Annotated in this window: 49 protein-coding genes, 2 tRNA genes and 2 pseudogenes (1 of these 53 running past the window's edge); 19 read left to right on the top strand and 34 right to left on the bottom strand. The window is 73.5% G+C overall.

Annotated elements, in window-relative coordinates:
* The 3 genes in view from purL to purS are tightly spaced (each overlapping or abutting the next) and all read right to left on the bottom strand, a layout consistent with a single transcriptional unit that may run on beyond the window.
* Window positions 1–1,984: the 5' portion of a phosphoribosylformylglycinamidine synthase subunit PurL gene (gene purL / locus ACFWXO_RS13300; protein WP_380523815.1), read on the bottom strand. 272 nt of this gene lie to the left of the window's left edge; only the first 1,984 of its 2,256 coding nucleotides appear in the window; its start codon is at window positions 1,982–1,984; its stop codon lies beyond the left edge, outside the window.
* Entirely contained in the window at window positions 1,984–2,661 is a 678-nt protein-coding gene (purQ, locus tag ACFWXO_RS13295) for a phosphoribosylformylglycinamidine synthase subunit PurQ (RefSeq protein WP_375882778.1), read from the bottom strand. Before purQ ends, purL begins: the two co-directional genes overlap by 1 nt.
* Window positions 2,658–2,912, bottom strand: a complete 255-nt coding sequence (purS, locus tag ACFWXO_RS13290; protein ID WP_030278336.1) for a phosphoribosylformylglycinamidine synthase subunit PurS — start codon at window positions 2,910–2,912, stop codon at window positions 2,658–2,660. Before purS ends, purQ begins: the two co-directional genes overlap by 4 nt.
* A gap of 468 nt (window positions 2,913–3,380) precedes the next feature.
* On the opposite strand from purS, the gene ACFWXO_RS13285 reads away from it, so the two are divergent.
* The 7 genes from ACFWXO_RS13285 (at window position 3,381) to ACFWXO_RS13255 (ending at window position 8,111) form a co-directional block, all read left to right on the top strand.
* Entirely contained in the window at window positions 3,381–3,698 is a 318-nt protein-coding gene (locus ACFWXO_RS13285) for an Lsr2 family protein (protein WP_030056585.1), read from the top strand.
* Window positions 3,699–3,838: 140 nt separating this feature from the next.
* Window positions 3,839–3,911: transfer RNA gene (locus ACFWXO_RS13280), tRNA-Gly, on the top strand.
* Window positions 3,912–3,951: 40 nt separating this feature from the next.
* Window positions 3,952–4,027 (top strand) — tRNA-Gly (locus ACFWXO_RS13275).
* Between the two features lie 172 nt (window positions 4,028–4,199).
* On the top strand, window positions 4,200–5,240 hold the full coding sequence (locus ACFWXO_RS13270; RefSeq protein WP_380523812.1) for an ABC transporter ATP-binding protein: 1,041 nt from the start codon (window positions 4,200–4,202) through the stop codon (window positions 5,238–5,240).
* The gene (locus ACFWXO_RS13265; protein ID WP_380523810.1) at window positions 5,237–6,064 is read left to right on the top strand and encodes an ABC transporter permease; all 828 of its coding nucleotides are present in this window, start codon (window positions 5,237–5,239) and stop codon (window positions 6,062–6,064) included. Before ACFWXO_RS13270 ends, ACFWXO_RS13265 begins: the two co-directional genes overlap by 4 nt.
* A gap of 105 nt (window positions 6,065–6,169) precedes the next feature.
* Entirely contained in the window at window positions 6,170–7,396 is a 1,227-nt protein-coding gene (locus ACFWXO_RS13260; RefSeq protein WP_380523808.1) for a sensor histidine kinase, read from the top strand.
* A 94-nt stretch (window positions 7,397–7,490) separates the two neighbouring features.
* The gene (locus ACFWXO_RS13255) at window positions 7,491–8,111 is read left to right on the top strand and encodes a response regulator (RefSeq protein WP_375882790.1); all 621 of its coding nucleotides are present in this window, start codon (window positions 7,491–7,493) and stop codon (window positions 8,109–8,111) included.
* Between the two features lie 31 nt (window positions 8,112–8,142).
* Here the strand turns inward: ACFWXO_RS13255 and ACFWXO_RS13250 are convergent, their stop codons facing one another.
* From ACFWXO_RS13250 to purD, 4 genes are all read right to left on the bottom strand, one after another.
* Window positions 8,143–9,042: a phosphoribosylaminoimidazolesuccinocarboxamide synthase gene (locus ACFWXO_RS13250; RefSeq protein ID WP_375882793.1), complete on the bottom strand. Its 900-nt coding sequence runs from the start codon at window positions 9,040–9,042 to the stop codon at window positions 8,143–8,145.
* A 133-nt stretch (window positions 9,043–9,175) separates the two neighbouring features.
* Window positions 9,176–10,714, bottom strand: coding sequence for a N,N-dimethylformamidase beta subunit family domain-containing protein (locus ACFWXO_RS13245; RefSeq protein ID WP_380523806.1), 1,539 nt, complete (start codon window positions 10,712–10,714; stop codon window positions 9,176–9,178).
* A gap of 357 nt (window positions 10,715–11,071) precedes the next feature.
* Window positions 11,072–12,652, bottom strand: coding sequence for a hypothetical protein (locus ACFWXO_RS13240; protein ID WP_380523803.1), 1,581 nt, complete (start codon window positions 12,650–12,652; stop codon window positions 11,072–11,074).
* A 621-nt stretch (window positions 12,653–13,273) separates the two neighbouring features.
* A complete protein-coding gene (gene purD / locus ACFWXO_RS13235; protein WP_375882802.1) occupies window positions 13,274–14,521 on the bottom strand; it encodes a phosphoribosylamine--glycine ligase in 1,248 nt (415 codons plus the stop codon).
* A 366-nt stretch (window positions 14,522–14,887) separates the two neighbouring features.
* On the opposite strand from purD, the gene ACFWXO_RS13230 reads away from it, so the two are divergent.
* On the top strand, window positions 14,888–15,673 hold the full coding sequence (locus tag ACFWXO_RS13230) for an SLATT domain-containing protein (protein ID WP_375882804.1): 786 nt from the start codon (window positions 14,888–14,890) through the stop codon (window positions 15,671–15,673).
* Between the two features lie 77 nt (window positions 15,674–15,750).
* Here the strand turns inward: ACFWXO_RS13230 and ACFWXO_RS13225 are convergent, their stop codons facing one another.
* The 3 genes from ACFWXO_RS13225 to ACFWXO_RS13215 form a co-directional block, all read right to left on the bottom strand.
* Entirely contained in the window at window positions 15,751–16,398 is a 648-nt protein-coding gene (locus tag ACFWXO_RS13225) for a hypothetical protein (RefSeq protein WP_375882807.1), read from the bottom strand.
* 113 nt (window positions 16,399–16,511) lie between these two features.
* Window positions 16,512–17,573, bottom strand: a complete 1,062-nt coding sequence (locus tag ACFWXO_RS13220; RefSeq protein WP_375882809.1) for a GntR family transcriptional regulator — start codon at window positions 17,571–17,573, stop codon at window positions 16,512–16,514.
* Window positions 17,574–17,720: 147 nt separating this feature from the next.
* Window positions 17,721–18,518, bottom strand: coding sequence for a carbon-nitrogen family hydrolase (locus ACFWXO_RS13215; protein ID WP_375882812.1), 798 nt, complete (start codon window positions 18,516–18,518; stop codon window positions 17,721–17,723).
* Between the two features lie 173 nt (window positions 18,519–18,691).
* Between ACFWXO_RS13215 and ACFWXO_RS13210 the strand changes: the two genes are divergently transcribed.
* Window positions 18,692–19,513 carry a maleylpyruvate isomerase family mycothiol-dependent enzyme gene (locus tag ACFWXO_RS13210; RefSeq protein ID WP_375882815.1) on the top strand — a complete coding sequence of 274 codons (822 nt, stop codon included), beginning with the start codon at window positions 18,692–18,694 and terminating at the stop codon, window positions 19,511–19,513.
* A 168-nt stretch (window positions 19,514–19,681) separates the two neighbouring features.
* Window positions 19,682–20,509 (top strand): Bro-N domain-containing protein, encoded by an 828-nt coding sequence (locus ACFWXO_RS13205; RefSeq protein WP_380523801.1) that lies wholly within the window; start codon window positions 19,682–19,684, stop codon window positions 20,507–20,509.
* 74 nt (window positions 20,510–20,583) lie between these two features.
* Here ACFWXO_RS13205 and ACFWXO_RS13200 read toward each other — a convergent pair whose 3' ends face one another.
* The 6 genes from ACFWXO_RS13200 to pdhA all read right to left on the bottom strand — a co-directional run bounded on the left by ACFWXO_RS13200 (window position 20,584) and on the right by pdhA (window position 28,637).
* The gene (locus ACFWXO_RS13200) at window positions 20,584–21,945 is read right to left on the bottom strand and encodes a nitrate/nitrite transporter (RefSeq protein ID WP_380523798.1); all 1,362 of its coding nucleotides are present in this window, start codon (window positions 21,943–21,945) and stop codon (window positions 20,584–20,586) included.
* Between the two features lie 90 nt (window positions 21,946–22,035).
* On the bottom strand, window positions 22,036–23,268 hold the full coding sequence (locus ACFWXO_RS13195; RefSeq protein WP_380396373.1) for a M64 family metallopeptidase: 1,233 nt from the start codon (window positions 23,266–23,268) through the stop codon (window positions 22,036–22,038).
* A gap of 192 nt (window positions 23,269–23,460) precedes the next feature.
* Window positions 23,461–24,690 carry a benzoate/H(+) symporter BenE family transporter gene (locus ACFWXO_RS13190; RefSeq protein WP_380523796.1) on the bottom strand — a complete coding sequence of 410 codons (1,230 nt, stop codon included), beginning with the start codon at window positions 24,688–24,690 and terminating at the stop codon, window positions 23,461–23,463.
* Between the two features lie 363 nt (window positions 24,691–25,053).
* Complete coding sequence (locus ACFWXO_RS13185) at window positions 25,054–26,496, bottom strand: dihydrolipoamide acetyltransferase family protein (protein WP_380523793.1); 1,443 nt, start codon at window positions 26,494–26,496, stop codon at window positions 25,054–25,056.
* 15 nt (window positions 26,497–26,511) lie between these two features.
* Entirely contained in the window at window positions 26,512–27,483 is a 972-nt protein-coding gene (locus ACFWXO_RS13180) for an alpha-ketoacid dehydrogenase subunit beta (RefSeq protein WP_375882831.1), read from the bottom strand.
* Window positions 27,483–28,637 carry a pyruvate dehydrogenase (acetyl-transferring) E1 component subunit alpha gene (gene pdhA, locus ACFWXO_RS13175; protein ID WP_375882834.1) on the bottom strand — a complete coding sequence of 385 codons (1,155 nt, stop codon included), beginning with the start codon at window positions 28,635–28,637 and terminating at the stop codon, window positions 27,483–27,485. The genes ACFWXO_RS13180 and pdhA overlap by 1 nt, the downstream gene beginning before the upstream one ends.
* Window positions 28,638–29,063: 426 nt before the next feature.
* Between pdhA and ACFWXO_RS13170 the strand changes: the two genes are divergently transcribed.
* Both ACFWXO_RS13170 and ACFWXO_RS13165 read left to right on the top strand, forming a co-directional pair.
* Window positions 29,064–29,723, top strand: a complete 660-nt coding sequence (locus tag ACFWXO_RS13170; protein ID WP_350506572.1) for a response regulator transcription factor — start codon at window positions 29,064–29,066, stop codon at window positions 29,721–29,723.
* Between the two features lie 64 nt (window positions 29,724–29,787).
* Window positions 29,788–30,891, top strand: a complete 1,104-nt coding sequence (locus ACFWXO_RS13165; protein ID WP_380523791.1) for a phosphotransferase enzyme family protein — start codon at window positions 29,788–29,790, stop codon at window positions 30,889–30,891.
* A 4-nt stretch (window positions 30,892–30,895) separates the two neighbouring features.
* Here the strand turns inward: ACFWXO_RS13165 and ACFWXO_RS13160 are convergent, their stop codons facing one another.
* The 11 genes and pseudogenes from ACFWXO_RS13160 to ACFWXO_RS13110 form a co-directional block, all read right to left on the bottom strand.
* A complete protein-coding gene (locus ACFWXO_RS13160) occupies window positions 30,896–32,455 on the bottom strand; it encodes a protein kinase (RefSeq protein ID WP_375882930.1) in 1,560 nt (519 codons plus the stop codon).
* A gap of 266 nt (window positions 32,456–32,721) precedes the next feature.
* Entirely contained in the window at window positions 32,722–34,140 is a 1,419-nt protein-coding gene (locus ACFWXO_RS13155) for a protein kinase (protein WP_380523789.1), read from the bottom strand.
* A gap of 335 nt (window positions 34,141–34,475) precedes the next feature.
* Window positions 34,476–35,090 (bottom strand): bacterial proteasome activator family protein, encoded by a 615-nt coding sequence (locus ACFWXO_RS13150; protein ID WP_375882844.1) that lies wholly within the window; start codon window positions 35,088–35,090, stop codon window positions 34,476–34,478.
* Between the two features lie 283 nt (window positions 35,091–35,373).
* On the bottom strand, window positions 35,374–35,889 hold the full coding sequence (locus ACFWXO_RS13145; protein WP_380523786.1) for a hypothetical protein: 516 nt from the start codon (window positions 35,887–35,889) through the stop codon (window positions 35,374–35,376).
* Window positions 35,890–36,214: 325 nt separating this feature from the next.
* Entirely contained in the window at window positions 36,215–37,192 is a 978-nt protein-coding gene (locus ACFWXO_RS13140; RefSeq protein WP_380523784.1) for an NAD(P)H-quinone oxidoreductase, read from the bottom strand.
* Window positions 37,193–37,228: 36 nt separating this feature from the next.
* Entirely contained in the window at window positions 37,229–38,287 is a 1,059-nt protein-coding gene (locus tag ACFWXO_RS13135) for a potassium channel family protein (protein ID WP_380523782.1), read from the bottom strand.
* Window positions 38,284–39,492: a molybdopterin molybdotransferase MoeA gene (locus ACFWXO_RS13130; RefSeq protein WP_380523780.1), complete on the bottom strand. Its 1,209-nt coding sequence runs from the start codon at window positions 39,490–39,492 to the stop codon at window positions 38,284–38,286. Before ACFWXO_RS13130 ends, ACFWXO_RS13135 begins: the two co-directional genes overlap by 4 nt.
* Window positions 39,489–39,770 (bottom strand): annotated as a pseudogene (locus tag ACFWXO_RS13125) (DUF6457 domain-containing protein); the annotation flags it as partial. The gene ACFWXO_RS13130 and the pseudogene ACFWXO_RS13125, both read right to left, overlap by 4 nt.
* 113 nt (window positions 39,771–39,883) lie before the next feature.
* Window positions 39,884–40,456, bottom strand: a pseudogene (locus ACFWXO_RS13120) (molybdenum cofactor guanylyltransferase); the annotation flags it as partial.
* A 17-nt stretch (window positions 40,457–40,473) separates the two neighbouring features.
* Complete coding sequence (locus tag ACFWXO_RS13115) at window positions 40,474–41,460, bottom strand: MBL fold metallo-hydrolase (protein WP_380523778.1); 987 nt, start codon at window positions 41,458–41,460, stop codon at window positions 40,474–40,476.
* A 110-nt stretch (window positions 41,461–41,570) separates the two neighbouring features.
* On the bottom strand, window positions 41,571–42,218 hold the full coding sequence (locus tag ACFWXO_RS13110; protein ID WP_375882860.1) for an FMN-dependent NADH-azoreductase: 648 nt from the start codon (window positions 42,216–42,218) through the stop codon (window positions 41,571–41,573).
* Window positions 42,219–42,324: 106 nt separating this feature from the next.
* Between ACFWXO_RS13110 and ACFWXO_RS13105 the strand changes: the two genes are divergently transcribed.
* Window positions 42,325–42,735 carry a winged helix-turn-helix transcriptional regulator gene (locus ACFWXO_RS13105; RefSeq protein WP_375882862.1) on the top strand — a complete coding sequence of 137 codons (411 nt, stop codon included), beginning with the start codon at window positions 42,325–42,327 and terminating at the stop codon, window positions 42,733–42,735.
* A 94-nt stretch (window positions 42,736–42,829) separates the two neighbouring features.
* Here the strand turns inward: ACFWXO_RS13105 and ACFWXO_RS13100 are convergent, their stop codons facing one another.
* Window positions 42,830–43,597 carry a polyprenol monophosphomannose synthase gene (locus tag ACFWXO_RS13100; RefSeq protein ID WP_380523775.1) on the bottom strand — a complete coding sequence of 256 codons (768 nt, stop codon included), beginning with the start codon at window positions 43,595–43,597 and terminating at the stop codon, window positions 42,830–42,832.
* A 340-nt stretch (window positions 43,598–43,937) separates the two neighbouring features.
* Here ACFWXO_RS13100 and manA point away from each other — a divergent pair, with 340 nt between their 5' ends.
* Together manA and ACFWXO_RS13090 are read left to right on the top strand one after the other, a co-directional pair.
* Complete coding sequence (manA, locus tag ACFWXO_RS13095) at window positions 43,938–45,146, top strand: mannose-6-phosphate isomerase, class I (RefSeq protein WP_380523773.1); 1,209 nt, start codon at window positions 43,938–43,940, stop codon at window positions 45,144–45,146.
* Window positions 45,147–45,285: 139 nt separating this feature from the next.
* A complete protein-coding gene (locus ACFWXO_RS13090) occupies window positions 45,286–46,497 on the top strand; it encodes a GNAT family N-acetyltransferase (RefSeq protein ID WP_380523771.1) in 1,212 nt (403 codons plus the stop codon).
* A gap of 39 nt (window positions 46,498–46,536) precedes the next feature.
* On the opposite strand, the gene dnaB is transcribed toward ACFWXO_RS13090, so the two are convergent.
* The gene (gene dnaB, locus ACFWXO_RS13085) at window positions 46,537–48,033 is read right to left on the bottom strand and encodes a replicative DNA helicase (RefSeq protein WP_375882933.1); all 1,497 of its coding nucleotides are present in this window, start codon (window positions 48,031–48,033) and stop codon (window positions 46,537–46,539) included.
* A gap of 579 nt (window positions 48,034–48,612) precedes the next feature.
* Between dnaB and ACFWXO_RS13080 the strand changes: the two genes are divergently transcribed.
* A complete protein-coding gene (locus tag ACFWXO_RS13080; protein WP_380523769.1) occupies window positions 48,613–49,977 on the top strand; it encodes an MATE family efflux transporter in 1,365 nt (454 codons plus the stop codon).
* A 69-nt stretch (window positions 49,978–50,046) separates the two neighbouring features.
* On the opposite strand, the gene rplI is transcribed toward ACFWXO_RS13080, so the two are convergent.
* From rplI to rpsF, 4 genes are all read right to left on the bottom strand, one after another.
* Window positions 50,047–50,493, bottom strand: coding sequence for a 50S ribosomal protein L9 (rplI, locus tag ACFWXO_RS13075; protein ID WP_360227569.1), 447 nt, complete (start codon window positions 50,491–50,493; stop codon window positions 50,047–50,049).
* Window positions 50,494–50,510: 17 nt separating this feature from the next.
* On the bottom strand, window positions 50,511–50,747 hold the full coding sequence (gene rpsR, locus ACFWXO_RS13070) for a 30S ribosomal protein S18 (RefSeq protein ID WP_030059640.1): 237 nt from the start codon (window positions 50,745–50,747) through the stop codon (window positions 50,511–50,513).
* A 79-nt stretch (window positions 50,748–50,826) separates the two neighbouring features.
* Complete coding sequence (locus tag ACFWXO_RS13065; protein ID WP_375882874.1) at window positions 50,827–51,435, bottom strand: single-stranded DNA-binding protein; 609 nt, start codon at window positions 51,433–51,435, stop codon at window positions 50,827–50,829.
* A 96-nt stretch (window positions 51,436–51,531) separates the two neighbouring features.
* Window positions 51,532–51,822, bottom strand: a complete 291-nt coding sequence (rpsF, locus tag ACFWXO_RS13060; protein ID WP_375882877.1) for a 30S ribosomal protein S6 — start codon at window positions 51,820–51,822, stop codon at window positions 51,532–51,534.
* Between the two features lie 318 nt (window positions 51,823–52,140).
* On the opposite strand from rpsF, the gene ACFWXO_RS13055 reads away from it, so the two are divergent.
* The 3 genes from ACFWXO_RS13055 (at window position 52,141) to ACFWXO_RS13045 (ending at window position 54,776) form a co-directional block, all read left to right on the top strand.
* The gene (locus ACFWXO_RS13055) at window positions 52,141–52,440 is read left to right on the top strand and encodes a hypothetical protein (RefSeq protein WP_375882880.1); all 300 of its coding nucleotides are present in this window, start codon (window positions 52,141–52,143) and stop codon (window positions 52,438–52,440) included.
* Window positions 52,441–52,609: 169 nt separating this feature from the next.
* Window positions 52,610–53,728, top strand: coding sequence for a lipid II:glycine glycyltransferase FemX (locus ACFWXO_RS13050; protein ID WP_375882883.1), 1,119 nt, complete (start codon window positions 52,610–52,612; stop codon window positions 53,726–53,728).
* 13 nt (window positions 53,729–53,741) lie between these two features.
* Window positions 53,742–54,776: an alanine racemase gene (locus tag ACFWXO_RS13045; RefSeq protein WP_375882884.1), complete on the top strand. Its 1,035-nt coding sequence runs from the start codon at window positions 53,742–53,744 to the stop codon at window positions 54,774–54,776.
* A 36-nt stretch (window positions 54,777–54,812) separates the two neighbouring features.
* Here ACFWXO_RS13045 and ACFWXO_RS13040 read toward each other — a convergent pair whose 3' ends face one another.
* Complete coding sequence (locus ACFWXO_RS13040) at window positions 54,813–56,396, bottom strand: glycosyltransferase family 87 protein (protein WP_375882885.1); 1,584 nt, start codon at window positions 56,394–56,396, stop codon at window positions 54,813–54,815.
* Between the last annotated feature and the right edge of the window lie 156 nt (window positions 56,397–56,552).

The raw sequence follows: 56,552 nt of genomic DNA, 5'->3' as shown, positions 1-56,552 counted from the left end.
AGCTCTCCACGAGCGCCTGGCCGAGGCCGCCGTCGGAGAGGTCGTGCGCGGCGTCGATCATGCCGTCGCGCGAGGCGGCGATCAGGATGTCGCCGAGCAGCCGCTCGCGCTCCAGGTCCACCGCGGGCGGCAGGCCGCCGAGGTGGTCGTGGACGACCTGCGACCAGGCCGAGCCGCCGAGTTCGTCCGCCGTGTCGCCGAGCAGGTAGAGCAGCTGCCCCTCCTCGGCGAAGGCGACCGGGGTGCGCCGGGTGACGTCGTCGATGACGCCGAGCACCGCGACCACGGGGGTCGGGTGGATGGCGACCTCGCCGGTCTGGTTGTACAGCGAGACGTTGCCGCCGGTGACCGGGGTGCCGAGCACCAGGCAGGCGTCGGCCAGGCCGCGGGTGGCCTCGGCGAACTGCCACATCACGTCCGGGTCCTCGGGGGAGCCGAAGTTGAGGCAGTCGGAGACCGCGAGCGGCTTGGCACCGCCGGCCGCGACGTTGCGGTAGGCCTCGACCAGGGCCAGCTGGGCTCCGGTGTACGGGTCCAGCTTGGCGTAGCGGCCGTTGCCGTCGGTGGCGACCGAGACGCCGAGGTTGGTCTCGTCGTCGATCCGGATCATGCCCGAGTCCTCGCCGTGCGAGAGCACGGTGTTGCCGAGCACGTAGCGGTCGTACTGGTCGGTGATCCAGGACTTGGAGGCCTGGTTCGGGTGGCTCGCGACCTTGAGCAGGTCGGCCTTGAGGCCCTCGCCGGTGGTCGGGCGGGCCAGCCGCTCGGCGGTGGGGGCGTCGGCCTGGAGCGCGTCCTGCCAGCTCGGGCGGGCGTAGGGGCGCTGGTAGACCGGGCCGTCGTGGGCGACGGTGCGCGGGGGCACGTCGACCACGAGCTCACCGTGCCAGAAGATCTCCAGGCGCTCGCCGTCGGTCACCTCGCCGATGACGTTGGCGATGACGTCCCACTTCTCGCAGATCTCCAGGAAGCGGGCGACCTTGTCGGGCTCGACGATCGCGCACATGCGCTCCTGCGACTCGCTCATGAGGATCTCCTCCGGCGAGAGCGTGTGGTCGCGCAGGTGCACGGTGTCGAGGTCGATCCGCATGCCGCCGGAGCCGGCCGAGGCCAGCTCGCTGGTGGCGCAGGACAGGCCGGCGCCGCCGAGGTCCTGGATGCCCTTGACGAGCTTCTCCCGGAAGATCTCCAGGGTGCACTCGATCAGGAGCTTCTCCTGGAACGGGTCACCGACCTGGACGGCGGGGCGCTTGGTCGGCTTGGTGTCGTCGAAGGTCTCGGAGGCCAGCACCGAGACGCCGCCGATGCCGTCGCCGCCGGTGCGGGCGCCGTACAGGATGACCTTGTTGCCGGCGCCGGAGGCCTGCGCGAGGTGGATGTCCTCGTGCTTCATGACGCCCACGCACAGCGCGTTGACCAGCGGGTTGCCCTGGTAGCAGGAGTCGAAGACGACCTCGCCGCCGATGTTCGGCAGGCCCAGGCAGTTGCCGTAGCCGCCGATGCCCGCGACGATGCCGGGCAGCACGCGCCGGGTGTCCGGGTGGTCGGCCGCACCGAAGCGCAGCGGGTCCATCACGGCGACCGGGCGGGCGCCCATCGCCAGGATGTCGCGCACGATGCCGCCGATGCCGGTGGCCGCGCCCTGGTAGGGCTCGATGTACGACGGGTGGTTGTGCGACTCGACCTTGAAGGTCACCGCGTAGCCCTGGCCGACGTCGACCACACCGGCGTTCTCGCCGATGCCGACGAGCATCGCGTCCGAATCCGGCTTCTTCTCGCCGAACTGCTTGAGGTGGACCTTGCTGCTCTTGTACGAACAGTGCTCGGACCACATGACCGAGTACATCGCGAGTTCGGCGCCGGTCGGGCGGCGGCCGAGAATCTCCCGGATGCGCGCGTACTCGTCCTGCTTGAGGCCGAGTTCGGCCCACGGCTGGGCGGCGTCCGGGGTCTGCTCGGCGTTCTTGACGGTGTCGAGGCTCATCAGGCGTTCACCAGCTGCTTGAGGACGGAAGTGAAGAAGCCCAGTCCCTCGGTGGTCGGACCGGTGAGCGGCTCCACGGCGTGCTCCGGGTGCGGCATCAGGCCGACGACATTGCCGGCGGCGTTGGTGATGCCGGCGATGTCGCGGTACGAACCGTTCGGGTTGACGTCGAGGTATCGGGCCACGACCCGGCCCTCGGCCTCCAGCTCGTCCAGGACGTGGGCCTCGGCGACGAAGCGGCCCTCGCCGTTCTTGAGCGGGACGACGATTTCCTGGCCCACCGAGTAATCCCCGGTCCAGGCGGTGCCCGCGTTCTCGATCCGGAGCTTCTGGTCGCGGCAGATGAAGTGCAGCGAGTCGTTCCGGGTGAGCGCGCCGGGCAGCAGGTGCGATTCGCACAGCACCTGGAAGCCGTTGCAGATACCGAGCACCGGCATTCCGAGCCGGGCCTGCTCGATGACGGTCTCCATCACCGGCGAGAAGCGGGAGATCGCGCCGCAGCGCAGATAGTCGCCGTAACTGAATCCGCCCGGCAGGACGACGGCGTCGACCTGGTGGAGATCCTTGTCACGGTGCCAGAGGGCGACCGGCTCCGCGCCGGCCAGGCGGACCGCGCGCTGGGCGTCGCGGTCGTCGAGGGAACCGGGGAAAGTGACGACGCCTACGCGGGTGGTCACTTCGCCGCCTCCTCGACCCGGACGGTGAAGTCCTCGATCACGGTGTTGGCGAGAAAGGTCTCGGCGGCTTCGCGGATACGGGCGAGCGCGGCGTCGTCGACCGGACCCTCCAGCTCCAGCTCGAAACGCTTGCCCTGGCGGACGTCGGCGATCCCGGTGAATCCGAGACGGGGCAGTGCACGCTGCACCGCCTGGCCCTGGGGGTCGAGGATCTCCGGCTTGAGCATGACGTCGACTACGACGCGTGCCACTGGCACTCCCGGTGGTGTCTTCGGTGAGGCGGGGGAACTCCAGACTACCGGCCGTTCGGGGCAGGATTGCTGGCCGGGGCGGGTGACGCGCGTAGACCCAGGCCCCTTACGCCACAAGGGATCCGACGCCCCCACCCCCCGCCCGGGCGGCCCCGTTTCCCGGGATTCGGGGCCCCGAACCGCGCTGCCCGAAGAACACCCGAATACGGCACTTGGGGACAGATCCTCCCGTCCCGCACTCCGGTATCCGGCAGTGCCGCGAAGACTCGTGAATATCCGGAAAAGAATGCCGAACTCTTCGATTTCGACCCCCTTCGGGTGCAGAATAGGGCCACCTGTCGCGGCAAGTGCTGCGTATCCGGCGGGCCACCAGGCCTGCCCGTATGCGCTTGCGCGAGTGGGTGCACATCAGGCCGGCGGGCGCACTCCGCGAACCGGCGGCCGAATTGCCCGAGAGGATTGACACCCATGGCTCAGCGTGTAGTTGTCACGCTCTCCGACGACCTGGACGGCGGTGCCGCAGCGGAAACCGTCCACTTCGGTGTCGACGGGAAGTCGTACGAGATCGACCTGTCCGTGGACAACGCGGAAAAGCTGCGGGAGGCCCTCGCTCCGTTCGTCGCGGCCGGCCGTCGGCAGAGCCGCACCGGAAAGTCCTTCCGCCGCACCGCGCTCACCCCGGACCCGGCCGCCGTGCGCGCCTGGGCCCTGTCGCGCGGCATGGAACTCCCGGCCCGCGGTCGCATCCCCAAGCACGTCTACGAGGCGTTCGCCGAAGCGAACTGACCCCGTCGGGGCACGCCCCAGGTCGCCCCGCCCGCCTGGACCGAAAGGGTGGGGCGACCACCTCGAGCGATGCTGTAGAGTATTCCTCGTCGCCGCAACGGAGAGATCCAAAGAGGCGGCAGGTGCCCACCAGGCACCATGCGGACGTAGCTCAGTTGGTAGAGCATCACCTTGCCAAGGTGAGGGTCGCGAGTTCGAATCTCGTCGTCCGCTCGCAGTGTGCGAGCACAGCACAACTCAATAGTCTGACCATGCGGACGTAGCTCAGTTGGTAGAGCATCACCTTGCCAAGGTGAGGGTCGCGAGTTCGAATCTCGTCGTCCGCTCCAGAGCGAAGGCCCCCTCGGATCGAGGGGGCCTTCGGCGTATTCCCGCACGTTCTCCCGTGCTCCTCCCCCGCTCCTCCCCATGACATTTGTCATCGCCGACCCATGGATCCGCAGCACGGACCGATGACGGCCCGCACTGCCCGGAAGGCCCCGGCGGCGGAAGGCTTGGGGCATGGAAAAGAGCCAGCCCGCCCGCCCCGGGGACAGCGTGATCGAGGTCACCGACCTGCACCGCCACTACGGCACCGGCGCCGCCGCGTACCACGCCGTCCGTGGCGTCGACCTGACCGTCGGCCGCGGTGAGCTGTTCGCCCTGCTCGGCACCAACGGCGCCGGCAAGACCTCCACCATGGAGGTCATCGAGGGCCTGGCCGCTCCCGGCGCCGGCAGCGTCCGGGTGCTCGGCCACGACCCCTTCGCGGAGCGCGCCGCCGTCCGGCCGCGGATCGGCATCATGCTCCAGGAGGGCGGCTTCCCCGGCGAGCTCACCGCCGCCGAGACCGGCCGCACCTGGGCCGGGATGACCAGCGGCGCCCGCCCGGTGGCGGAGGCGCTGGAGCTGGTCGGCCTCGGCCACCGCGCCGACGTCCGGGTCAAGCAGCTGTCCGGCGGCGAACGGCGCCGGCTCGACCTCGCGATGGCCCTGCTCGGCCGCCCCGAGGTGCTGTTCCTGGACGAGCCCAGCACCGGCCTCGACCCGGAGGCGCGCGCCGCCGTGTGGCGGCTGGTCCGCGAACTGCGCGCCCAGGGCACCACGGTGCTGCTCACCACCCACTACCTGGAGGAGGCCGAGGAGCTCGCCGACCGACTGGCCATCATGCACGGCGGCCGGGTCGTCACCACCGGCACCGTCGCCGAGGTGATCGCCGGCCGGCCCTCCCGGATCACCTTCGAGCTCCCCGAGCTGCTCGACCACGGGCGGGCCGGGGCCGCGCTGCCCGTCCTGGTCGGCGCCGAGGTCACCGTCGACGGCCGCAAGGTCACCGTGCAGAGCACCTGCCTCCAGGACACCCTCACCGACCTGCTCGGCTGGGCCCGCCACCACGGGATCGCGCTCGGCGCCCTGGACGCCCGCAGCGCCTCGCTGGAGGAGGCCTTCCTCGCCATCGCCTCCGAGGCCGCCCACCAGGCCCCGCCCGGCGCCACACCGCCCGCGGGGCCCGCCGCCCCCACCCGTCCCGCCCGCCGCCGCCTGATCGGATCCGCCCGATGACCACCGCAGCCACCACCGCCACGGGTGCCCCGAGCACCACCGCCGGCCGCCTGCTCGCCCTCGGCCGCGCCGAGGCCACCCTGCTGCTGCGCAACCGCACCGCCCTGTTCACCGCCGTGGTGCTGCCGGTGGTGCTGATCGGCTCGCTGCGCAGCATCCTCAAGCAGCAGGCCGAGAACACCCCCGGCCTGGACATCGACTCGATGCTGGTCTACGGCTCGGTCGGGATGGTCCTGGCCTTCGTCGTGTACTACAACCTGACCGCCGCGTACGTCGGTCGGCGCGGCGAACTGGTGCTCAAGCGGCTGCGCACCGGCGAGGCCCGGGACCTGGAGATCCTGCTCGGCACCGCCGTCCCCTCGCTCACCCTCGGCCTGCTGATGGCCGCCCTGATCGGGGTCGGCGGGAGCCTCGGCCTGCACCTGGCGGTGCCGGTCAACCCGCTGCTGATGCTGGTCGGCCTGGTGCTCACGCTGGCCACCATGATCGCCCTGGCCGCGCTGTCCAGCGCCTTCACCAAGACCGTGGAGAGCGCGGGCATCACCACCCTGCCGGTCATGCTGGTCATGCAGTTCGGCTCCGGCCTGTTCGTCCCGCTGGAGGTGATGCCCTCCCAGCTGGCCGACGTCTGCCGGCTGCTGCCGACCACCCCGGCCTTCCAGCTGATCCGGGTCGGCTGGTTCGGCACCGACGGCTCGGCCGCCCCGACCGGCTTCCTGGGCAGCTGGGACGCCGCCGCCCCGCACCTGGTCACCGGCACGGTCTGGCTGGGCCTCGCGATCTGGGGCGCGGTCCGCTACTTCCGCTGGGAACCCCGCCGCTGACCAGGGCGAACGACCAGGACGAACGGGAAACCGAAGGACCCGCCCCCGGCCCGCCTCTGATATGAAGACAGCGACACGATCGTGACTCGGACGGGGGACACTGCGATGGTCCGGGGGCCGATCCGCCGCTGGAAGGGCTACGGCAAGCCGCAACGCGCCGAGCTGTACTTCCGCTGGTCGCTCTACCTGGTCGCGTGGATCGGGCTGCCGGTGAACCTGCTGGCCAGCGCCTCCTCGGTACGGATCACGGGCTCGGCCTCCCTCGCCCGGGTCGCCCTGGTGCTCTCCCTCGCCTCGGTGCTGGTCACCATCCGGGCCTACCGCACCTCCCTCGACCACTACCTGGGACGGCCCAGCCCCCACCGCCGCTGGCTGGCCGTCAACGCCGCGCTCGCGGTCGGGGGCTCCTGGGCCCTGCTGCTGCTCGGACCGTCCTCCGACAGCCTGTCACCGAATCCCGGCGCGCCGTTCACCACCGTGATCGCCGCCGCCCTGGTGGGCGGGGCCACCGGACCGGCCGGGGTGGGCCTGCCGGTGCGCTGGGCCTTCGTCGGCGCGGTCGCCGCGCCGCTCGCGGTCGCTCCCGCGATGCTGCTGGCCGGCATCAACCTCTTCACCACCGCGGGGTGGGTGGTCGGCGCGGTCATCGGCACCTTCGTCCTGATCGGCAGCTGCCGCAGCGCCGCGTGGGTGACCGCCGTCGTCTGGGAACTGGACACCGCCCGCGAGGCGCAGTCCCGGCTGGCCGTCGCCGAGGAGCGGCTGCGCTTCTCCCGCGACCTGCACGACGTGATGGGCCGCAACCTCACCACCATCGCCTTGAAGAGCGAGCTCGCCGTCCAACTCGCCAAGCGCGGGCGCCCGGAGGCCGCCGAGCAGATGTCCGAGGTGCAGCGGATCGCCCAGGAGTCGCAGCGCGAGGTCCGGGACGTCGTCCGCGGCTACCGCACCGCCGACCTGCGCGCCGAGGCGATCGGTGCCCGGGCCGTACTGCGCTCCGCCGACATCGCCTGCGAGATCGACCTCGGCGAGAACGCCGACGGGCTGCCGCTGCCGGTGCAGTCGGTGCTCGGCTGGGTGATCCGCGAGGCCACCACCAACGTGCTGCGGCACAGCGAGGCCGCCCACTGCCGGATCCGGCTGCGGCGGGAGGACGGCCGGGCGGTGCTGGAACTGGAGAACGACGGCGTGCCGGAGGTCCCGCTGCCCTCCCAGGGCGCCGGAACCGGGCTGCGCGGCCTGCGCGAGCGGCTGGCCGCCCACGACGGCGAACTGACCGTCCCGACGGCCGTGCCGGGCACCTTCCGGATGCTCGCCGCCGTACCGCTCTGACCCCTGCCACCGCGGATCCCGCTCCCACTGCGGGTCCCGCTGCCCCCGCGGATCCCCCGCCACCGCGGGCCCCGCTGCCGAGGAAGGCCGTCCGATGACCGACACCCCGCCCGTGCGCGTCCTGCTCGCCGACGACGAGCACCTGATCCGCGGCGCCATGGCCGCGCTGCTCTCGCTGGAGGAGGACATCGAGGTGGTCGCCCAGGCCGGCTCCGGCCCGGAGGCGCTGGCGATGGCCCGGGCGCACCGGCCGGACGTCGCGGTGCTGGACCTCCAGATGCCCGGCAAGGACGGCATCGAGGTGGCCACCGAGCTGCGCCAGGTGCTGCCGGACTGCCGCTGCATGATCGTCACCGGCCACGGCCGCCCCGGCTACCTCAAGCGGGCGCTGGAGGTCGGGGTGCGCGGCTTCCTGCCGAAGACCGTCTCGGCGGCCGACCTGGCCGGCATCATCCGTACCGTGCTCTCCGGCGGCCGGTACGTGGACCCGGAGCTGGCGGCGGACGCGATCAGCGCCGGGGAGACCCCGCTGACCCCGCGCGAGACGGACGTCCTGGAACTGGCCGCGGACGGCACCCCGATCGCGGAGATCGCCGGGCGGGCCGGACTGTCCCAGGGCACCGTGCGCAACTACCTGTCCTCGGCGGCCACCAAGCTGGGCGCCGAGAACCGGCACGCGGCGGTGCGGATCGCCCGCGAGCACGGCTGGATCTGACGGATCCGGTGCTCGCGGGCGGCGGAGGGGCTCAGACCCAGCTGGTGCCGGTCAGCCGCTCGTACACCTCGATGTACTTGGCCCGGGTCCGCTCGACCAGCTCGGCGGGCAGCTCCGGCGGCGGCTGCTCGCTGTAGCGGTCCCAGCCGGAGGCCGGGGAGACCAGCCAGTCGCGGATCAGCTGCTTGTCGAAGGACGCCTGCGAGCGGCCCGGCCGGTACTCGTCGGCCGGCCAGTAGCGGGAGGAGTCCGGGGTGAGCACCTCGTCGCCGATGATCAGCTCGCCGTCCAGCAGGCCGAACTCGAACTTGGTGTCGGCCAGGATGATGCCGCGGGCGCGGGCGATGTCGCGGGCGCGGGCGTACACGTCCAGGGTGGTGCGGCGGACCTGGTTGGCCAGCTCGGCGCCGATCCGGCGGGCGGTCTCCTCGTACGGGACGTTCTCGTCGTGCTCGCCGACCTCGGCCTTGAGGGCCGGGGTGTAGATCGGGGCGGGCAGCTCGGAGCTGTTCTCCAGGCCCTCCGGCAGGGCGATGCCGCAGACCGTGCGGCTCTCCTCGTACTCGGTCAGGCCGGAGCCGGCCAGGTAGCCGCGGGCGACCGCCTCCACCGGGATCATGTCCAGGCTCTTGCAGATCAGCGTGCGGCCCTTCCAGTCGGCGGGGGCGCCGGCCGGGACCTCGGTGGAGATCACGTGGTTGGGGACGATGTCGGCGATCCGCTCGAACCACCAGAGCGAGAGCTGGGTGAGCACCCGGCCCTTGTCCGGGATCTCGTTCGGCAGCACCCAGTCGTGGGCGGACATCCGGTCGCTGGCCACCATCACCAGCTCGCCCGACCCGGTGCGGTACAGGTCGCGCACCTTGCCGGTGTGCAGGTGGACCAGGCCGGGTACCTGGACCGGCTCGGGCTTGGTGACAAATCCGCTCAAGGTGTTCAGTCCTCAGGGGTCGTTCACGGGCGTGGGGCACCGCGAAAGGGGAGGTCACTGCCCCCGCAGTCTTTCACGCCCGCCCGACCGGGCTCCCGGGGAGCCCGGGGCTCGGTTCCCACGCGGCCCGGACTCAGTTCTTGCAGAGGCGGTCCAGCAGGTTGGCGGTGGCCCGCTGGACCCGTTCGTCGGTGAGCCCGGGGCGGCCGAGGGCGGGCGACCAGGCGAAGGTACCGGCCGCGAAGACGTAGGCGCCGCTGGGCGCCCGGTACAGCGAGGTCTCCTGGTAGCGGGTGCGGCCGGCCAGGTCCCGGTACGGCGAGTGGGCCAGCAACACCCGCTCGGTGTGCTCGGGCAGCGCGACCTTCGGGTAGTACCGGTCGGCCTCCCCCGCGACCAGTCCGGGCAGCTCGTCGCCCTCCTGCAGCCCGGTGCCGTCCCAGAGCCAGTGCGCGGTGTGCCGGGCGACCAGCGGCACGGGCGCGGCGACCCGGCCCGAGTACTGCACGCCCAGCAGGTGCTGCTCGGGCTCCCCGGCGTCCCGCCAGAGCGCGCTGGCCGCGCCGGGCACCCCGGCGGCCGGGCTGCCCGGCCCGACCTTCTGCCGCTTGCGGCAGTTGAGCAGCCGGTTCGGTTCGCCGGAGGCGGCGGCGGTCAGCTCCACCCGCCAGTACATGGTGTTGGCGGACAGGAAGACCAGCGAGGTGCCGCCGTCCCGGGCCCGCTCGGCGGCCCGGCGCATCGGCTCGGACCAGTACTCGTCGTGGCCGGGGAAGACCAGCGCGCGGTGCTCGCCCGGGTCGACCAGCCCGGCGTGCAGGTCGGTCGCGGTGGCGTAGGAGAGGTCGTAGCCGTAGCGCTCGGCCCAGCGGATGAAGTCGTACGCGTGGCCGACGTGCAGCGGCAGCCCGGCGGTGGCGTGCGGGCGGTCGAAGGAGACGGTGACGGCCGCCTCGGGCTCGCCGACCAGGCCGCCCCGGCCGTCCCAGGCGTGGTACAGGCTGGCACCGGTCCGGCCGTCCTCGGGGAACAGGTTGTACGCCTGCCAGGTCACGTCCGGGACCACCAGCAGCAGTTCGGCCCTCCGCCCCTGCTCGGCGACGTCCCGCACGGTGAACGGGATGTGACTGCGGTGCAGCATGTCCGCGGTGGTCAGCACGGCCACGTACGCGCCGGGCTGCCAGTGCGGCGGGACCTGCAACCGCCAGGAGTGCCACCAGTGGTGGCAGGAGACCGTCCGCTCGACCACCAGCGGCGCGGGCTGGGCCAGACCGGAGATCAGCGGACTGGACGTCATGTGGCGGGCGCCGTCGCCGCCGTAGTGGCCGATCCGGTAGACGTCCACGGTGAACTCGCGCGGCGGGTTGACGGTGACCCGGAAGTCCACCGAGCCGCCGGGGCGGATCACCCCCGCCGAGGCGAAGCCCTTGATCTGCTGGTCCACGTCGTTGGAGCTCTGCGGGGTGCCGACCGGCGGCTTGGGCCGCACCCCCGCCGACAGCGGCTGCTGGCCGGGCGCGTCCACCGAGACGTACCAGGGCACCGCGCCCTCGGCCCCGGCGAGGTACTGGTCGGGGCTGCGCAGCCAGGGCAGCGGGCCCTGGCCGAAGGGGTCGGAGACGCTGTAAGCGTGCGTGCCCGACTCCCAGCGGCCGTTGAGTTCGGTCCCCACGCGCCCCTCCCAGGTGCACTTCCGCGAATCCCTCGCTCGCCTCCGGCCGCTCCCGATCCGGTGTCGACGTTCCTCGCTCCGGCGCTCGCTGCCCTCGCTCGTCGCTCGTCGCTTTCGACACCGGCGCGCCTTCGGCTCCCGAGGCCCGGTTGGCACGTGCCCCCCGGATGTGCGTGCGGTCTAATACACCACACAGTGCTGGCGCTCCGTCACCCCACGGTAGCAATTGGTGTCGGGAATCTTCCGCTCCGCCGGGACAGGGCCTCCGGCCTGCGGAGACGGCCGGCGGCCGGGGGCCCCGGGGGCGCGTGCCGGGGGCCGAGCGCCGCCCCGGGGCGGTCGGGGCCTCCCGGAGCCTCAGAGGCGGACGGGCTTCTCCAGGCGCACCTCGGCGGCGTCCAGCCAGGCGCGCAGCGGCCCGTCCTGGCCCTGCTCCACCGCCTGGGCGACCGGGCCGGCCAGGTCCGTGCGGCGGACCCCGCCGAGCAGCAGCACCGGGCCGTCCAGCCAGTCCAGGCCGGGGGCGCCGCCCGCGGTGTCCACGGCGGCGCAGCAGACCATCGCGGTGACGTGGTCGACCAGCAGGTCGCGGCCGGTGCGGTCGGGCTCCAGCAGCGGGGCCGGGGTGGTGGTGCGGGCGAGCTGGGCGGCCAGGGCGGCGGCCAGCCGCTCGCCGTCGCCCTCGGCCAGCCGGGCCAGCAGCCGGGTGAGGGTCGGGGCGCCCGGGCGGGACTGCGGGGCGAGCCGGTCGAGGGCGGACTGCAGGGCGGCGGCCCTGGCCCGCCAGCCGGCGTCCACCACCTCGGCCGGGTAGTCGACCCACTCCAGCTCGTGCCAGGTCCCGGCCGCCGGGCGGCCGAAGAACAGCTCGGCGGCCAGCCGGGAGACCGCGCGGTCCACCGCGCCGGGCTCCTCCAGCAGGTCGCAGGCCGGGCGGTCGCCGAGCCGGGTGCCGTAACCGTCGGCCAGCCGGTCGCGGCGGGACAGCTCGGTGAGCGCGGCGACCACGCCGGCGTTCAGGTGCGCGGGGTGGCGGCCGAGCCGCCAGGCGGGCAGCGCGACCCGGGTGAGCAGCCGGTCCCAGCCGGCGTAGGCCAGGCCGACCTGCTCCTGGGCGGCGATCCGCAGGCCGTAGTCGACCGTCCTGGCCTGCTCGGAGGCCCAGCCCGCGACGGACCGCTCCAGCTCGGCGGAGTGGCCGCGGCAGGCGCCCAGCAGCCGGCGGGCGATCCGCCGGGTGATCCGGTCGGCGAGCCGGGCCGGGCCCCGGCGGGGCGGGGCCGGCGGGACGGTCAGGGTGCCGCCGCCGAGACCGGGCGCCGCGGCCGGACCGGAGTCCAGACAGGCGTCCAGGGCGCGCAGGAAGCGGCGGGCGGCGGCGATCTCGGGGTCGGCGGAGGCGGCGGTGCCGGCCACCACGGGGGCGAGCAGGGCGCGCAGCTCGCCGGACCGCATCCACCACAGGAACGGCGAGCCGATCACCAGGACCGGCGCGGCGGGCGAGGGGTGCGGCCGCAGCGGGTGGGGGCGGCGCGGCGGGGCGACGTCCTCCAGCCAGCTGTCGCAGTCCGGGGTGAGCGCCACCGCCGACGGGGCCGGGACGTCCAGCCGCTCGGCCAGTTCGTCGATCAGCCGGTACAGCTCGGGGGCGCCGGCCCGCTCGACCGGCACCGCCGGGATCTGCGGCGGGACGGCCCGGCGCAGTGCCCGGGCGGTCAGCCCGGCCACCAGCAGGGTCAGCGCGGCGACCGCGCAGACCACCCACCGGACGGCGTCCCAGCCGGCGGCGTCGGAGGAGCCGGCGGCCCCGATCCGGCCGGTGAACCGGCCCGCGAGCAGGACCACCGCCACGGCGGCGGGCAGGACGGCCACGGCCAGGGCGAGGCCCCGGATCCGCAGGACCGCTTGGGCGTGAGCGCGCGCGGTGTCGACGGCCATACGGTGCGGCACCCCCTTCGGAGCCCTCGGGCACCCGCCACGGGCCCTGAGGCGACTCGAAACGATCAGTTCCGACCGGGAAGCGGAGGCGTCCGATCCCGGCAGTGCATGCTGTGTGGCGCTACTGACATTTTCGACGCCCCGGTCCGGGCGGGCGTTCCGGATCGCCCCGGTTTCCACTCGTCCCGGTGACACCGCCCGGTCGTCGCGGTGACGCCGCGGTCGGTCCGGCGACGCCGCCCGGGGGCCGCTACCGGTCCGGTGCGAAGCACCGGGCGACCACCCGGCCGATCGCCGTCCAGCATCCCCCCGCGGGCGCGCCGCTACCCGGCGGCGACCCCGGCGCACGGCACCGTCGCACGGCGATCCAGCGCACCATAAGGCCGGGCGCCGGGTTACGTCAGCCGGATGCGGGTGATGTCACCCGATGGGCTGGAATCCGCCCGCCGATCGGTGCGTCGGACCCCGGAACCGCTCCGACCCCGGAAACGCCCCGGGCGCTGCGCCCTGCGGGTTGTTCGGCCCCGCTTCGGCCACGCTTCGGCGCCCGCCCGGGGGCCCGGCACGGCCGCGGCCCCCGTGCGAAGGGTTCGCACGGGGGCCGCCGGGGTCGCGGTGGCGTCAGCCGTTGGCCGCCTTGAGCGCGATGTCGGTGCGGTGCTGGCCGCCCTTGAGGGAGATCCGCTCCACCGCCGCGTACGCGCGCTCGCGCGCCTCGGCCAGGTCGGTGCCGGTCGCGGTGACCGACAGGACGCGGCCGCCGGCGCTGAGCACCCGGCCGTCCCCGTCCGCCCTCGTCCCGGCGTGCAGCACGTACGCGGTGCCGTCCGCCTCGGCCTCGGCGAGGCCCTCGATCGGGTCGCCGGTGCGCGGCGCGGCCGGGTAGCCCTCGGAGGCGACGACCACGGTGACGGCCGCACCTTCGTCCCAGCGCAGCGGCTCCAGCTGGTCCAGGGTGCCGGTGGCGGAGGCGAACAGGACGCCGGCCAGCGGGGTGCGCAGCCGGGCCAGCACGACCTGGGTCTCCGGGTCGCCGAAGCGGGCGTTGAACTCGATCACCCGGGTGCCGCGCGAGGTGAGCGCCAGGCCCGCGTACAGCAGGCCGGAGAACTCGGTGCCGCGGCGGCGCAGCTCGTCCACGGTCGGCTGCAGGACGGTGTCCAGGACCTCCTGGACCAGCCCGGCGGGCGCCCAGGGCAGCGGCGAGTAGGCACCCATGCCGCCGGTGTTGGGGCCCTCGTCGCCGTCCAGCGCGCGCTTGAAGTCCTGCGCGGGCTGCAGCGGCAGCACGGTGGTGCCGTCGGTGACGGCGAACAGCGAGACCTCGGGGCCGTCGAGGTACTCCTCGATGACCACGCGCTCGCAGGAGGCGGCGTGCGCCAGCGCGGCCGCGCGGTCGGAGGTGACCACGACGCCCTTGCCGGCCGCCAGGCCGTCGTCCTTGACCACGTAGGGGGCGCCGAAGGCGTCCAGCGCCTCGGCGGCCTCCTCGGCGGTGGTGCAGACGTACGAGCGGGCGGTGGGCACGCCGGCGCCGGCCATCACGTCCTTGGCGAAGGCCTTGGAGCCCTCCAGCTGCGCGGCCGCGCCGGAGGGGCCGAAGACCGGGATGCCGGCCGCGCGGACGGCGTCGGCGACGCCGGCCACCAGCGGGGCCTCGGGGCCGACCACCACGAGGTCGGCGCCGAGTTCCGCGGCGAGTCGGGCGACCGAGGCGCCGTCCGACTGGTCGATGGGGTGGACCGTCGCCACCTGGGCGATCCCGGCGTTGCCCGGGGCACAGTGCAGCTCGGTCACGGAGGGATCTTGGGACAGGGAGCGGCACAGGGCGTGTTCGCGGGCGCCGCCGCCGATGACGAGGACCTTCACGCCTGGCAGCGTAGTCGGTGGCCTGTTCCGGCCGCTCTCCGGTCCCGTCGGATCCTCCAGGAGAAGCGGTCCGTACACCGATGAGCTTGGAGGATCCTCCAAGTCGGGCCGGGTCGGATGCGCGCCGGGTGTCCGGGTCAGGACGGCGGGTCACCGGCGCCTCGCTCGGACGGGTGAAATCTCGCCGGGCCCCGCAACCGCCCCACCTCGTGTTCCGGTGGCCGAAACCGGTAACGATCACCGGGGAAGCTCCCCGCGGTCAGCCATTTGGCGGTAAGAAGTGCTGTTGGACAACCACCGGCGGACGTCGCGTCAGCCGATGCGCCGACAGACCATGCCGCCCGCCCGCCACAGGGAGCCCCACAGGTGAGCCAGCCGGAAATGCAGCCCGAGGAGAGTGCCTGGGGCAAGGAGATCGGCGAGGAGGACCAGCCCGCCGCAGCCGTGGCCCGGCGGGCCTCCACCCGGTACCGGACCGATCTGAGCGCCCGCCAGTTCCCGCTCGGGGACTGGGGCGAGCCCGCGGAGCGGCTGGAGGAGCTCTACCGCTGGTCCGAGGAGCGGGCGGTCGAGGCGATCGAGTGGTACCGCCGGGACCGGATCTGGAAGCGCCGCTGGGCGCGCCTGCTGCGCTTCGGGTCGGCCGGCTTCGCGGCGAGCGGGGTGACCGCCCCGCTGGTCGGCCTCACCGGCACGCTCGCCCACGGCACCGCCTGGGGCTACGTGGGCTTCGCGCTCTCCGCCGCCTGCTACGGCACCGACCGGGTCTTCGGCCTCACCTCCGGCTGGATGCGGGACGTCTCCACCGCGCAGGCGCTCCAACGCCGCCTGGAGGCCTTCCAGTTCGACTGGGCGTCGGAGTGCGTGCGCGAGGTGCTCGGCCCGACCGAGGGCACCGCGGGCGAGGCCGCCGAGCGCTGCCTGGGCGTGCTGCGCCGGTTCTGCGAGGACGTCTCGGACATGGTCCGCACCGAGACCTCGGAGTGGATGCTGGAGTTCCGCGCCTCGATGACCCAGCTGCCCACCCAGTCCGCGGGGACCTGGGGCGGCCGCACCGAACCCGGGGTGGGCGCCCAGGTGCGGGTGCTGCCGCCGCCGGGGACGAGGCCCACCATGCCGCGTCAGCGGCCGCCGGAGGGCCCGCTGCGCTAGCCGGACGGGCCTGGCACCCGGGATCGGGGGCCTGGGTCGGATCGGGGCGGAGCGGAGCCGGAGGCGATGCCGGGGCGTCAGGCGAAGACGATCATCGAGCCCTGGCCGAGGCTCCGGGTCGCCGCCGCGTACAGGCCCGACCACGCGTGCCGCTCCCGGGCGAAGGGGTGCAGGTCGTCGATCGGCGGTCCGAACGGCTGCTCCAGGCCGGTCGGGCCGAGCGGTCGGGTCGGGCTCGGCGGGTTGAGCGGGTCGATGCCCAGGGCCGGTGCCACGGCCTGCAGTTCGCGCAGCAGCCCGTGGCTGGAGCCGAGCGGGCCGCCGGCGGCGAGCAGCGTCTCGTCCACCAGCGGGGCCGGGAACTCGATCGGCACGTAGGCGCCGGCGTGGTCGAAGTGCCAGACCAGGTGCGACTGTTCGGCACTGCTCTCGAACATCTCCAGCAGCTGCTCGTAGTCGCTGCCGAGCGCGTCGACCGGGGTGATGTCCAGGCCGGTGAGGCCCAACAGGTAGGCGCGGCGCAGGAAGTGCAGCGAGTCGTAGTCGAAGGCGGCTATCGGCTCGACCGCCCCGCTCAGACCCGGGACGAACTGGTACACCGGCACCTCGGGCAGGCCGCGCGAGGTGAGCACCGCGTTGTAGAGCGCGAGGTCGTCCCGGAAGGGGTTGTCGGGGCTGTGGCTCAGCACGTCCACCAACGGGACGAGCCAGAGGTCGCAGGCCATGGCCGGCAGTTCCTCTCCGGACGGCGGGATCGCCCGCGGGGCGGGGCGACGACGGGGGGCGGGGTCGGTACCCGGACGGCCCGTGCGGGCGGCCGGTCCGACGCCCGCCCACCCTACCGGCCCGGGGCCGGACGCGGATCGGGCCGTCCCTGCGGAGCCTCGGGGGGCGGCTCGGGCAGCCGTCGGCCGAACCTGGTGTGCGGCACCCAGCGCGGCTGCGGCACCAGACCGAGGCCGAGTCCCAGCTCGCGGCCCAGTTCGCGGCCGACCTCGTCACCCCGCCGGGACCGCCCGCCCCGGGCCGTCCCGGGCTCCGGCGCGGCCCCGTACTCCTCCGCGGCGTCCGGCGCCGGCCGGTCCGCCGGGAGCTGACGGGGCCGGTGCCACCCCGGCTGCGGCGCGGGCGGCTCCACCGGGACGGGCAGCGGTTCGCCGTCCGCGACCTCGGTGAGCAGCCCGAGCACCGTCACGGACTCCAGCGGCCGCCCGGCCAGCCCGGCCAGCAGCCGGACGGTGAAGAGGTTGTACTCGCAGATGATCCGGTGCGCGCCGTGCAGGTCGCGGGCCCCGATCGCCTCGACCAGGTCCGGGTGGCGGTCCCAGCAGACCCCGCCCAGGGTGGGCATCGCCCGCAGGTACCGCGCGGCGAACATCCAGGACTGCACCCGCAGCCAGTCCAGGTACTCCGCGATCCGGCGGTTGCCGAGCAGGGCGGAGACCTCCTGCCAGAACCGGCGGTCGCAGCCCACCATCACGTCCAGGTTCCCGGCCCGGGCGGCCCGCACCGCCGCGTCGGCCCGGCGGCTCAGCGAGGGCAGCCGGGTGAGGTCGGGCAGGGCCCGGCGGGTGGCGAACTGGCGGTGGAAGCTGTCGGTGAGCAGCACCCTGGCCTCGAAGATCTCCAGGAAGTCCTCCCAGCCCAGCTCCGGCACCGTGAAGCCGCGGTGGTGCTCGGCCCGCAGCAGCCCCTGGGCACCGAGGTCGACCAGCGCCTCGCGGGCCGGGGTCGCGGAGACGCCGTACAGCTCGGCGATCTCCTTGACGGTGAAGTTGCGGCCGGCCTCCAGCCGGCCGGCCATCATCTCCTCGCGGAGCGCGCCGGCGATCTGCTCGCGCAGGCTGTTGCGCTGGATGACGACGGGGCGGGGGGTGTCGCCGGCGCCGGTGCCGGACATGCGCGCGACCTCCTGGGGCGGGCCACCGTACCGACCCGCGACGGACCGGCCGACCGGCGGCGGGGAACACGACGAGTGCTCATCTTCTCAAACGGACCCGGAGCAGGTACGAACCAACCCTCCCGGACCCCGTGCCCCCGCCCGTGCCTACCGCTGGACCGGCGCCGGAATGCCGAGCAGACGGTCCCGCAGCACCGGGAACTCCTCGCGCGCCCGACCCACCTCGGCCGGGTCGAACTCGACGGTCAGCACCTCCTCGGCCGGCCCGGCCTCGGCCAGCACCCGGCCCCACGGATCCACCACGATGCTGTGCCCGGCCTGCTCGACCCCGGCATGCGTCCCGGCGGTGTTGCAGGCCAGCACGAAGGCCTGCTCCTCCAGCGCCCGGGCCCGGGCCAGCAGCGTCCAGTGCTCGCGCCGCTTGGCCGGCCAGGCCGCCGGGACCACCAGCAACTGGGCCCCGGCGTCCAGCAGCGCCCGGAACAGCTCCGGGAAGCGCAGGTCGTAGCAGGTGGCCAGGCCCAGGGTGCCGAACTCGGTGGGCGCGGTGACGATCTCCTGCCCGGCGCCCATCACCACCGCCTCACCGCTGTCGAAGCCGAAGCGGTGGATCTTGCGGTAGGTGTGCACCAGCTCGCCGTCCGGGGCGAACACCATCGAGGTGTTGTAGATCGGACCGTCCGGATCGCGTTCGACGATCGAACCGGCGTGCAGCCACACCCCGGCGGCCCGCGCGGCGGCCGCCATCGCGTCCGAGGTGGGCCCGTCGAGCGTCTCCGCACCGTCCGACCAGAGGTCGTGGGCGAAGCCGCCGAGCGGCCACAGCTCCGGCAGGACCACCAGGTCGGCACCCTGCTGGGCCCGTACCAGCGACGCGGCCCGGGCCCGCCGTTCGGCGGCCGGCTCGGCGTCGGAGACCGCGAGTTGGATCAATGAAGCGCGCACAGTACCACCGTCCACGGCAAGAGACCTACGATCGTCACCCGAAAGCGCTGCCCAGCTGTCTCCCGGCAGCGTAACGTGCGGTTAGCGTGTGCGCCCGGAAGCCGGACCATCCCGGCCGACCGCGACGGCCGGGCGCCGAGCGTAGGAAAGCTGACGGAGGGCCGGAGATTCCCGTGACGGACAACCAGACCGTGCAGGCTTACACGGAGGCGTGGACCCAGAGCATCGAGTCCATATCGGAGCTGGTCGCCCCCCTCCCCGAAGGCTCCTGGAACCGGGCCACCGAGTGCCCCGGCTGGTCGGTCCGCGACGTCGTCTCGCACGTGATCGCGGTCGAGTCCGAGCTGCTCGGCGACCCCCGCCCGATCCACTCGCTGCCGCGTGACCTTCGCCACGTGACCACCGATTTCGCCCGCTACGTCGAGCTGCCGGTCGACAAGCGCCGCTGCCACACCGCGCTGGAGATGACCAGCGAGCTGGAGTACACGATCATCCGCCGCTCCCGCGCGCTGCGGAACGCCAAGCAGACACCCGGGGAGCCGGCCCGATGGCCCGCCGGTCCGCTGGCCACGGACGTGCCGTACCACCAGCTGCTGCGGATGCGGGCCTTCGACGTCTGGGTGCACGAGCAGGACCTGCGCCGGGCCCTCGACGCCCCCGGCAATCTGGACTCCCCCGGCGCCCTGATCGCCCGGGACGTCCTGCTGGAGCTGCTGCCCAAGGCCGTCGCCCACACCGCCGGCGCCCCGGCCGGGACGGCCCTCGTCCTGGACGTGACCGGCCCGGTGGAGTTCCTGCGCACCGTCCGGGTGGACGCCACCGGGCGCGGCAGCGTCGACGAGTCGATCAGCCTGGCCCCCGACGTCCAGCTCACCATGGACTGGGAGACCTACGTCCGCCTCGCCTGCGGCCGCGGCCGACCCGGCCCGGTCAGCGTCGAGGGCGACAAGGAGCTGGCCGAACGGGTCCTGGCCACCTTCTCCGTCACCATCTGAGCCGCTACGGCGAGCCCCGCGCGCACCACCCGGCGTACACGCACGACCGCGCGCCGGGTCGGCACCACTCGTGCACCCATACGTCAATCCAGCACCAGCAACCTCACCTGTTTGGCCTCGTTTCACCGGGCAGCACTGCCATCACCCGGAAGAAGGAAGGGCGTCCGCATGGACGACGAACAGGAACAGCAGGAACAGATGGTGCTGGTGCGGTCGAGCTTCCCGGTCACGGGGCAGCCGATCCGCGTCGTGATGATCGACGGGGAGCCGTGGTTCGTCACGGCGGACGTGTGCCGGGTCCTGGGGCGAGGCAATGCGGCCCAGGCCGTCAAGGGGCTGGAGAACCGTCAGCACCGCACCGTCGACATGCGATCGGTAACTATCACCAAAAGTGATAGTTGCGACGTTTCCGCAGGTCAGAAACTGTATAGCCACGCGAATCCATTCCTGCGCGTGGTGAGTGAAGCGGGCCTCTACTCGCTGCTGATGAGGTCCAACAAGACGACTTCCAAACCGTTCAGGGACTGGGTCACTGAAGAGCTGCTCCCCTCCGTCCGCCGAGGCGACACCGACATCCCCACCCAGCAGCGGCGGATGGCGGAGACCCTCGCCGAGGCGATCGGGCAGCAGGTTCGGATCGTCGCGGAGATCGAACATGACGACTGGCCCGGCCTGACCGTCCACTCCGACGGGACGGTCCACTGCCGGCACGGGGAAATGGTGCTCCACCTGCCGGACCGGGAGGAGGACAGCGGGCCGCCGTTCGGTGCGTACTTCGCCTGCCCGGGTGGGGAGCGGGTCGGCATCCGAGGCAGCCGAATCGTCCCGGGATGCCCGAAGTTGAAGCTGGTGGACCTGATCCGGCTCCGGAAGGCGGCGAAAACCGAACCCACCCGAGTGCCGCGGCAAGGAACCCTGACCGTGGAGATGCACGGCGCCCGGATCTACGGAACCGCGCCGCAGATCGCCGAGCTGATGCGCGAGTACGGCGGCTGACCCAGCTCCGCATACGGAAACGCGATTACCCTAACTTCGCCTTAGGGTAATCACGTTTCCGCAGGTCAGAAACCCTACGCGTCCGCCACCGCGACCCTCCGCCGGAGCCGCAGGATCATCGCCGTCCCCACCGCGAGCGGCACGTACTGCCAGCAGAACGCCCAGCGGAAGGCGTCGGCGGAGTAGGACCCGGCGCCGGACGGGGAGAGGGCGTCGAGCAGGACGCCGATGCCGAACAGGGTGATCATCGTGCCGATGAAGCCGCCCATGTTGACGATCCCGGAGGCGGTGCCGAGCCGTTCGGCCGGGTTGCGGGTGCGGGCGTAGTCCAGGCCGACCAGTGAGGCGGGGCCGTTGCTGCCCATCACCAGGATGATCCCGACCAGCAGCCACATCGGCGGGTGCCCGCCGGGCCAGGCGAGCACGAGTGCCCAGCCGAGCGCGGTGGTGGCGATGACGGTGAGCACGATGGGCATCCGGGTCCGGGCGGTGCGGGAGAGCAGTCGGCCGAAGAGGAACCCGCAGGCCATGTTGGCGAGCACCAGCAGGGTCAGCAGCCCTCCGGCCTCGCCCCGGGTCATCCCCTGGGCCTCGATCAGGTAGGGCATGCCCCAGAGCAGGCCGAAGGCGTTGCCGGGGAACTGGGTGGTGAAGTGGATCCACAGGCCCAGCCGGGTGCCCGGCTCCCGCCAGCAGTCCTGGATCTGCCGTCGGACCTTCGGGCGGGCGACCGGCGTGCCGACCGGCGTGCCGAGCGGCGGGTCGACCGGTCGTACGGCCGTCGGCGCCTCCTTGAGGAAGAGCGCGACCAGGGCGAACACCGCGACGCCGAGCAGCGCGATCGCGGTGAAGGTGGGCGTCCAGCCCTCGCTGTGCAGCGCCTGGGCGAGCACCACGGTGGTGACCAGGTTGCCGCCCATCCCGGCGAGGCCGGTCAGCTGGGCGACGAAGGGGTTCTTCGCCGCCGGGAACCACCGGGCGGCGATCCGCAGCACGCTGATGAAGGTCATCGCGTCGCCGCAGCCGAGCACGGCCCGGGAGGCCAGCGCCGGGGCGAAGGAGGAGCTGAACGCGAAGGCCAGCTGACCGGTGCTCAGCAGCAGTACGCCGAGCAGCAGCACCCGGCGCGGCCCGAACCGGTCGACCAGCAGGCCGACCGGGACCTGCATGGCCGCGTAGACCAGCACCTGGAGGATCGAGAAGGTGGAGAGCGCCGAGGCGCCGATGCCGAAGCGCTCGGCGGCGTCCAGTCCGGCCACGCCGAGGCTGGTGCGGTGGATGACGGCCAGGACGTAGACGCTGACGCCGACGGACCAGGCCAGCCAGGCTGCCCGGCCGCCGGGCGGTACGGGGGCCCCGGCCGTCGGCGGCCCGACGGCGGACCGAGGAGCGGGGACGGACAGGGACGCGGCTGGACGAGCGGGCTCCACGGTCATAGTCCGTCCAGACTAGTCATCCCATGATTGGACGCCCAGGTCCCCGCGGTGTGAGCTCGCGAACCCCGACCGGCGACGACCGTCCGGCTCTCAGCCGGTGACCGTCCAGGACACCGACCGGGTCATGTAGCGGTCCCGGAAGGCCTCGTCCCGCACCCAGTCCGTGGTGTCCCGGACGGTCGCCGTCACGGTCGCCGTCCGGCCCGGGGCGAGGTCCAGCTGCGCGGTGTCCAGGCGGCCCCCGTCGACGGCCTGCGGGGCGGCCGGGGCGCCGTCCACCTTCCAGTCCACCGTCAGCTGCCGGGCGCCGGTCAGCGGCAGCGGCCGGACGTCCAGCCGGGGGAGCCCGGCGACCTCGCCGGGCGGCGGCGACGGGGCGTCGGTCGGCCGGACCTTGCGGTACAGCTCCTGGACGATCGCCTCGCGGGAGGGCAGGTTGTAGGCACTGCCCAGGGTCCGCATCACGGAGTCGGGGGTGGGCCGGTAGAGGCCGTTGGCGCTGCGGTACGCCCCGACGGTGCCGGCGCCGTCCGGCGAGACGGCGCCCAGCCAGCGCCACCACTTGGTCTGCTTCTTGAGCATGTCCTCGGCGTTGAGGGTGGAGAGGTTCGGGTAGTCGGCGTCGTCCGGGGCGCTGTCGTACTCGTCGCCGAGGTCCCCCACGGTGTGGCCGATCTCGTGCTGGATGATCCGTCCGGCGTCCGGGCTGCCCCCGGCCAGGGTGGTCACCCCGGTGCCCCCGGCGCCGCCGTACTCGACCGAGTTGGCCAGCGCGATCAGGTACTGCGGGCCGGTGCTGTCCCCGGCGTAGCGGGCGGTGGCACCCTCGTCGGCGCAGAGCAGCCGGGCGGTGCCCTCGCACCAGAAGTGCATGCCCAGCGGGGTGGCGGGGTGGCGGCCGCGGCTCTCGGTCTCGGCTATCCCGGAGATCGGGGAGACCACCTCGACCCGCCGTATGTTGAAGAACCCCTGGTAGGTGCGGAACGGCTCGATGTCCATCAGCGCGTGCCAGGCCTTGTCGGCCTGCTGCCGGAACGCCTCCTGCTCGTCCGCGGTGTAGCCGTCGCCGAGCAGGACCAGGGTGATCCGGTTGGTCGGGTCCCCGGTGCGGCGTATGTCGAAGGTCGGGGCGGCCGTGAGCATCCGCCGGTCGGCGCGGAGGGCGGTGTGCGGGGGCACCGCCCGGTCCACGGGGGCGCCCGCCCCGATCACGCCGAACGGCGAGGGGCCGACGAGTTCCAGGGCGGCCGGGAGTACGGCGGTGGACACCAGTACGAGGGCGGCCAGACTCCGGACGAGACGGCCAGGGTTGCCAGCAGGCATACGGGTGCGTCCTCGGGGCTCCGGTCACCCGGTGTCGCCCGGGTGGGGGAGCGGAGACGTACCCGTACCGGCGTGTCGCCCCCACCGGCCGCAGAAAATGTCACCGACCTGGCCGAACGATTCCCGTTGTACCTGTCATACCAATCAATCTCGGGGACGCCCCCGTCCATCCCGGGAGGGCTCCCCCGCGGCTCACCGGGAGCGCTTGCCCACGTCCAGCAGCAGGTGCGTCCCGAGCCCGAAGAGCAGTCCCCAGAAGGCCGAGCCGATGCCGAACAGGCTCATCCCCGAGGCGCTCGCCAGGAAGGTCACCACCGCCGCGTCCCGCCCGCGCTCCGCCGCGACCGCCGCCGCCAGGCTGCCCTGCAGCGAGGCCAGCAGCGCGACCCCGGCGATCACCGCGATCAGCTCCTTCGGCAGCCCGGTGAACAGGCTCACCAGCACCCCGCCGAAGCTGCCCACCAGCACGTACAGCACGCCCGAGGACATCCCCGCGACGTAGCGGCGGCGCGGGTCCGGGTGGGCCTCCGGGCCGGAGCAGATCGCCGCCGTGATCGCCGCCAGGTTCACCCCAGGCGAGCCGAACGGCGCCACCAGCACCGACACCGCCCCGGTCGCACCGATCAGCAGCCGGTCGTCGGCCCGGTAGCCGAAGGCCCGCATCACCCCGAGCCCGGGCGCGTTCTGCGAGGCCAGGGCGACGATGGTGAGCGGCAGCGCCAGCCCCACCAGGGCCGACCAGGAGAAGGCCGGCACGGTCAGCACCGGTACGGTCGGCCCGCCCGAGCCCAGGTGCAGCGGCAGCCCGACGGTGAGGGCCGCCAGCACCCCGCCGACCACCAGCGCGATCAGCACGGCGTACCGCGGCGAGAACCGCTTGGCCAGCAGGAAGGCCGCGAAGCTGCCCACCACCAGCACCGGCGCGCCGTGCACGGCACCGAAGATCCCGGCGCCGAAGGAGAACAGGATGCCCGCGAGCATCGCGTTCACGATCCCCACCGGCACGGCCGCGATCAGCCGGCCGAACCACCCGGTCACCCCGAACAGCGCCACCACGGCCGCACTCACCAGGAACGCCCCGATCGCCTCCCGGTACGGGTAGTGGCCCAGGCTGGTCACCAGCAGCGCGGCCCCCGGCGTGGACCAGGCGGTGATCACCGGCGTCCTGGTCCACCAGCTGAGCGCGAAGCCGCTCACCCCGCTGCCGATCGCCACCGCCCAGATCCAGGAGGAGGTGTGCGCCGGGTCCAGCCGCCCGGCGGCGGCCGCCGCGAGCACGACCACCAGCGGCCCGGAGAACGACACCGCGACGCAGACCAGCCCCGCCAGCAAGGCCGGCACCGACACGTCCCGCCGCAGCGACCGACGTTCCCCGGCCCCACTCGTCACCGTTTCCGGGCTGATCGTCAGTTCATCCGTCATTCCGGCAGTATCCCGAAGCCCGGCCGGAGACTCCTGGAAAACCTGCCAACTCCCCTGCAACCCCCGCGGGGGATGCGCGTCTGTACGAAGGAAGGCGCGGCGAGCGGGACCGGCGGAGCCGGGGGGCGGTCGTCCTCGCCCGCCGCACCACCAGTCACCCGGCCCTGGGGAGTCACGTCCGGCGCCGGCCCTTTATCACCGTGGGTCCGACGCAGGCCGGCCCCGCCGCCCGCGCCGCCGACCCCGCCCCCGACCCCGGCGGGGCCTCGGCGGGTCCGGCGCTCGCCCGCCGGATGCCGGAAGGGGCCCTGATCCGCACGGCGGTGCGGATCAGGGCCCCTTCGTCACGTCTCCCCGGGGGCGTCAGCCCCAGGTGATCAGGCGCTTCGGGAACTCCAGCAGCCCGGCCACGTCGGCCAGCACCCGGGAGCCCAACTCCCCGTCCACCAGGCGGTGGTCGAAGGAGAGCGCGAGCGTGGTGACCTGGCGCGGGACCACCTTGCCCTTGTGCACCCACGGCAGTTCCCGGACCGCGCCGAAGGCGAGGATGGCCGCCTCGCCCGGGTTGAGGATCGGGGTGCCGGTGTCGACGCCGAAGACGCCGACGTTGGTGATGGTGACCGTGCCGCCCTGCATGTCGGCCGGCGAGGTCTTGCCCTGGCGGGCGGTCTCGACCAGCTCGCCGAGCGAAGTGGCCAGGCCCGAAAGGGTCTTGGACCCGGCGTCCTTGATGTTCGGGACGATCAGGCCGCGCGGGGTGGCCGCGGCGATGCCGAGGTTCACCTGGCCCTTGACCACGATCTCCTGGGCCGCCTCGTCCCACTGGGCGTTGATCTCCGGGTGCCGCTTGATCGCCACCAGCAGCGCCTTGGCGACCAGCAGCAGCGGGCTGACCCGGACGTCCCGGCCCAGTTCGCCGCTCTCCTTGAGCTTGCGGACGAACTTCATCGTGCGGGTCACGTCGACCTGGACGAACTCGGTGACGTGCGGGGCGGTGAAGGCCGAGGCCACCATCGCCTGCGCGGTCGCCTTGCGGACGCCCTTGATCGGCACCCGGACGTCGCCCGAACCGGACACCGGCGCCGGGGCCGCCACGGTCCCGACGGCCTCGACGGCCTCGGTCACGACCGGCTCGGCGGCCGGAGCGGCCGGAGCGGCCTGGGCCGCCGCGTGGGCGTGCAGGTCCTCACGGGTGATCACCCCGCCCGCACCGGTCGGGGTGACGGACCGCAGGTCGATGCCCAGGTCCTTGGCCAGCTTGCGCACCGGCGGCTTCGCCAACGGCCGCTCACCGGCGGGCAGTTCGACCGGCGAGACGGGCGCGGCCGGAGCCGGGGCGGCGACCGGAGCGACCGGAGCCGCGGCCTTCGCCGTAGCGGTGGCCGTGGCCGTGGTGGTCCGCCGGGCCCGGCGCTGGGCGGTGCCGGTGCGCGGGCCGTACCCGACCAGCACCTCCCGCCGCTCCGGCTCGGCCTCGACGGCCGGCGCCGCGGCCGCGGCGGCAGCGGGCGCCGGGGCGGGTGCGGCGGCCGGAGCGGCCCCCGCCTCCCCGGCGACCGCCACCGAGATGATCGCGGTGCCGACGTCGACCGTCGCGCCCTCGGGGAAGAAGAGCTGCTCGACGACCCCGTTGAACGGGATCGGCAGCTCCACCGCCGCCTTGGCGGTCTCCACCTCGCACACGACCTGCCCGTCGGTGACGGTGTCACCCGGCTTGACGTACCAGCTGAGGATCTCGGCCTCGGTGAGGCCCTCGCCCACATCCGGCATCTTGAACTCGCGGAGCGAGCGAACTTCGGTGGTCATCTTCGCTCCCCGGTATCAGTACGCGAGCGCGCGGTCGACGGCGTCGAGCACGCGGTCCAGGTCGGGGAGGAAGGCCTCCTCGACGCGGGACGGCGGGTACGGCGCGAAGTAGCCGCCGACCCGCAGGACCGGTGCCTCCAGGTGGTAGAAGCACCGCTCGGTGAGCCGGGCGGCCAACTCGGCGCCCATGCCCAGGAATACCGGGGCCTCGTGCACCACGACGGCCCGCCCGGTGCGCTTGACCGACTCCTCCAGCGCGGCGAAGTCCACCGGGGAGAGCGAGCGCAGGTCGACGACCTCCAGCCGGCGGCCGTCCTCCTCGGCGGCCGCGGCGGCCTCCTGGCAGACCTTGACCATCGGGCCGTACGCGATCAGCGTCAGGTCGGTGCCGGGGCGGACGATCCGGGCCTCGTGCAGCCCCAGGTCGGCGGCGGCGCCGACCTCGCCCTTGTCCCAGTAACGCCGCTTGGGCTCCAGGAAGATGACCGGGTCGTCGGACTCGATGGCCTGCCGCAGCATCCAGTGCGCGTCGTGCGCGTTGGACGGCGTGACCACCCGCAGACCGGCGGTGTGCGCGAAGTACGCCTCGTGCGACTCGCTGTGGTGCTCGACCGCGCCGATACCACCCGCGTAGGGGATGCGGACGGTGACCGGCATCTTGACGTGCCCGAGCGCGCGGGCGTGCATCTTCGCCAGCTGGGAGACGATCTGGTCGAAGGCCGGGTAGACGAAACCGTCGAACTGGATCTCCACGACCGGGCGGTAGCCGCGCAGCGCGAGGCCGATCGCGGTGCCCATGATGCCGGACTCGGCCAGCGGGGTGTCGATCACCCGGTCCTCGCCGAAGTCCTTCTGCAGGCCGTCGGTGATCCGGAAGACGCCACCGAGCTTGCCGATGTCCTCGCCCATCAGGACGGTCTTCGGGTCGTTCTCCAGCGACTTGCGCAGCGCGTCGTTGAGCGCCTTGGCGATGCTCTGACCGGCCATCAGTGGTTCTCCCCCGCCTCGAAGGAGGCCGCGTACTCGACGAATTCGGCCCGTTCCTGGTCGACCAGCGCGTGCGGCTCGCTGTACACGTGGTCGAAGATCAGCGTCGGGTCCGGGTCCGGCATGCTGCGCACGCCCTCACGCACCCGCAGCCCCAGCTGCTCGCTCTCGGCGTCGACGGAGGCGAAGAACTCCTCGTCCGCCAGGCCCTCCTTCTCCAGGAGGGTGCGCAGCCGCAGGATCGGGTCCTTGGCCTTCCAGGCCTCGGTCTCCTCGGTGGCCCGGTAGCGGGTGGGGTCGTCGGAGGTGGTGTGCGCGCCCATCCGGTAGGTGAAGGCCTCGATCAGCACCGGGCCGTTGCCGCTGCGGGCGTGGTCGAGCGCCCAGCGGGTGACCGCGAGGCAGGCCAGCACGTCGTTGCCGTCGACCCGGACGCCGGGGAAGCCGAAGCCGGAGGCGCGGCGGTACAGCGGGATCCGGGTCTGGGTGGTGGTGGGCTCGGAGATCGCCCACTGGTTGTTCTGGCAGAAGAACACCACCGGCGAGTTGTAGACCGAGGCGAAGGTGAAGGCCTCGTTGACGTCGCCCTGGCTGGACGCGCCGTCGCCGAAGTACGCGATCACCGCGTCGTCGGTGCCGTCCTTGGTGATGCCCATCGCGTAGCCGGTGGCGTGCAGGGCCTGCGCGCCGATCACGATGGTGTAGAGGTGGAAGTTCTTCTCGTTCGGGTCCCAGCCGCCGTGGTTCACGCCGCGGAACATGCCGAGCAGGTTCAGCGGGTCCACGTCGCGGCACCAGGCGACGCCGTGCTCGCGGTAGGTCGGGAAGGCGTAGTCGCCGGTGCGCATGGCCCGGCCGGAACCGACCTGGGCCGCCTCCTGGCCGAGCAGCGAGGCCCACAGGCCCAGCTCGCCCTGGCGCTGGAGCGAGGTCGCCTCGCCGTCGAACCGGCGCACCAGCACCAGGTCGCGGTAGAGGGAGCGCAGCTCCTCGGGAGTGGTGGTGAGGGGGTAGTCCGGGTGCTCGACCCGCTCGCCTTCCGGCGTGAGCAGTTGGACGAGCTCCGGCTGGACGTCCGTTCCCGTGGCGCGGAGGGTGTCAGGAACAGCGGGGGCCGCCTTCTTGCGGGTCCTCGCCGTGCTTTTGACGGTCACGTTCACTCCTCGGTCTGTCCGGCCGCCCGGGGTCGCCGGTGACCGGTCCGGTCACCGCCTCGCGGGGCGCGCGTGGGTGTGCGCACCTACTGCGTGGCAGGTGGTGATCCTGTTCCGACGGCGTCCCTCACGAGAACGTTACCCAGCGTCCGCCCTTGGCGCGCTTGCGCTAGGACGTCCTACTTGTTCAGGGCCTACGACCCCGAGGGTGCCGCGCCCGGCTCGCCGTCGGAAGGGTGGGGGTGACGGTCGGCGTGACGCAGCTCTCAATTCGAGCGCCTTCAGGACACCAGCGCACGTTATCCGGGCGGAAGCCCGTACGTAAGGGGGTTCTCGGTATCGGTTTCGGTCGGGTGTGGCTGGATCCCGCCTTTACGGCACTGGGGACGATAGGCCTTTTGTACGGTGGTATGGGAGGCTTTGGGCGTGACTGATAACGGACAAATCAGGGTGTTCCTGCTCGACGACCACGAGGTCGTCCGACGGGGCGTGCACGACCTGCTGTCGGTCGAGGACGACATCGAGATCGTCGGCGAGGCCGGCACCGCCGCCGAGGCGCTCACCCGGATCCCCGCGGTCCACCCCGACGTCGCGGTGCTCGACGTCCGGCTGCCGGACGGCAACGGGGTCGAGGTCTGCCGCGAGATCCGCTCCCGGCTGCCCGAGATCAAGTGCCTGATGCTGACCTCGTTCTCCGACGACGAGGCGCTGTTCGACTCGATCATGGCCGGCGCCTCCGGCTACGTCCTGAAGGCGATCCGCGGCACCGACCTGATCACCGCCGTCCGGGACGTCGCGGCCGGCCGCTCCCTGCTCGACCCGGTCGCCACCAGCCGGGTGCTCGCCCGACTGCGCGACGGCGGCGAGAAGGAGGACGAGCGGCTGGCCCAACTCACCAAGCAGGAGCGGCGGATCCTCGATCTGATCGGCGAGGGGATGACCAATCGTCAGATCGGCAACGAGTTGCACCTCGCCGAGAAGACGGTGAAGAACTACGTCTCCAGTCTGCTCGCCAAGATGGGCATGGAGCGACGCACCCAGGCGGCGGCGTACGTGGCGCGGCACCAGGCCGATCATCAGTACTGATACGGTCCTTCACACATGTGACGGTTTGTCAAGGGCCCCCACCAGGGGGCCATAACCTCTGCACGTGACTTTCAGCCAGACCCTCGCCTGCGCCCCGGCCCGCCCCGACCTCTCCGCACCGCCGATAGGGACCCTCAGCCCACCGGTACCGCGCAGCGCACTCGCCGAGGTCCTGGCCCGGTTCCGGGTGGGGCGGCTGCTCACCGCCGAACCGGTCGCGGAAGGCCTGCTCAACCGCGGTTACCGGGTCACCACCGAGGCCGGCGCGTACTTCCTGAAGTGCTACGTCGACGCCGCCACCGCCAACCGCCCGAAGATCCTCGCCCACCACCGCGCCATGACCGACCTGCACGCCCTCGGCCTGCCGGTGGCACCCCCGCTGAACTGCTCCGACCGCGGCGCGACGGTGGCCGGCCTGAACGGCCGCCTGTTCGCCCTGTTCCCCTGGACCGATGGCCGACACCGGCACGGTACGGAGCTCGAACCACCGCAGTGCGACGCCCTCGGCGCGCTGCTCGGCCGACTGCACGGCGCACTCGACGACGTCTGCGCCCCCCTCGACCAGCCCGACGGCTACCGCAGCGCCGACCCCCTCGACAGCGCCGAACTCGCCCGCGACCTGCGGCGCCGCGCCCGCGCGCACCGCCCGAACGGCGACCTGGACGCCCTCGTCGTCCGACGGCTCGACGAACGGCTGGAACTGCTCGCCGAGCACGCCCAGCGACGGCCCGACCCGCTCGCCGCCCCGCCCACCGGCTGGACCCACGGCGACTTCCACGGCCTCAACCTGATCCACACCGCAGGCCCGGACGACGGCGAGCGGGTCACCGCGGTGCTCGACTGGGACAAGCTCGGCCCGCAGCCGCGCGCCGAGGAGGCCGTCCGGGCCGCCACCCTGCTCTTCAACGACCGCACCAGCGGCGCCCTCGACCTGGTCCGGGTCCGCCGCTACTCCCAGGCCTACCGGGCCTCCGGTGCCGCCACCGCCGAGCACCTGGCCGCCGCCGTCCACCGGGTCTGGTGGGAGCGGCTGAACGACTTCTGGATGCTGCAGTGGCGCTACCAGCGGGCCGACCACCGGGCCGACCCGCTCTACCCCGCCTCGGCGGGCCAGTTGGCGTGGTGGTGCCAGGAGTACGAGCAGGTCCTGGACGCCTTCGCCAACTGATCCGTCAGTTTCCGCCGCCGACCGGCGGTGTCACCGGCGGCTTGACCGGGGTCTGCGACGGCAGCGGCTTCGAGCTGCCAGTGCTGCCCCCGTCGCCGCCGGGCGGCACCGACGCCGAGGCGCTCGCCCCGCCCGTCGCCGTCGCGGAGGCGCTCGGCGTGTGGGTGGCCGTCGGCGTCGGGGTCGGGGTGTGCTTCCCCGTCGGCGACGGCGACATGTTGGTGCCGCCCCCGCCACCGCTGCCGCCGTACGTCCCGGGGTCGCTCGGCTGCTGCGGCCGCCGGCTGCCGGAGGTCGACGGCGGCGGGGTCAGCTGGCCGCTCTGGGTCGGCGTGGTCGACTCGACGGTGCTGACCGCCGGCTCGGGCGTGCTGGGCACGACGGGCGTCTTCACGTCGGTGCCGCTGAGCGCGAAGGCGATCCCGGCCCCGGCCGCGACCAGCACGGCGATCCCGCCGGCCAGCCAGCCCCAGGGCCCGCGCCGCCGGCCGCCGTGGTCGCCGTGGTCGTCCTCGCCGCCACCGCCGCCGTACGAGCCGCCGCCCTGGTACGGGGAGGGGGTGTGCGGGCCGCCCGTGGAGTACGGCATCACCGAGGTCTGGTCGCCGGCGCCGACCGCGCCGAAGGCCTGGGTGGCGGCCGCCTGGTCCGGCCGGAGCACCTGGGTGGCCCCGGTGTCCCCGGGCAGCCCGGTGCCCGCGCCGACCCAGCCGGCCCCGCCCGCGCCGTGCATCTCGCGCAGCGCGTGCTGCAGGTGGGCGCGGAACTCGTCGGCGTCCTGGAAGCGGTCGTCCGGGTTCTTGGCGAGCGAGCGCAGCACCAGCGGGTCCAGGCCGACCGGCACCCGGCCGTTGGCCTGCGAGGGCGGCATCGGCGGGTCCTGGACGTGCTGGTAGACCACCGAGAGCGGGGTGTCGCCGGTGAACGGCGGGCGCAGCGTGAGCAGTTCGAAGAGCATGCAGCCGGCCGCGTACAGGTCGGAGCGGTGGTCGACCGGCTTGCCGAGCGCCTGCTCGGGCGACAGGTACTGCGGGGTGCCCATGACCATGCCGGTCTGGGTCATCGTGGTGGCCCCGCCGGTCAGCGCCCGGGCGATGCCGAAGTCCATCACCTTGACCGCGCCGGCGTTGGTGATGATCACGTTGGCGGGCTTGATGTCGCGGTGCACGATGCCGTTGCGGTGGCTGTAGGCCAGCGCCTCCAGCACCCCGGCGATGATGATCAGCGCCTGGTCGACCGGCGGCGCCTCCTCGTCCGCCAGCAGCTCGCGGACGGTCCGGCCCTCGACCAGCTCCATCACGATGTACGGCGTGGACTCGTCCCCGACGTACTCCTCGCCGGTGTCGTAGACCGCGACGATCGAGTGGTGGTTGAGCGCCGCGACGGCGTGCGCCTCGCGGGTGAAGCGCACCCGGGCGATGTCGTCCTGCGCCAGCTCGCCGCGCAGCAGCTTGACCGCGACGGTGCGGCCCAGCCGCACGTCCTCGGCGGCGAAGACCTCGGCCATGCCGCCGCGGCCGAGCCGGTGGGTCAGCCGGTAGCGGCCGTCGCCGACCGTGCCCATCGGCACCCCGCGGCCCGGTGTCTGCGAACCGCCGAACGGCGGCAGCGCGGAGGTCGCGGATTCGCTGCCCGGCCCGGGGATCCCCGGCGTGCCGCCGGTCCGGCCGTTCGCTCGGGCACCCGTCTCGTCGTCCGGCTGCTGCGTCTGTGCCATCGCTCCTCGCCCCGGGCGTTCGCTCGGATTCGCGGTGCCCTGTCGCTTACGTATCCCCGAACGCTACCGCTTCCGGCGCGCACCCGTGACACGCGCGGAGGGGCGGAAATCCGTCAGAGCAGACCGCCCCGGTCGGCCTGCGGGTCCACCACCACGACCGCGGCCGGGCGCTCGGAGTGGAACTTGCCGTTGGTGGTGTTCTGCGCCTTGTTGACCACGATCGCGATGATGATGCCGGCCAGCACCAGCACGCCGACGATGATCACGATCACCACGAAGGCCGTGGAGCAGCCGCCGCCGCTGGGCTTCGGCTGCTGGTACGGCGGCATCGGCTGCGGGCCCGGGGTGTGCATCGGCCGCTGGAAGGGCTGCGGCGTGTGCGGGGCCTGCGGGCCCGGGGTCTGGTACGCGGGCGGCGGGGTCCGGTACTGCGGCTGGGCCTGCGGCCCGCCCTGCTGGAGGTACTGCGGGTGCGGCGTCTGGTAGGCCGGCGGCGGCGTCCGGTACTGCGGCTGGGCCTGCGGCCCGCCCTGCTGGAGGTACTGCGGGTGCGGGGTCTGCGGCGCCTGCGGAGTGGCGTGCACCGAGCGCGGCCCCTCCTTGATCACCAGCGGGGAACTGGCCTGCAGCGCGTGCCCGGCGCCGCCGCCCTTCAACTCGGCGATCAGCCGCTCCGCCTCGTCCCGCATCGCGGCCGCGCTCTGGAACCGGTGGGCCGGGTCCTTGCGCAGCGCCTGCGCCACGAAGGCGTCCACCACCGGGACGACCGACCGGTTGAGGCTGGAGGCCGCCGGCGGCTCCTCCTGGACGTGCTTGTAGGCGATCGAGAAGGCCGAGTCGCCGTCGAAGACCAGCTGGCCGGTGAGCATCTCGAAGAGCATCACGCCGACCGAGTACAGGTCGGAGCGGGCGTCCACCGGCTTGCCGAGGGCCTGCTCGGGCGACAGGTACTGCGGGGTGCCGACCACCATGCCGGTCTGGGTCATCGACGTGACGCCGGACTCCAGCGCCCGGGCGATGCCGAAGTCCATGACCTTGACGTTGCCCTTGCGGTCGAACATGACGTTGCCGGGCTTGATGTCGCGGTGCACCAGGCCCATGTCGTGCGAGGCCTCCAGCGCGTTCAGCACGCCGACGATGACCTTCAGGGCCTCGTCGGCCGGCATCGCGCCGTACTGGGCGACCGCCTCGTTGATCGCCTCGCGCAGGCCCTTGCCGTCGATCAGCTGCATGACGATGTACGGCGTGCTGGAGCCGTCCGGGGCCACGTCCTCGCCGCTGTCGTAGACCGTGACGATGTTCGGGTGCTCCAGCCGGGCCACCGCCTGGGCCTCACGGCGGAACCGCTCCTTGAACGAGTCGTCCCGGCCCAGCTCGCTGTGCATGCTCTTCAACGCGACCTGCCGGTCCAGCACGCTGTCGTACGCGAGGTGCACGGAGGCCATGCCGCCCTCGCCCAGCAGCCGCTGCAGCACATAGCGGCCGTTGCCCAGGGAGAAGCCCCCGGCCGCCGCGTTGCCGTGCTCGCTCATGGTCCCCTGCTCCCCCTCGGCGCGGTGGTCCTGCCGCAACCGTGACGTTCGGTCTCGTCCGTGCGTGGTGGCCCGGCCCACTGGCCCGGCGAACCCCTGTCGCGGCGGCTCCACCGGCCTGCGACAGGGGTCAGGGTATCGGCTCCCGCCGACGGTGATCGGCCCAGGGCCGGTCCCGCCCCCGGACCGTCGGCGCCCGCTCCCCGCACGCCGGTCCGGGGCGGATCGTCGCGGTACGTCCGGCCCCGGGGCGGGTCCGGCGGGCGGGTCCGGGCCCGGCGGGCCCACGGCTACGAGCCCGGCGGGCCCACGGCTACGGGCCTGGAGGTACGGGCCTACAGGTACGGGCCGGAGCGGATCCCGCGGCCCTGACCCGGGTCCTCCTCGTCCGGCTCGCCGCCGTGCAGACCGGGCGGCAGCGCGCGCCGCATCTGCTCCAGCTGCGCCCGCGCGGCCATCTGCTGCGCGAACAGGGCGGTCTGGATGCCGTGGAACAGGCCCTCCAGCCAGCCCACCAGCTGGGCCTGGGCGATCCGCAGCTCGGCCTCGGTCGGGATGGTGTCGTCGGTGAACGGCAGCGAGAGCCGCTCCAGCTCGGCGACCAGCTCCGGGGCCAGCCCGAGCTCCAGCTCCTTGATCGAGCTGGCGTGGATGTCCTTCAACCGGACCCGGCTGGCCTCGTCGAGGGGCGCCGCCCGGACCTCCTCCAGCAACTGCTTGATCATGCTGCCGATGCGCATGACCTTGGCGGGCTGCTCGACCATCTCGGTCACCGGGAGCTCGCGCGGCATGTCCGCGTCCTCGTCCCCCCCGATCGGTACCGCGGCGAACCCCTGGCCCACGGGCAGCCCGTCCGGTCCGACGATCAGCACCTTCTGGCCGTCCTGCGACTGCCCGCCGGCGGCCCGGAAGGGCTCCTGCGACGAGCGCTCGTTCATCGGATTCGTCATGAACAACATTCTCTCTCACTGGGGTTGGTCGGGCGGAAGCCCCCGTGCGTCCCGCCGTCCGGCGCCAACCGTGACGACGGGACGCCCCCGCGGCCCGCCCGGGAATCCGTACGGATACTCAGTTCCCGCCCCGACCCGACCGTCCGCGCCCGCGCGTGCGCCGTCCCCCGCGCCACTCCGGTCGCACACAGCACCTCCCCGACCACCCCGCGAAACCCACCCCTCGCCGCGGCCGTGTCCCCCGGGAACCCGCACCGAACCTCCACGCCACCGGCCCGCCCGCTCAGCCCTTCCGCAGCCGCAGGCCCACCAGCCCCAGGCCGCAGCCGATCAGCCCCAGGCCCACGCCCAACGGCAGCTGGAGGGTGGAGGGGTCCTGCCAGCGGGCGGGGAGGACCCCGGTGACCGCCGTGGCCGCCACCGGCTGGGCAGCCGTCGTGACGGTGTCCTGGTCGGCGGCGGGGTCCTGGGCGTCCGGGGTGTCCGCGGCCGGGTCCGGCCGGTCGGCCTGGGCGCCCTGGTCCGGGGCCTGCTCGGGCGACTGCTCGACGGCCAGGTCGGGAGCCTGGTCGGGAGCCTGCTCGGGGGCCTGGTCCGGCGCCTGCTCGACGGCCTGGTCGGGCCGTTCCAGGGCGGCGGCCGGGTGGTGGCGGTGCGCCCTGAGCTCGGCGAGGTCCGGGCGCGACCGGTCGGGCACCCCGTACTGCGGCGGTGCGGCCTTCGGCGCGGACCAGGCCTGGTCCGCCCCGTCCGCCGCATCCGTCCCGTCCGCCGTATCCGTCCCGTCCGCCGTGTCCACCCTGTCGGGCTGCGCTGCCGGATCGGACCGGTCCGCCCGCTGCTCCCCGCCGGCCGGCACCGGAGCGTCCGCCCGCGCGTGCCCCGGCGCCGAGGCACCCGGCGCGGGGAGCGCCACCGCGGCGGTCGGGGCGGTGGTGGAGCGCGGCGGGCAACGGCCCGAGGGCGGTGTGCGGGGGTGCGGCCACGGTCGGAGTCCTTCCGACGGCCGACCGCGCCCGGAGGCGGGTTCGGCGGCGGGACAGCTCCGCACCAGCCTCACACAGTCCGACAATCGCGGCATTTCGGACACGCGGCGGTACCCCCGCCCGGACCGGGCCCCGCGCTCAGACCGTCAGCACGACCTTCCCGACCTGCTCCCCCGCCTCCAGCACCCGGTGCGCCTCGCCGACCTCCGTCAGCGGCAGCACCCGGTCCACCACCGGCTTCACCACCCCGGACTCCACCAGCGGCCACACGTGCTCCCGCACCGCCGCCACGATCGCCGCCTTCTCGGCCAGCGGCCGCCCGCGCAGGTTGGTGGCGATCACCGCCGCCCGCTTGCGCAGCAGCGCGTTGAGGTCGAGTTCGCCCTTCACCCCGCCCTGCAGCCCGATGATCACCAGCCGCCCGTTGACGGCCAGCGCCTCCACGTTCCGCTGCAGGTACTTGGCCCCCATGATGTCCAGGACCACGTCCGCCCCGGCCCCGTCGGTGGCCTCCCGGAGCACCTCGACGAAGTCCTGCTCCCGGTAGTCGATCGCGATGTCCGCGCCCAGCTCGGTGCACCGGGCCAGCTTCGCCGCGCTGCCGGCCGTCACCGCGACCCGGGCGCCGACCGCCTTGGCCAGCTGGATCGCCATCGTCCCGATCCCGCTCGCGCCGCCGTGCAGCAGCACCGTCTCGCCTGGCCGCAGGTGCGCGGTGAGGAAGACGTTGGACCACACGGTGCAGGCCACCTCCGGCAGGGCGGCGGCCTGCTCCGGGCTCAGCCCCTTCGGCAGCGGCAGCAGCTGCCCGCTCGGCACCGCGACCCGCTGGGCGTAGCCGCCGCCGGCCAGCAGCGCGCACACCTCGTCGCCGACGGCCCAGCCGGCCACGCCCGGGCCGAGCGCGACGATCCGCCCGGCGCACTCCAGTCCGGGGTAGGGGGAGGCGCCGGGCGGCGGGTTGTAGAAGCCCTGCCGCTGGAGCAGGTCGGCGCGGTTGACGGCGGTGGCCGCCACCTCGACCAGGACCTCGCCCTCGCCGGGCACCGGGTCGGGGACCTCGGCCCACACCAGTGCCTCGGGGCCGCCGGGTACGGGAATCGTCATCGCATGCATGCCCCGAACCTACTGCGGCGCACGGCGCTCCGGGGCTCAGGCCCCGCCCTGCGCGGCCGACTTGATGACGATCACCCGGTCGGTGAGCTGCAGCACGGCGGCCTCCGGCTCGGTGTAGTTGAGCACCCGTCGGCCCCGGACCACCGCGACCACCAGTTCCTCGCACGCGCGCGGACTGTGGCCCGCCTCGGCCCGGGTGACCGGACGCTCGACCACGTCCAGCCCGTTCCCGTACGTCAGCAGGTCCTCCATCACCGCCCCGGCGTGCGGGCTGAGCATCGACAGCCCGAGCAGCCGCCCGGCCGAACTGGAGCTGGTGACCACGACGTCGGCGCCGCTCTGCCGCAGCAGGGGTGCGTTCTCGTCCTCCCGGACGGCCGCGACCACGGTGGCGCCCTTGTTCAGCTGCCGTGCCGTCAGGGTGATCAGCACCGCGGTGTCGTCCCGTTCCGGGGCGACCACGATCCGGGCCGCGGCGGGGACGGCGGCCCGCACCAGGGTGTCGGTCCGGGTCGCGTCGCCGACCACCCCGACCAGGCCGTGCTGCGAGGCGTGCTCGATCACCTTGCGCTGCGGGTCGACGACGACGATCTCCTCCGCCTTCACCCCCTGCCCGAGCAGGGTGTCGACGGCGCTGCGCCCCTTCGTCCCGAAGCCGATGACGACGGTGTGCTCGCGCACGGTGGACCTCCAGCGGTTCAACCGCCATTGCAGGCGGGTCCGTTCGGTGAGCACCTCCAGCGTGGTGCCGACCAGGATGATCAGGAACACCACGCGCAGCGGGGTGATCACGAAGATGTTGGTGAGCCGCGCGCCGTCGCTGTACGGGGTGATGTCGCCGTAGCCGGTGGTGGAGAGCGTCACGGTGGCGTAGTACGCCGCGTCCAGGAAGCTGAGTTCGCCGCCCGCGTTGTCGTGGTAGCCGGCCCGGTCGAGGTAGACGATCACCGAGGTGGCGACCAGCACGGCCAGCGCGACCAGCAGCCGTGAGCCGACCTGCCGGACGGCGGGCGCGGTGCGGCGCGCGGGCAGCACGATCCCGGCGTCCGCCCACGGCTCCGTCCCCGGCGCCGAGATGCGTCGCAACCTGCTCATGGTGCCTCCACCAGTTCGACGGTCTCCCCCGCGGCCGCCCCGCCGGGCGGGACGACGGCCAGGGCCTCGGCCCGGGCGAGGCCGCGCAGCATCGCGGGCCCGTCGAAGGCGAGCGGCACCACGCCCTCGGCGGTGCGCCGCACCGGTTGCAGCCGGGTGTCCACCGGGTGCCCGGGCAGCAGGACGGCCGCCGGGGCGAGCGCGGGCGCGCCGGGTGCCCGGCCACCGCGGGCGTGCAGCAGCGGCAGGGCCAGGGTGACCATGCCGGCGACGGCGGCGAGCGGGTTGCCCGGCAGGCCCACCAGGTGGCGCCCGCCGCTGAGTTCGGCCAACAGCATGGGGTGTCCGGGGCGGACGGCCACGCCGTCCACCAGCAGTCGGGCGCCGGCCTCGGCGAGCGCCCGGTGCAGGAAGTCCACCGGACCGGCGGCCGTCCCGCCGGTGGTGACCACGACGTCGGCGGTGGAGTGCCGCAGGGCGTCCCGCAGCAGCCCGAAGTCGTCCTGGACGCAGCGGACCTCGGTCACGTCGGCGCCGGCCGCCCGCAGCCAGGGCGGCAGCAGCGGGCCGAGCGCGTCCCGGACCAGTCCGGGTCCGGGGATCCCGGTGTCGAGCAACTCGTCGCCGAGCACCAGCAGTTGGACCGCCGGCCGACGGCGCACGGCGAGCCGGTCGTGGCCGCAGGCGGCGGCCAGGCCGAGCACGGCCGGCCCGACCACCGTCCCCGCGGGCAGCAACTCCTCGCCCCGGCGGCACTCCTGGCCGCGCGGGCGGACGTCCTGGCCGGTGGTCAGCTGCTGGGGGCCGGTGTCGCGCAGCAGCGCGCCGTCCGCACGGCCGTGTTCGCGGCGCAGTACGGCGGTGGCGCCGGGCGGCAGTTGGGCGCCGGTGGCGATCTCGACGGCGCCGCCGTCGGCCAGCGGCGCCACCTCGGTGCGGCCGGCCAGCACCCGGCCGGTGACCTTCCAGGGCCCCGGCCCGGCGACCGCCCAGCCGTCCATCGCGGAGGTGTCGAAGGCGGGCAGGTCGGTGAGCGCGCCGAGCGGTTCGGCGAGGACGTGCCCGAGCGCCTCGGCCAGCGGCAGCCCGATCACCGGCAGCGGCCGCAGCCCGGCCCGGCGCGCGGCCTCCCGGGCGCGCGACCAGCTCAGCACGCCGGGGCCGGTGGCGGGAACGGTCACGGTGGTCCATCCGACCTCGCTCACGGCTCCCCCGGGCCGTCGGCCGGACTCCACCGCTCGGCGAGCGCCGCGGTCCGCCGGGAGGCCTCGGCCACGGCCTCCGCCCCGCCGCCCTGCTGCGCGGCCGCGTAGCCGATCAGGAAGGCGGTCAGCGGCGCGGCGGGCCGGGCCACCCCGTGCGCGACCACCCGGGCCAGGTCGAGCAGTCCCCGGACGTCCACGTCCAGGTCGATGCCCAGGTCGGCCTTGACCTCGGCGATCCAGTCTTCCAGCGTGCGCTCCATGCGCCCATGCTGCCCGATCGGCGGTTTCCCCGAGGTGTTCACCCCGTGTGCGGGGCGCGTCGTTCCCCTCACGACCGGCGGCCCGGCCCGGTGAGGCCCGCTCAGCGCCCGGCCGCCGGTCAGGACTTCTCCCGCTCCCGGGCCCGTTCCAGGTCCTCCCAGGTGTCGCAGTCGTACGCGACGTTGTCGGTGTCGGCGACCCGCAGCCCGGGCAGCCCGCCGACCAGGCTGCGCAGCGGCTGCCCGGCCGGGTCGCCGAGCCCGGCGAGCGCGGCGCGCAGCGGGGCGGTGCGGTAGGCGGCGGCGAGCGGCTGGTCGCGGCCGCCCGCGTCGACCAGTACGGCGGCGTCGGCGTGCGGTCCGGCCCGGTCGAGGGCGGCGACCAGCCGGTCCACCGTACGGCGGTCCAGGAAGGGCAGGTCGGCGGCGAGCAGCAGCACGGTGTCCGCGGTGACCAGGTCGAGCCCGGCCGCGACGGCGGCGACCGGCCCGCCGCCGGGCGGCTGCTCCCTGGTCCAGCGGACGCCCGGGCGCGCGGTGGGCCGGGCGGGGCCGACCACCACGGTGCTCCGGGCACCGGTGCAGGCGGCGAGCACCCGGTCCAGCAGGGTGGACTCGCCGACGGTCAGGCCGGGTTTGTCGACGCCGCCCAGCCTCCGGGCCGCGCCGCCCGCCGGAACGATCACGTCGTACGGCGTCGTCATGCCGCCAGTATCCCGCCCTACCGGTCGGCCCCGTCCGGGCCGTCCCCGGCCGTCCCCTCTTCGTCCTCACCCTCGGCCCCGTCCTCGGCCCCGACCGCCGGAGCGGCGGCGGACCGGGCGGTGTTGGCGGCCGCCCCCAGGTCCAGGAAGGACGGCAGGGTCAGCTCCCCGTACCGCTCGTTCATCGCCGTGACCAGCGCCTCCGGGTCGTCCGGGTGCTCGGCGAGCAGCCGGTCGAAGTCCCGCAGGTACTCCCCGGTGAAGGCGAGCACCCGGGCCGCGTCGTCGCCCTGGTCGGGGGCGCGGTGCCCGGCGATCACCCGGTCCACGCCGAGGTCGGCGATCCGGCCGAGGTTGTGGCCCCAGGTGGTGCGCTGGGCCGGGGTGGTGTCGGCGGTCCACACGTGGGTGCCGTTGCAGACGAAGTCCCCGGCGATCACGGTCCGGATGCTCGGCACGTGGACGACCGTGGACTCCCCGCAGTCGGCCTGGCCGAGCAGCAGCACCGGGATGACCTGGCGGTCGAGCATCAGCGGCTGCGGCAGCAGCGGGGCGGGCACCAGCGGGTGGTCCGGGATGTCGTCGCCGTAGACCGGCTTCCACTGGGCGACCTTGGCCGCGACGGTGCGCCGGATGCCCTCGACCACCGCCGGGGCGGCCAGCAGCTGGGCGTCCGGGAAGAGCCTCAGCACCTCCTCGGCCCCGAAGTAGTGGTCCGGGTGCTGGTGGGTGACCACGACGGCGAGCAGCCGACGGCCCTTGCCCGCGACCCATTCGGCCAGTTCGCGCCCGGCGCTGCGGGTGAGCTGGGCGTCGACGAGGATCGCGGTCTGCTCGCCGAGGATCAGCGTGGAGGTGGCGAAGAAGGACGACTCGGGCCCGGTGAAGACGGAGACCTCCAGCGGTCGGGCGGTCCGCCCGGCGTCGTCGGGGAGTCCGGCCGCGACGGGCTCGGCGTCCACCCGTTCCGCGCCGGCGCTCTCCTCGGGCGGGGACGACGTCACGGGCTGCTCCCTCTGGTCGGCGGTCGGACTTCCTGCGCCCTACAGCATGGGAGTACCGGCCGCCGATTGCGCGGAAGGCGCGCCCGGTGGGACGCGCCTTCGGGCGCACGTCACACCGCGGCCCGGGCGGCGAGCTCCTTGCCCCGGGCGGCGGCCAGTTCCAGGGCCTTGGCCTTGGACTCGGCGGCGACCGGGACGAACTCGGCCAGCGCCGGGACGCTCGCCGCCATGGTGAACTCCGGGACGATGAAGTCGACCTCCAGCCCGAGCCCGCCGGCCAGCACCTTCTCCAGGTAGGTGATGACGAACTCGAACGGCTCGCGCGGGGCGCCGGGGCCGTACGAGCCGCCGCGGGAGGCGACCACGGTGACCGGGGTGCCCTTGGCGGAGGGCTGCTCGCCGGCGGTGCGGCCCATCAGGACCACCTGGTCCAGCCAGGCCTTGAGGGTCGACGGGATCGTGAAGTTGTACATCGGAGCGCCGATCAGCACGGCGTCGGCGGTCTCCAGCTCGACGATCAGCCGCTCGCGCAGCGCGAAGGCGGCGGCCTGCTCGGCGGTGCGCGCCTCGGCCGGGAGGTATCCGGCGGTGATGCCGGCGGCGTCCAGGTGCGGCATCGGGTCGGCGGCGAGGTCGTGGTGGACCACCGTGCCGCCGGGGTGCTCGGCCTCCCAGGCGGCCCGGAAGGCGGCCGTGACCTCGCGGGAGACGGAGCCGTCGGTGAGCGCCGAGGAGTCGATGTGCAGGAGCGTGGGCATGGCGGTCCTCCAGAGAATTAGTAGCTGCCTTTTCCATTGCAGCTGCAACTAAGGTAGCAGCTTACTTTTCCGCAGTCACTAGTGCCCGGTCGAGTACGCTGGATCCATGGCCGAGCCCGAGGTAGTGACCGACGCAGTACCGACCGCGGTCGACGCGTGCGCCGCCCCTGCCGTCCGCGGCGGCTGCGCCAACGTCGACCTGGCCCTCAACCGGGTGTTCACCCTGCTCGGCAAGCGCTGGACCGGCATGCTGCTGGGCGTGCTCAACAACGGCGGACCGGCCTACTTCTCCGAGCTGCGCCGCGCCGTACCGGGCATCAGCGAGCGGATGCTCTCCGACCGGCTGACCGAACTGACCGAGGCCGGGCTGGTCGTCCGCGAGGTCGACCCCGGCCCGCCGCTGCGGGTCAGCTACCGGCTCACCGAGGGCGGCGTCGCCCTGAAACCGGCCCTCAACGAGCTGGCCGTCTGGGCCGACCGCTACCTGCCGGAGAGCGCCCTCCGGGGCGGCTGCTGACCGGCCGGCCTAGACAGCCGGTCGCCCCCGGGTACGACGAAGGGCCCGTCCGCCGTATCCCGGCAGACGGGCCCTTCGCACGATCGGGGGCGGCTCAGCCCTTCGCGGCACCGCCGCGCGCCCGGGACACCCGGTCGGCGACACCCCAGGAGGTCACCCGCCAGAGCGCCTCGACCACGATGCCGCGGCTCATCTTGGAGGCCCCGAGCTCGCGCTCGACGAAGGTGATCGGCACCTCGGCGACCTTGAAGCCGGCCTTCACCGTGCGCCAGGCCAGGTCGACCTGGAAGCAGTAGCCGGCCGAGGCCACCTCGTCCATGCCCAGGCCCAGCAGGGTCTCCTTGCGGAAGGCCCGGTAGCCGCCGGTGACGTCCCGGATCGGCACGCCCAGCATCAGCCGCGAGTAGGTCGAGCCGCCGCGGGAGAGCAGCAGGCGCGACTTCGGCCAGTTCACCACCCGGCCGCCCGGCACCCAGCGCGAGCCGAGCACCAGGTCGGCGCCGCGCAGCGCGCCCAGCAGCCGGTCCAGCTCCTCGGGCTGGTGCGAGCCGTCCGCGTCCATCTCGACCAGGACGTCGTAGCCGTTGTCGATGCCCCAGCGGAAGCCCGCGAGGTAGGCGGCGCCCAGGCCCTCCTTGCCCTTGCGGTGCAGGACGTGGACGTTGCCGTCCTCGGCGGCCAGCTTGTCCGCCAGCTCGCCGGTGCCGTCGGGGCTGTTGTCGTCGGCGACCAGCACGTGCGCCTCGGGCACCGCGGCACGGACCCGGCCGACGATCCGCTCGACGTTCTCCGCCTCGTTGTAGGTCGGGATGATCACCAGGACCCTGCCGAGATCAGCAAAACTCTGCTGGTTCACGGTCACGTACAAACCTCTCGGCCGATGGCGGGGAGTGTCAGAACACCGTCGCCCGCACTCTGGAACGCGGCCCCGCCGACAGCCCGCCGACGGGATGACCACGGTGGAGAATGCTGCGGGGGGCGGATACTACTGCGTCCTGGCATTCTACTACCGCGCCCGGGAACCGCTGGTCGGACCACGGCACTCCCCCCTGATGCCCACCGTTTCCCCGCGGGCGACCCAGGTCAGCTAGGGTCGATGCCCTTGCCCGGGCCCGGACCGCCCGCACCGCCGGGCCCGCACCGCCGGCCCGGACCCGGGACGTCCGGGGCAGCCCCGTCAGCGAAGGAGTAGGACCGCGCGCATGGACAGGCTCGTCAACACCGTCCGCCCGTACGCCTGGGGGTCGCTCACGGCCCTGCCCGAGTTGCTCGGCCAGGAGCCGACCGGCGAACCGCAGGCCGAGCTGTGGATGGGCGCCCACCCCGGCGACCCGTCCCGGGCCGACCGCGGCGAAGGCCCGCGCCGACTGGACGAGCTGATCGCGGCCGACCCCGAGGGCGAGCTCGGCGCGGCGAGCGTGGCCCGGTTCGGGCCGAGCCTGCCGTTCCTGTTCAAGGTGCTCGCCGCCGGCATCCCGCTGTCCATCCAGGCCCACCCCACACCGGACCAGGCCCGGGCCGGCTTCGCCGCCGAGAACGCCCTCGGCATCGCGCCGGACGCCCCGGAGCGGAGCTACCGCGACGACAACCACAAGCCCGAAATGGTGTGCGCGCTCGGCGACTTCGAGGGCCTGTGCGGCTTCCGCCGGCCCGCCGGGGCGGCGCAGCTGATGGCCGCCCTCGGGGTGCCCGGGCTGGACCCGCTGATCGCACTGCTGGCGGTCGGCGAGGACGGCGGCCCCGAGGCCGAGGCCGAGGCGCTGCGCCGCACCCTGGCCACCCTGCTCACCCTGGACGACGAGACCGCCGCACGGACCGTCCGGGAGACCGTCGCCGCGCTGGCCGGCACCGACCCGGACGGCCCGCACGCCCCGTACGCCCGGATCGCGAAGGACTTCCCGGACGACCGCGGCGTGATCGCCGGCCTGCTGCTCAACCACGTCCGGCTGCGGGCCGGCGAGGCGCTCTACCTGGGCGCCGGGGTGCCGCACGCCTACCTGTCCGGCGTCTGCGTGGAGCTCCAGGCCAACTCGGACAACGTGCTGCGGGCCGGCCTCACCCCCAAGCACATCGACGTCCCGGAACTGTTGAAGGTCGTGCTCTTCGAGCCCGGCGCCCCCGAGGTGGTGCACCCCGTCCCGGTCGAGGGCACCCCCGGCGAGCGGCTCTACCCCGTCCCGATCGACGAGTTCCGGCTGTCCCGCTTCCAACTGGACGGCGTGCAGCGGGAGATCGACGGCCGCACCCCGCAGATCCTGCTCTGCACCGAGGGCGCCGTCCGGCTCACCGCCGCCGACGGCGCCGTACTGGACCTCGCCCGCGGCCAGTCCGCCTTCCTCCCCGCCACCGGCACCCCGACCCGCCTCTCCGGCACCCCCGGCACCCTCTTCCGGGCCACCGTCACCGTCTGATCCGCCCCCGGACCCGCCCCGCCCCCGGACCCGCTCAGGCCACGGCCGGGCGAAATTCGTTTGCTCCGCCCACCGGTCACGGCTGGACTGTCGGCGGCCCGCGCACCGTGGGCCGTACCCAGGGGAGGGCGCAGCAGCGATGGAGATCCGTTCCACGACCGAGAAGGACCTCGACGTCTTCGTCGACACCGTCCACGCCGCGTTCGGCCGCTTCCCGGAGGCCCGGGCCGAGGACGGCAGCGGGGTCTGGTGGTCGGCGATCGAACCGGAGCGCGGCCTGCTCGCGGTGACGGACGACGGGCGTCCGGTCGGCACCGCCGCCGCGTACTCCTTCGAGCTCACCCTGCCCGGCGGGGCGCTCACCCCGGTCTCCGGAGTGAGCTTCGTCGGCGTCCTGCCCACCCACCGCCGCCGGGGCGTACTGACCGCGATGATGCGGCGCCAGCTCGCCGACCTGCGGGCCCGCGGGGAGTTCCTGTCCGTGCTGCTGGCCTCCGAGCCCGCGATCTACGGCCGGTTCGGCTACGGCCCGGCGACGTACACCGGGCGGCTGACGGTGCCGCGCCACCGGGCCGCCTTCACCGCCCCGCGGGCCGGCGGGGGCACGGACACCGGCTCGGTCGAGCTGCTGCGGCGCGCCGACTGCCGGGACCTCCTGGAGGAGGTCTACGACCGCTACCGCCGCGCCCGGCCCGGCGCGCTGTCCCGCCCGCACCGCTGGTGGGCCCTGGGCGCCGGGCAGCCCCCGGTCGCCGCGGCGCCGCGCTACATCGCCGTCCACCGCGACGCCGCCGGCACTCCGGACGGCTACGCCAGCTACTCCCTGGACGGGGACACCCTGACGGTGGACGAGACCGTCGCCGTCGACGAAGCCGTCACCTCGGCCCTGGCCCGGTTCCTGCTCGGGCACGACCTGGTCGACCAGGTCGTCTTCAAGCACTTCCCGGCCGAGCACCCGCTGCGCTGGCAGCTCGCGGACTTCGGCGCCGCCCAGGTGGGCAACAGCAGCGAGTGGCTCTGGGTCCGGCTGCTGGACGTCCCCCGGGCGCTGACCGCGCGCGGCTGGTCCGCCGACGGCGAGCTCGTCCTCGACGTGGACGACCCGTTCCTCGGCGAGCGCGCCCGCCACCTGCTGACCGTCCGGGGCGGCGAGGCCGTGTGCGTCCCGACCGACCGGGAGCCCGACCTCACGCTGGACGTGCGGGACCTGGGCGCGGTCTACCTCGGCGGCACCCCCGTGGGCACGCTGGTGCGGGCCGGACACGTCCGGGCCCACCGCCCGGAGGCGGTCGCCCTCGCCGACGCCCTGTTCCGCACCGAGCGCCCGCCGCACTGCCTGTCCTGGTTCTGACCGGCCACCCCGACCGCACCGGCCGCCCCGCCCCGGGCGTCAGTCCCGGGTCATGTCGACGAAGCGCGAGTAGTGGCCCTGGAAGGCGACGGTGATGGTCGCGGTCGGACCGTTACGGTGCTTGGCGACGATCAGGTCGGCCTCGCCCGCGCGCGGGGACTCCTTCTCGTAGGCGTCCTCGCGGTGCAGCAGGATGACCATGTCGGCGTCCTGCTCGATCGAGCCGGACTCGCGCAGGTCGGAGACCATCGGCCGCTTGTCGGTGCGCTGCTCGGGACCACGGTTCAGCTGGGACAGCGCGATGACCGGCACTTCCAGCTCCTTGGCCAGCAGCTTGAGGTTACGGGACATGTCCGAGACCTCCTGCTGGCGGTTCTCGGCCCGGCGGGAGCCGCCGGACTGCATCAGCTGGAGGTAGTCGATGACGATCAGCTTGATGTCGTTGCGCTGCTTGAGCCGGCGGCACTTGGCGCGGATCTCCATCATCGACAGGTTCGGCGAGTCGTCGATGAACAACGGCGCCTCGCTGACGTCCGGCATCCGGCGGGCGACCCGCGTCCAGTCGTCGTCCGTCATGTTCCCGGAGCGCATGTGGTGCAGCGCGACCCTGGCCTCGGCGGAGAGCAGGCGCATGGCGATCTCGTTGCGGCCCATTTCGAGCGAGAAGATCACGCTCGGCAGCTTGTGGTGGATCGAGCAGGCCCGGGCGAAGTCCAGCGCCAGGGTGGACTTGCCCATCGCGGGGCGGGCCGCGATGACGATCATCTGGCCGGGGTGCAGCCCGTTGGTGAGCGCGTCGAAGTCGGCGAAGCCGGTCGGCACGCCGGACATCTGGCCGTTGCGGGAGCCGATCGCCTCGATCTCGTCGAGGGCGCCCTCCATGATGTCGGCGAGCGGCGCGTAGTCCTCGTTGGTGCGCTGCTCGGTGACGGCGTAGATCTCCGCCTGGGCGGCGTTGACGATCTCGTCCACGTCGCCCTCGGCGGCGTAGCCCATGCCGGCGATCCGGGTGCCGGCCTCGACCAGGCGGCGCAGCACCCCGCGCTCGGCGACGATCTGGGCGTAGTACTCGGCGTTGGCCGCGGTCGGGACGGAGTTGACCAGGGTGTGCAGGTAGGCGGCGCCGCCGACGCGCTGGAGCTCGCCGCGCTTGGTGAGCTCGCCGGCCACGGTGATCGGGTCGGCCGGCTCGCCGCGGGCGTACAGGTCGAGGATCGCGCCGTGCACCATCTCGTGCGCGGGCCGGTAGTAGTCGGCCGGCTTGAGCACCTCGACCACGTCGGCGATGGCGTCCTTGGAGAGCAGCATGCCGCCCAGCACGGACTGCTCTGCCGCGAGGTCCTGCGGGGGGACGCGTTCGAAGCCGTCGACGCCGCCGTGGCCCTCGTCGTCCCTGCGGTCGTCCCGGCCGCCGCCCTTGCCGTTCTTGCCGCCCCTGCCGTTGAAGTCGCCGCCGCCCTTGCGGAAGCCCTCGCCCCGGTTGCCGCCCTGACCGCCGCCGCCACCCTGGCCGCCGCGGTTGCGGGAGACCGGCAGCCGGTCGCCGGGACCGTCCGGGAAGGGGGCGTCGTCGAAGGCGCCGGCCGGGAAGGGGTCCTCGGCGGTCTGCCAGTCCTCCTCCGGCGGCGGGGCGTCGTGGTCGTCGTACTGGGGGCCGGTCACGCGTGTTCCCCGATCAGCGAGTGGTGCGAAGTTGGAGCGGGCCTTGCCGGTGGCTGGGTGGAGCGGAGCCGCTCCTCTTTGTACGCCACGGCCCCGACAAATCGGACGCCGGGGCCGGTGGGAGTGTCGGGTGGAGGGCCCACGCTAAGGCGCCGGACGCCCTCGCGCCAAGGCGGTTATCCACAGGGGGTGTGGACGAGCGGCCCCGGGCTGTGGAGAACTGCCGCAAAGCTGTGGACACCCCTGTGGAAGCTCCTGTGGATAACCGGACGATCGATCCATCGTCAACCTGTTGACCTGCGATTACCTCTTCCGGGGCCTGTGCATGAGAAATTCTTCACACACCGCCGAACAGCCGTGGGCGCGGACCGGACGGAGCACACCGCTCGCAGTTTCGAGTAACGACCGAACTGGCCATTGGCCTCTTACCTGTGGATGAGTACCCTGGAGCGCATGAGCACCGCCCCCGCCGAGCCCTCCAGACGCAGCCCCACCGGCCGCGGCCACGACCGACGCGGCCACGACCGCGAGATCCTCGCCCTGGCGGTGCCCGCCTTCGGCGCCCTGGTCGCCGAACCGCTGTTCCTGATGGCCGACTCCGCGATCGTCGGCCACCTCGGCACCCCCCAGCTCGCCGGGGTCGGCGTCGCCTCCGCCGCCCTCACCACCGCCACCGGGGTGTTCGTCTTCCTCGCCTACGCCACCACCGCCGCGGTGGCCCGCCGGATCGGCGCCGGGGACCGCCGGGGCGCCGTCCAGCAGGGCGTCGACGGCCTCTGGCTCGCCGTCGGCCTGGCCGTCCCGGTGGTCCTGCTCACACTGCTGCTGGCCCCCTGGGCGGCCGACCTGCTGGGCGCCTCGCCGACCGCGGCGCCGTACACCGTGACGTACCTGCGGATCAGCTCCCTGGGGATCCCGGCGATGCTGCTGGTGCTGGCCGCCACCGGCGTGCTGCGCGGCCTCCAGGACACCCGTACGCCGCTGCTGGTGGCCGTCGGCGGCTTCACCGCCAACATCGGGCTGAACGCCGGCCTGGTGTACGGCGCCGGGCTCGGGGTGGCCGGCTCGGCCTGGGGCACCGTGCTGGCCCAGACCGGGATGGCCGCGGTCTACCTGGTCGTGGTGGTCCGCGGCGCCCGCCGGGAGCGGGCCTCGCTGCGGCCGGACGCGGCGGGCATCCGGGCCGGGGCCAGGGCGGGCGGGCCGCTGCTGGTCCGCACGGTCAGCCTGCGCGCGGTGCTGATGATCGCCACCGCGGTGGCCGCCCGGCTCGGCGACGACCAGGTCGCCGCGCACCAGATCGCCATGACGCTGTTCAGCTTCCTGGCCTTCGCGCTGGACGCCATCGCGATCGCCGGCCAGGCCGTCATCGGCCGCTACCTGGGCGCCTCGGACGTCCCGGGCGCCCGCGCGGCCACCCGGCGGATGGTCGAGTGGGGCCTGGGCTCCGGGGTGGTGCTGGGCCTGCTGGTGGTGCTGGCCCGCCCCCTGTACGTCCCGCTGTTCACCCCCGACCCGGTGGTCCAGGGGCAGCTGCACACGGCCCTGCTGCTGCTCGCGCTGAGCCAGCCGGTGGCGGGCCTGGTCTTCGTGCTGGACGGCGTGCTGATGGGCGCCGGGGACGGCCCCTACCTGGCCCGGGCGGCGCTCGCCACCCTGGCGGTGTTCGCCCCGGCCGCGTTCCTGGTGCCGGCCACCGGCACCGGGCTGGCCGGGCTGTGGTGGGCGATGAACCTGTTCATGCTGGTCCGCGCGGTCTTCCTGGTGGCCCGCGCCCGCGGCGGCCGCTGGCTGGTCACCGGGGCCGTGCGCGACTGAGCGGGCCCGGGAACGCCCGAGGGCCGGACTCCCCGGGGGGAGTCCGGCCCTCGGCCGGTGCTACGGAACTCAGGCAGCCACGACGGCGACGTCGAGGTTGGCCACGACGTCCGAGTGCAGCTTGACCGAGACCTTGTGGGTGCCCACGGTCTTGATCGGCGAGGCGATCGCGACGGCGCGCTTGTCCACGGCCGGGCCGCCGGCGGCCTTGATGGCCTCGACGACGTCGGCCTGGGTCACCGAGCCGAACAGACGGCCGGCGTCACCCGAGCGAACGGCCAGCTTGACCTGGACGCCCTCGAGCTTGCCCTTGACCTCGTTGGCCGCGTCCAGGGTCTGGATCGCGTGGATCTTGCGGGCGCGACGGATCGCGTCGACGTCCTTCTGGCCGCCCTTGGTCCAGCGGATGGCGAAGCCACGCGGGACCAGGAAGTTGCGGGCGTAGCCGTCCTTGACCTCGACGACCTCGCCGGCGGAGCCGAGACCCGGAACCTCGTGCGTGAGGATGATCTTCATTACTCGGTCACCCTCTCTTAGCGCGCGGTGCTGGTGTAGGGCAGCAGCGCCATCTCACGGCTGTTCTTCACGGCCGTGGCGACGTCACGCTGGTGCTGGGTGCAGTTGCCGGTGACACGGCGGGCACGGATCTTTCCGCGGTCGGAGATGTACTTCCGCAGCAGGTTCGTGTCCTTGTAGTCAACGTAGTTGACCTTGTCCTTGCAGAAGACGCAAACCTTCTTCTTCGGCTTGCGAGCAGGCGGCTTCGCCATGGTGTGCTCCATTTGGGGTTCACGGCCCGACCGGCGTCCGGGGACGCCTGCGGCCGGGCCGCACGAAATCTGTCAGCTCTTAGAACGGGGGCTCTTCCGAGAAGCCGCCACCGGACGGGGCGCCTCCCCAGCCGCCGCCGCCCTGGTTTCCACCGGACGGGGCGCTGGACGCCCACGGGTCGTCGGAGGGGCCGGACTGGCCGCCGCCGGAGTTTCCACCCCAGCTGCCGCCGCCCTGCTGGCCGCCACCGTTGCCACCGCCCCAGTTACCGCCCTGGCCGCCGCCCTGCTGGCCGCCGAAGCCGCCGCCGGGAGCGCCGGACCGGTTGGCCCGGGTGACCTTCGCGGTCGCCGAACGCAGGCTCGGACCGACCTCGTCGACCTCGACCTCGAAGACCGTCCGCTTCTCGCCTTCCTTGGTCTCGTAAGACCGCTGGCGCAGTCGGCCCTGCACGATGACGCGCATGCCGCGCTGCAGCGACTCGGCCACGTTCTCCGCCGGCTGCCGCCAGACGTTGCACGTGAGGAAGAGGCTCTCGCCGTCCTTCCACTCGTTCGTCTGACGGTCGAAGGTGCGGGGGGTGGACGCGATGCGGAACTTCGCGACCGCCGCACCCGACGGGGTGAAGCGCAGCTCGGGGTCGTCGACGAGATTGCCGACGAGGGTGATGACGGTCTCGCCTGCCATGGTGGTGATGACCTCTCGGGAAGATGTCCGTTCACCGCTGTTTCACGTGAAACAGCGGACGCGAGCTACCCGAGACCCGAAGGCCTCAGAAGTGGCTCAGTGGGTGTCCGGGCGCAGGACCTTGGTCCGCAGAACCGACTCGCTCAGGCCCATCTGGCGGTCGAGCTCCTTGACGACCTCAGGCGTGGCCTTGAGGTCGATGACCGAGTAGATGCCCTCGGACTGCTTGTTGATCTCGTAAGCCAGACGGCGACGACCCCAGGTGTCGACCTTCTCGACCTTGCCGCCGGCGTTGCGGACGACGGCCAGGAAGGACTCGATCAGGGGGGAGACAGCGCGCTCCTCGACCGACGGGTCGAGGATGACCATCAGCTCGTAGTGACGCATGAGTAACCCACCTCCTTTGGACTCAGCGGCCACGGTCTCTCCGTGGCAGGAGGGTTGTGCGTAGCGTCGGCACCGGTGCGGTGACGACTCCGGCCCACGGTAGCGGCCGGGTCGGACAGTCGGGCCCCGTACACCCACCAGGGGTGTCACCCGGAAGAGGGCGCAAGGGGGCACAACTACACCAGTGCAGACGGCACAGCCTACCTGCACCCGGACGGCCGAACAAAACGCATAGGGGTTGTGAGACGGACCCAACCGCCGCAATCTGGACGGAACGGGATTCCTGCCCGTTCGTCTCCACGCCAGGAGGTGGGACTCATGGCCCAGTCCGTCCACCGCATGCCCGCCCTCACGCTGAACACCGACGGCCACCCGCACCCCCGCGAGAACACCCTGGTGGCCCTGACGGCCGTGCTGGGTGTGATCGCCTTCACCACCTCGTTCTTCTACAACCTGCACCTGCTGACCTCGTGGACCGGCCTGGCCGGGATCGTCACCGGCCTGTGGGGCATGTTCGTCTCGGTCACCACCGCCGAGCGCTTCGTCCTGATGATCGCGCTCGGCGCCTCCGCCATCGGCTTCTACCTCGGCATCGCCCGCGGCGGCCTCTGGGGCTGAAACACCCGGCTCCAGGAACCCTCGGCGCCCCCGTCGCGTATCTGCATCAGACAGGTACCCGCCGGGGGCGCCGTCGTGCCCGCAGCGCCGGGCCGCCGGGCCCCGGACGATAGGGTCGAGCCCGAGAACCTGGGCCCACCGCAGCCCGACCGACGAGGAGCACCGAGCAATGAGCCTGCGCCTGAGGACGATCACCCGCGAGGAGCACCTCGCCTTCATCAGGAGCCGCGCCTCGGCGAGTCACATGCAGGTGCCGTCCTGGGGCGACGTGAAGGCCGAGTGGCGCTCGGAGTCGATCGGCTGGTTCGACGAGGCCGACCAGCTGGTCGGCGCGGGCCTGGTGCTCTACCGCCAGCTGCCGAAGGTCAAGCGCTACCTCGCCTACCTGCCCGAGGGCCCGGTCATCGACTGGTTCGACCGCGACCTCGACCGCTGGCTCTCCCCGATGCTCGCCCACCTGAAGTCGCAGGGCGCGTTCTCGGTGAAGATGGGCCCGCCGATCGTCATCCGCCGCTGGAACGCCCCCACCATCAAGGAGGCCATCGCCGCCAAGCAGGCCAAGCGCCTGCGCGACGTCGAGGCCGACTGGTACGAGGCCCGCGCCTTCGAGGTGGCCGACCGGCTGCGCAAGGCCGGCTGGCTGCAGGGCGACGACGGCGGGGCCGGCTTCGGCGACGTCCAGCCGCGCTACGTCTTCCAGGTGCCGCTGGCCAACCGCTCGCTGGACGACATCCACAAGAACTTCAACCAGCTCTGGCGCCGCAACATCAAGAAGGCCGAGAAGAGCGGCGTCGAGGTGTACCAGGGCGGCTACGACGAGCTGCCGATCTTCCACCAGCTCTACCTGGTCACCGCCGAGCGCGACAAGTTCACCCCGCGCCCGCTGTCCTACTTCCAGCGGATGTGGCAGGCCCTCACCGCCGAGGACCAGAACCGGATGCGGCTCTACATCGCCTACCACGAGGGCGAGCCGCTGGCCGCGACCACGATGCTGGTGGTCGGCGAGCACGTCTGGTACTCCTACGGCGCCTCGGCCAACCACAAGCGCGAGGTCAAGCCGTCCAACGCGATCCAGTGGCGGATGATGCGCGACGCCTACGCCCTCGGCGGCGGCGTGTACGACCTGCGCGGCATCAGCGACACCCTGGACGAGAACGACCACCTGTTCGGTCTGATCCAGTTCAAGGTCGGCACCGGCGGCCAGGCGGCCGAGTACCTCGGCGAGTGGGACTTCCCGCTGAACAAGCTGCTGCACAAGGCCCTCGACCTCTACATGTCCCGCCGCTGAGGAGGCTGCCCCGATGACGCTGTCGCTCTACCTCGAGACCGAACGCTGGCGCGCCCACCAGCGCTCCGTCCTCGCCGAGTTCCCCGGCCTGGTGCCCGTCGCCAAGGGGAACGGCTACGGCCTGGGCAACCACCGGCTGGCCGAGGAGGCGACCCTGCTCGGCACCGGTGTGCTGGCCGTCGGCACCGCGTACGAGGCGGCCGACGCCGCCGAGTGGTACGGCGGCGAGCTGCTGGTGCTCACGCCCTACCGGGTCGGCGAGGAGGTGCTCCCGCTGCCGCACTCCCGGGTGATCCGCACGGTGGCCAGCGTGGACGCGCTGCGCTCGCTGCACGGCGCCCGGGTGGTGCTGGAGTGCATGACCACCATGCGCCGGCACGGCGTGAGCGCCGCCGACCTGCGCACCGTCGCCGCCGAGCTGGACGGCGTCTCCTTCGAGGGCCTCGCCCTGCACCTGCCGATGGACCGGCCGGACGGCTCCAGCCCGGTCGAGGAGGTCGTGTACTGGGTGGACACCGCGCTGGCGGCCGGCATCCCGGTGCACACCGTCTTCGTCAGCCACCTGGGCGCGGCCGGCATGGAACAGCTGGCCCAGCGCTACCCGGGCACCGTGTTCCGGGCCCGGATCGGCACCCGGCTCTGGCTGGGCGACCACGGCGCGCTGGAGGTCCGGGCCACGGTCCTGGACGTCACCCCCTTGAAGAAGGGCGAGCGCTACGGCTACCGCCAGCACCCGGCGCCCACCGACGGCCACATCCTGGTGGTCGCCGGCGGCACCGCGCACGGCATCGGCCTGGAGGCGCCCAAGTACGTGGCCAGCATGGGCGCCCGCGCCAAGGGCATCGCCCGGGCCGGCCTGGCGACGGTCAACAAGACCAAGTCGCCGTTCCACTGGGCGGGCAAGCAGCTCTGGTTCGCCGAGCCGCCGCACATGCAGGTCTCGCTGCTGTTCCTGGACGGCGAGACCGCGCCCCCCGCGATCGGCGAGGAGCTGGGCCTCCAGGTCCGGCACACCACCACCCACTTCGACCGGGTGGTGGACCGCTAGGAGCCGCCGGCGGCCGCTACGGGCCGCTGGGGGCCGCTACGCCTTCCCGTCGGCCGGTTCCTTCGCCGGTGGCTCCTCCAGCCACTGCTCGAAGGAGCCGGCCGGCGCGTATCCGGCGTAGCTCCGCTCCTCCTCCAGCCGCCGGGCGGCGCCCAGGGTCACCACGTCCGGCGCGCCGTCCAGCACCCCGCCGGAGGGGTCGTCGGTGCCGTCCCAGCGGACCGGGTCGCGGTCCGGGTACAGGGCGTCCCGGACCACCAGCACGACCAGGTAGAGCGTGCCGAGCAGGTGCAGCGCGATCGCGAAGTGGTACCACGGCTCGCCGATGCCGTGCTGCTTGGGCCCGGTGACGAAGCCCAGGTGGGACCAGATGCCCAGGGTGTACAGCACCTCGCAGGCCTGCCAGACCAGCAGGTCGCGCCAGCGCGGCCGGGCCAGCGCCGCGAGCGGCAGCAGCCAGAGCGCGTACTGCGGCGAGTACACCTTGTTGACCAGCACGAACAGCGCGACCACCAGGAAGGCCAGCTGCGCGAACCGCGGCCGGCGCGGCGCCGAGAGGGCGAGCCACGCTATGGCCGCGCAGCCCAGCACCATCAGCACGCCGATGTAGAGGTCGAGGTCGGCCAGCCCCACGCCGCGCTGCTGCATCAGGATCAGCCAGAACGAGCCGTAGTCCTCGCCGCGGTGCTTGCTGAACACGTAGAAGGTCGACCAGCCCTGCCAGTTGGCCAGCATGATCGGCAGGTTGACCACCAGCCAGGCCCCGACCGCGCCGCCGAGCAGCAGCCGGAACTCGCGCCACTTGCCCGCCCGCCAGCAGAGCACCAGCAGCGGGCCGATCAGCAGCAGCGGGTAGAGCTTGGCCGCGGTGGCCAGGCCGATGAAGACCCCGGCCCAGCCCGGCCGGGAGCCGGACCACCAGGCCATCGCCACGGCGGCCAGGGCGACCGCGAGCAGGTCCCAGTTGATCGTGCCGTTGAGCAGCAGGACCGGCGAGAGCGCGAACAGCATCGCGTCCCAGGGGCGGCGGCGGTGGGTGCGCGAGAGCGCGACCGCGGCGACCACCGCACAGGCCATCAGCAGCCCGGCGTTGATCGCCCAGAACCACTGCTCCTGGGCCTGCTCGGTGCCGCCGCCGGGCGTCAGCCAGGCCGCGACCTGCATGAACAGGCCGGTCAGCACCGGGTACTCCAGGTACTGGAGGTCCCCCGTGGTGCCGGGGATGCGGTCCACGTACGGGTGCAGCCCGGCCGCGAAGCCGCGGCCGGAGAACAGGTGGGGGACGTCGCTGTAGCAGGCGTGGATGTACTGCGGCGAGCCCGGCTGGAACCAGGCCTGGTCGTAGCAGGGCAGGTTGTGCACCATGCCGAGCGCGGAGACCACGATCACCACCAGGGCCAGCACCCGCACCGGGATCCACCAGGAGACGCCGAGCAGCGCCCGCCGGCCGGGCGGGCCGCCGAACACCTCGCTGCCGGCCGCCGCCACCCGGTCCTCGTCCGCCGGGACGACCACGGTGTCGGCCGCCGGCACGGCCGTGGCGACGGCCGCCGGGGTGGGCCCTGCGGCGGCGCCGGGCCCGTCCGGGCCGCCGGTTTCGTCACGATCGCTCGACGTCATGCCGGACATCCTGCCGCACCGGATGCGCCGGGACGAGGAGGACCCTGCGGTGGTCCGGCGGTACGGACGGGGCGCGTGCGGCGAATCGTGACGAAACGGCGGGGGGGGGGGGGGCCGGCGGGGCGGGCGCGCCGGGGGGGGGGGGGCTGGCGGTTG

The organism is Kitasatospora sp. NPDC059088 (assembly GCF_042738155.1).
GTDB lineage: Bacteria > Actinomycetota > Actinomycetes > Streptomycetales > Streptomycetaceae > Kitasatospora.
Note: the sequence above shows the minus strand (reverse complement) of the source record. Positions and strands in the feature narration are given on the sequence as shown.

Bases quoted from the DNA above. Each gene is read 5' to 3' on its own strand.
- ACFWXO_RS13160 (WP_375882930.1), bottom strand. From the start codon at position 32,455: ATGGGCACGGTCGGCGACGGCCGCTACCGGCTGACCCACCGGCTCGGC.
- ACFWXO_RS13155 (WP_380523789.1), bottom strand. From the start codon at position 34,140: ATGAGCGAGCACGGCAACGCGGCGGCCGGGGGCTTCTCCCTGGGCAAC.
- ACFWXO_RS13180 (WP_375882831.1), bottom strand. From the start codon at position 27,483: ATGGCCGGTCAGAGCATCGCCAAGGCGCTCAACGACGCGCTGCGCAAG.
- ACFWXO_RS13065 (WP_375882874.1), bottom strand. From the start codon at position 51,435: ATGGCAGGCGAGACCGTCATCACCCTCGTCGGCAATCTCGTCGACGAC.
- ACFWXO_RS13200 (WP_380523798.1), bottom strand. From the start codon at position 21,945: ATGACCGTGGAGCCCGCTCGTCCAGCCGCGTCCCTGTCCGTCCCCGCT.
- ACFWXO_RS13285 (WP_030056585.1), top strand. From the start codon at position 3,381: ATGGCTCAGCGTGTAGTTGTCACGCTCTCCGACGACCTGGACGGCGGT.
- ACFWXO_RS13140 (WP_380523784.1), bottom strand. From the start codon at position 37,192: ATGCATGCGATGACGATTCCCGTACCCGGCGGCCCCGAGGCACTGGTG.
- rpsF (WP_375882877.1), bottom strand. From the start codon at position 51,822: ATGCGTCACTACGAGCTGATGGTCATCCTCGACCCGTCGGTCGAGGAG.
- ACFWXO_RS13050 (WP_375882883.1), top strand. From the start codon at position 52,610: ATGAGCCTGCGCCTGAGGACGATCACCCGCGAGGAGCACCTCGCCTTC.
- ACFWXO_RS13045 (WP_375882884.1), top strand. From the start codon at position 53,742: ATGACGCTGTCGCTCTACCTCGAGACCGAACGCTGGCGCGCCCACCAG.
- manA (WP_380523773.1), top strand. From the start codon at position 43,938: ATGGACAGGCTCGTCAACACCGTCCGCCCGTACGCCTGGGGGTCGCTC.
- ACFWXO_RS13055 (WP_375882880.1), top strand. From the start codon at position 52,141: ATGGCCCAGTCCGTCCACCGCATGCCCGCCCTCACGCTGAACACCGAC.
- rpsR (WP_030059640.1), bottom strand. From the start codon at position 50,747: ATGGCGAAGCCGCCTGCTCGCAAGCCGAAGAAGAAGGTTTGCGTCTTC.
- ACFWXO_RS13255 (WP_375882790.1), top strand. From the start codon at position 7,491: ATGACCGACACCCCGCCCGTGCGCGTCCTGCTCGCCGACGACGAGCAC.
- ACFWXO_RS13265 (WP_380523810.1), top strand. From the start codon at position 5,237: ATGACCACCGCAGCCACCACCGCCACGGGTGCCCCGAGCACCACCGCC.
- ACFWXO_RS13110 (WP_375882860.1), bottom strand. From the start codon at position 42,218: ATGCCCACGCTCCTGCACATCGACTCCTCGGCGCTCACCGACGGCTCC.
- ACFWXO_RS13220 (WP_375882809.1), bottom strand. From the start codon at position 17,573: ATGTCCGGCACCGGCGCCGGCGACACCCCCCGCCCCGTCGTCATCCAG.
- ACFWXO_RS13225 (WP_375882807.1), bottom strand. From the start codon at position 16,398: ATGGCCTGCGACCTCTGGCTCGTCCCGTTGGTGGACGTGCTGAGCCAC.
- ACFWXO_RS13270 (WP_380523812.1), top strand. From the start codon at position 4,200: ATGGAAAAGAGCCAGCCCGCCCGCCCCGGGGACAGCGTGATCGAGGTC.
- ACFWXO_RS13040 (WP_375882885.1), bottom strand. From the start codon at position 56,396: ATGACGTCGAGCGATCGTGACGAAACCGGCGGCCCGGACGGGCCCGGC.
- ACFWXO_RS13195 (WP_380396373.1), bottom strand. From the start codon at position 23,268: ATGCCTGCTGGCAACCCTGGCCGTCTCGTCCGGAGTCTGGCCGCCCTC.
- ACFWXO_RS13190 (WP_380523796.1), bottom strand. From the start codon at position 24,690: ATGACGGATGAACTGACGATCAGCCCGGAAACGGTGACGAGTGGGGCC.
- ACFWXO_RS13260 (WP_380523808.1), top strand. From the start codon at position 6,170: ATGGTCCGGGGGCCGATCCGCCGCTGGAAGGGCTACGGCAAGCCGCAA.
- ACFWXO_RS13090 (WP_380523771.1), top strand. From the start codon at position 45,286: ATGGAGATCCGTTCCACGACCGAGAAGGACCTCGACGTCTTCGTCGAC.
- ACFWXO_RS13080 (WP_380523769.1), top strand. From the start codon at position 48,613: ATGAGCACCGCCCCCGCCGAGCCCTCCAGACGCAGCCCCACCGGCCGC.
- ACFWXO_RS13185 (WP_380523793.1), bottom strand. From the start codon at position 26,496: ATGACCACCGAAGTTCGCTCGCTCCGCGAGTTCAAGATGCCGGATGTG.
- rplI (WP_360227569.1), bottom strand. From the start codon at position 50,493: ATGAAGATCATCCTCACGCACGAGGTTCCGGGTCTCGGCTCCGCCGGC.
- ACFWXO_RS13135 (WP_380523782.1), bottom strand. From the start codon at position 38,287: ATGAGCAGGTTGCGACGCATCTCGGCGCCGGGGACGGAGCCGTGGGCG.
- ACFWXO_RS13240 (WP_380523803.1), bottom strand. From the start codon at position 12,652: ATGGCCGTCGACACCGCGCGCGCTCACGCCCAAGCGGTCCTGCGGATC.
- ACFWXO_RS13205 (WP_380523801.1), top strand. From the start codon at position 19,682: ATGGACGACGAACAGGAACAGCAGGAACAGATGGTGCTGGTGCGGTCG.
- ACFWXO_RS13105 (WP_375882862.1), top strand. From the start codon at position 42,325: ATGGCCGAGCCCGAGGTAGTGACCGACGCAGTACCGACCGCGGTCGAC.
- ACFWXO_RS13150 (WP_375882844.1), bottom strand. From the start codon at position 35,090: ATGACGAATCCGATGAACGAGCGCTCGTCGCAGGAGCCCTTCCGGGCC.